The organism is Nocardia sp. NPDC051900, assembly GCF_044452545.1.
GTDB lineage: Bacteria > Actinomycetota > Actinomycetes > Mycobacteriales > Mycobacteriaceae > Nocardia > Nocardia sichangensis.
The window spans coordinates 1-55,049 of record NZ_JBITBU010000020.1; the positions used below are offsets into that span (position 1 = coordinate 1).

Here is a 55,049-nt window from a genome sequence, read left to right on the forward strand (position 1 = left end):
TCTTTCTCTCCGACTGTTTTTCCGCGGGGCGCGGCGCGCGCGTTGGCGGCCCCGCCCCCCCCCCCCCCCGCGGGGGGGGGGGGGGGGGGGGCGGGGGGGCCCCCCCCCCCCCCCGCGACGGTTCCTAGCGCATCCTCTACCCCGTGAAAACGTTGCGGCGTTTGGTGAGCAGTTTGTAGAGCGTCTGCTGGATGGTCTCGCGCACTTGATCGGTGACCTCGAACATGGTCATCGGGTCGTCGGCGGCCTCGGGCTCGTACGGCGCGGTCGGGATGGGGGCGCCGAATTCGATGTACCACTTCGACGGCAGCGGCACCGCGCCCAGCGGGCCGAGGTGCGGGAAAAGCGGCGTCACGGGGAAATACGGGAGACCCAGGAGCCGGGCCAGCGGCTTGAGGTCGGCCAGCTTCGGGTAGATCTCCTCGGAGCCGACGATGGAGCACGGGATGATCGGCACGCCGGTGCGCACCGCGGCGGCGACGAAGCCGCCGCGACCGAAGCGCTGCAGCTTGTAGCGATCGGTGTACTGCTTGCCGACGCCCTTGAAGCCTTCGGGGAACACGCCGGTCAGCTCGCCGGAGCGCAGCAGCCGCTCGGCGTCCTCCCGGCAGGCCAGCGTGTGGCCCGCCCGGCGAGCCAGCACCCCGAGCACCGGCGTCTCGAAGATCAGGTCGGCCGCCAGCAAGCGCAACGCGCGCTGCTTGGGATGCCGATCGTGCACGGCCAGCTGCAGCATCAGACCGTCGATCGGCACGGTGCCCGCGTGGTTGGCCACGATCAGCGCGCCGCCGGCTTCCGGGAGATTGTCCATGCCGCTGACCTCCACCCGGAACCACAGGTCCGACAGCGGACGCAGGGCGGGCAGGATGACCGACTCGAGCAGATGCTCGTCGAAACCGAACTCGTCGACCTGGTAGTCGCCGGTGAGCCTGCGGCGCGCGAAATCCGCGGTCTTGGAAATCTGCTTGCCGAGCGCGCCGCGCAGCATGCCCGACAGCGACTGGGGCGCGGCGGGCGCGACCGCCGCGCGCCGCTCCACCAGCGACGTCACCGGACTCGGAGCGGCCAGCCTGCGTGGCGCCGGCCGCTGGCGCGCCTCGATCTGGAGGTCGTGGAGTCGGATGACTTTCGCTACGTCGTTCATTGGTGTGCTCCCGTACCGGCCCCGAGCAGGCCGAGCAGTTTGTGTTCTGCGGCGTCGATCCACGCTGGATCGACCACGGGCCGCAACGCTGCGCCCCCGATGAAGTCGTCGAATGCCTGCACCGTCGTCCAGCGCGGCACGAACCCGAATTCGGTGCGCATGCGCGTGGTGTCCAGGCCACAACCGAAGTGGAAATAGTCGAGCTGTTCGGCGGAGAACTCCCGCAGCACCGGGCCCATGAGCAGGCGACCCGCGGTGCGGAACACCGTGAAGGGAACGGGCAACTCGATCCGGCCCGCCCGCCGGACCGCCTGCGACAGCGAGAGCGCGCCGTCGCCCGCGATGTTGTACGTGCCACCTGCCGCGCCGCGCGCCGCGTGGGTCAACGCGGCCACCGCGTCCTCCTCGTGCAGCAGCTGCATTCTGGCGTCCCGGCCGAATACGGTCGGGGTCACCGGCGAACGCAGATATTGCGCGCCGCGGGCGGCCAGCCGCGGGCCGACGATGGGGGCGAATCGCAGAATTGACGTGGCGATATCGGGCCGCCGCCGGGCCAGCCCGCGAACATAACCCTCTATATCGATCATGTCCCGCGCGAACCCACCGCGCGGCGGTGTGCGCGCGCTCATTTCCTCGGTGAATTTCGCGGGATCCTTGGCGCTGCAACCGTAAACCGCCGACGAGGAGCGCAGCACCACCCGGCGCACCGAAGCCACCTTCTGGCACACCGCGAACAGCTGCATCGCGCCGAGGACGTTGTAATCCTTCATCACCGCGCGACCGCCGCCCGCGGGCGGGCGCGTCAGCAGCGCGGTGTGCACCACGGTATCCACCTCGCCACCATCGATCACCTTACGGATCAACGGATTTCGAATGTCCGCCCGGACGAATTCCGCGCGGCCCATGCGCCGCTGCAGCTCTCGGCTCGGCGTCATCGTGTCGACGGCGAGGATCCGCTCGATCGCGGGGTGCTGGGCGAGGCGGGCGACGACCGTGCCGCCGAAGAACCGGCTGGCCCCGGTGACCAGCACGACCTTCGGCGCGTACACTTCCCGACCCTCAGAACTCACCGGCACCCGCTTTCCATTGCCAGCCGCCCTTGTGATTATTCCCAGTGCCCAGCGTAGCGGTTGCCTACCCGCGCACCGAGAGTATTAACCAGGATCTAACGATGACTTCAGTCACGTGATACAAACGGTGATTCCAAAATTTCAAGTTTCAAATAAAAGAGCCCGTCACCTATTGGTGACGGGCTCGCGCAGCTACCACGCAGCGATGCCTACTTGCCGAGTTTGCGCCGCTGAACACGCGTGCGGCGAAGCAGCTTGCGGTGCTTCTTCTTCGACATGCGCTTGCGGCGCTTCTTGATCACAGAACCCATAGGGTTGTCCTCGCGTTCTCTCTACTCGGCGCGCACGCTGCCCGTGCGCGATTGCCGGACGCCCGTCTGCCGCGCCCCGGCCGACGGGCCGGGGTCACTCGGCAAGCCTCACGCCCCGTGTTCGCGCCGCCGGATACCACGGGGCAACGAACAGCGATGCCACCGGCGGGCGAACACGAACCGAGGAGCTATCGTACCGTCACGCCCCAGCGGTACCGAAACCGCCTCATCCGGCGTCGAAATAGGACGTTTCCAGATAGTCGTGCACCGCCTTGGCGTGCACCCGGAACGATCGTCCGACGCGCACGGCGGGCAACTCGCCCGAGTGCACGAGCCGGTAGACCGTCATCTTGGACACCCGCATCAGACTCGCCACTTCGGCGACGGTGAGAAACTGGGTGCCGCCGCCGAGTACAGGTTGCCCCTGTGTCGCGGCCTCACGCTGTGCGCGGGAATTCCCCCGACCTGCTGCGGGACCGGAGCCGCCGGACGCTCCGGAATTCGCAGACATCTTGTTCGCAGACATCATTGCACCATTGACCTCCGGCACGTCCGCGCCGCCGGCTTCCCCACCGGCGGAACAGACACGCACGTGCTCCTTGAAGCTTAGCGGGACCAGTGGTGTTACTGCGACGGGTGTGAGAAATCGGGTTTTCCGATTTTGAACAGACCGGTCACTCCGCTGATGCGCCCTGTTCGACCGACCGTTCCTTCGATGCGAAGAGGGCTTCCCAGAATGCCGAGCGTAGTCCTCCGCGCTCGAGTTCGCGGATCGCGGCCGCGGTGGTGCCCGCGGGCGAGGTCACCGCGGCGCGCAATTCCGCCGCGGTCTGGGTGGAACTGTCCAGCAGGGCGGCCGAGCCGACCATGGTCTGCACGACGAGCTGGGTGGCCACATCCCTGGTGAGCCCGAGCCCGACGCCCGCGTCCACCAACGCCTCGACGACCAGGAAGAAGTAGGCGGGCCCGGATCCGGACACCGCGGTGACGGCGTCCATCTGGCTCTCCGCCACGGTGACCACCTTGCCGACCGCGCCGAGCATCTCGGTCACCAGTTCCAGATGCCGCTCGCGCGCATAGCGCCCCGGCGCGATGACGCTCATCCCCTGCCCCACCAGCATCGGCGTATTCGCCATCACCCGCACCACGGGGAACCCGGCGGGCATTTTGCCCTCCAGTCGAGCGGTCGGCACACCGGCCGCAAGCGACACCAGCACCTGATCGCGGTCGCTGCCGATCTCCGCCTTGCCCAGCGGCGCGAGCACGGCGTCCACATCGCCCGGTTTCACCGCGATCACCAGCAGATCCGCGCCGACCGCGGCATCGGCGAGGTCGTCGGTGACCCGGACGCCGAAGCGGTCGGCGAGCTGATGTGCCCGTTCCCGATGCGTCTCCACGACGACCAAGTCCTTGGTCAGCCGCCCGGACTCCAGCAACCCGGCGACCAACGCCTCCCCGATGCGCCCGCCACCGATCACCGCAATTCTCGTCATGGGCCTCAAGGCTAGACGGCGCGCGCGGCGGCTCAGCGCTGGGGAACGAGCGCCAGCTGACGACTCTGCGCGACGACCGCGCCGGTCGAGTCCAGCACCAGCTGATCTTCGTCGAACATGCGCTCGCCCACCTCGTGCGTGGTGGCGACGATCCGCAGCCAGCCCGGCGCGGGCCTACGACGCAGGTAGGTGGTCATCTGCACGGTGGGCGCCCAGCCGAAGTGGCCGAGGTTCATCGGGACCGGCGGGCTCATGTCGGCGCTCATCATGGCGAAGTACATCGCGACGTCCGGGTCCTGCTCGTCGCCCGGTCGCGGACGAATCCACAACCGCAGGCGCGGCTCGCCCTTCGCGCCCGCGAGGAAGCGGGCCCAGTCGCGGTCGAGATAGATGTCGGCGCCTCGGCCGACGTGCACGATGTCGCCCATCTGGGAGCCGGGCTCGTAGCCGATGGCATCGGCGGGCGGCTCCGTGGGCATGTCGGAGTGCTCGGGCGCGTAGATCGGGTTCGCGTCGTCCAGGCGGCTGAACGTCAGCGCCGTGCGCACCAGGACGCGGCCGTTCTGGACGAGGTCGGCGTCGGCCAGGCAGATCTGGCGACCGATCTTCCGCAAGCGCACCTCGTATTCGACCTCGCCGGGGTTCGGCGCGCCGAGGAAATCGGAACTCGCGGCGACCGGCGCCATCCCGACCAGCGCGGGATCGGCGGCGCGCAGCCAATTCGTCGCCGCGGCCGCGCTGCCCGCGACCATCGTCCCGCCGTGCACCTTCGGGCCGATGGTCCAGATGTCGTCGATGAAGCCCAGGTAACGGCCGGTGTCCGGGGTTCGCGGCGGCGCCGGTTCCAGCGCGCACACCTGGCTGAACGGTGCGTCGGTCGTGGCCGCCGGGCCGAATTCGGCCGTCAGCTCCGTCGTCATCCTCACTCCTGTCCTGCGTCGACCGCACCCGATGGCGTCGTTCGCGGCCTCGTGACCACACTGTCGGCAACGGGTTCGTACAACGTACAACGCAACCGGCGACCGACCCCATGGCCGCATACCGGAGTAGCGACGAGCGTCACATCGGCGGTTCGGGCGAGCTGTGCCGCGCGCCGGCGGGAGTGGGCGCGGCGGCCTCGGTCAGATGCTTGCGGGCGAAGGCCAGCGTGCGATGCAACATCTCGGCCCGCTCCTTGGTCGTGCGCGCGTTCTGCGTGTTGATCTCGGCGACGACCTGGCCGGTGAAACCGCTGCGGACCATGCTCGCGCACACTTCCACACACGGCTGGGTGCCATCGCCCGGAACGAGATGTTCGTCGTGCGCGGCGCCTCGGCCGTCGGCAAGGTGCAGATGGACCAGACCCGCGCCCATGCGGGCCGCCAGCGCCAATGGGTCGGCTCCTGCGGTGGCGGTATGAGACAGGTCCAGGGTGTAGTGGCGGAACCCGGTGTCGGTCGGGTCGTAGGAGGGGCTGAAGGCGGTGAGCGCCGGACCCGGGCCACCACGGCGCTCCAGTCGGCGCACCGCGCCTTCGCGTCGGCCGAACAGCGTGTCCGCCCGCATCGGGAACATGTTCTCCACCGCCACGAGCACCGGGCTGCTCTCCTCGAGCTCGGCCACCTGCGCCGCGAACCCGGCCGCATAGCGGCGCTGCCAGCGGAACGGCGGGTGCACGACGACCGTGCCCGCACCGAGCGCCTGGGCGGTGTGCACACTGCGCTCGAGCTTGGCCACCGGATCCGAACCCCATACCCGCTGTGAGATCAGCAGGCACGGAGCGTGCAACGCGAGCACCGGAACGCCGTAACTGCGCGAATACGCCTGCACGGTGGCGATGCTCTGGCTGGCGGGCTCGGCCCAGACCATCAGCTCGACGCCGTCGTAGCCGAGTTCGGCGGCGTAACGGAACGCGGCCTCCGTGTTCTGCGGGTACACCGAGGCGGTCGAGAGCCCCACCCGAATCCCCCTCGGCCGGGATGCGCCCCCGGTATCTCCTGGCGATCCCTCGCCCGTACGCGACCCGGTCTCGTTCGCCTGCCCGATATTCGCCACGACTTGCTCCATGCTCAGTTCGTGCTGAGAAGAAAGGCCAGTGGCCCCAGCGTGACGAAGATGCCCACGACGACGGCGATCACCGTGCTGAGGATGTCGTCGGTCCTGCGCAGGATCCGCACGAGGGCCACCAGGCCGAGAATCACGATCATCGCCAGGGCCAGCGCGACCCAGGGCAGCATCTCCCACATCCGCTCGAAGCCCTTGAACAGCAGCATGCCCGCGACGGCGGCGCCGGTGCTCTGGCCGCCGAGGATCATCCACTGGCGCCGGTTCTCGTCGTCCTCCGCCTTCTTGACGGCCCGGGACCGGCGCGAGGTGGCCCGGCTGGTGACGCGAGGTTCGTCGACGATGTCGTCCTCGTCGTCTTCGTCCTCATCCAGCGCGATCGGCTCGTAGACGTCGGTGACGCCGTCCAGTTCCGCGGCCTCGGCCGCGGCGCGCCTACCGCGACCGCCCCTGCCGTTGCGCGCCGCCGCGCCGCGTTCGGCCCGGTCGACGCCGTCGCGCAACAGGTCGCCCGCGACCGTCTGGCCGGAGAGCAACTGCTGATCCTGGCTGGCCAGCGACCACGCGGCGGTCGGGATACCGACGGATTCCGGCGCGGAATCGGCCTGCGGCTTGTGCCGGCGGGCCGACCAGGCCGGTAGGCCGTTCTCGCCGACGCCCTCGCGGCGGGCTGATCTCCGATGCGCCTCCTGCTGCGGCTCGGGCGGAGCGGGCCTGGTCGGCTTCGGTCTCGGATCGGGCGGCGGCGGAAGGGGCAGCGGTTCCGATTCCGGGGCGAAACCGCCGGTGGACGGGGACCAGGCCGCGGTGGACGGACCGAGATCCTCGGCGGCTTCCGCGGCCTCCGCCGCTCTGCGCCTGGCCGCGCGCCCACCCCTGGCGCCGTTGCGTTCGGGCAGCGGCGAACGGCCGAAGCCGGGTGCGTCCCGCTCTCCGTGGCCGTTGCGGCCCGGTTCACCGACCCCGCGGTCGGACAGCGCGTCCCGGCCGAACGGCTCGTGCGGAACCTCGTGCCAGGACCGTACCTCGGTGGCCTCTTCTTCGGGTTCCTCCCGCCTGCGCCTGCGCCCCGAGCGCGGGGGCGTCTCGGGCACACCCGCCAGTGGGTCGGGGGCGTACGGACCGGGCGCGACCGAGAACAGATCGGACACCGGAGTATCCGGCGACAGCGGATCGAAGGACGTGCCGTGCCGCGAAGACGGCATCTCCCGGCCGGGCATGACCCGGTTGGATCGCCCGGGCGGCGGATCGGCCTGCGGCGGGTCCGGCTGCGCGTAACCGGCCAGCGGGTCGTACATCGAAATCGGGCCCGACATGGGCGAATACGACGACGGATCGGGCTGTGGCTCGGGCGAGTAGGAAACCGGTTCCGGCGCGGGCGGATCGAACGAGGGGGGCGCGTAGGCGGGCTCCTCCGCGTCGGAATCCGGCGCCGCGTGCGCGGAGTGACCACCGCCGTCCCGGATGACCGGCAGGTCGCCGGTCAGTTCGGCGACGGAGATGCCACGGCCACTGCGGCGACGTCTGCCACCGCCGGACGAGCCTCCGCTCTGCTGGCCGTTACGCGCCAGCAGTTCCGCGACCGACAGCTGTTTGGAATCCTCGCTCATGACGACACCGTCCCGATCGAGCCCGGCGAAGGCGCGCCGCCGGGCGCGGGCCGACCGTCACCGGCCGCCGTGCCCGCTGAGTACGTTGCTTCGGGTCCACCATTCATATCGGTATCCAGTTTGCGCAGGATCAGCCCTTCACGCAGCGCCCACGGGCAAATCTCCAAAGTATCGAGCGAAAGTGCCCGCATACTCGCCTCCGCGACCAGTGCGCCGGCCACCAATTGCTGTGACCGATCGGAACTTACGCCTTCCAATTCTGCACGGTCCGCCGCCGTCATCCGCGAGATGAACGCAATCAGTTGGCGCAGACCCGAGCTCGTGAGTGTACGACGCACCCGCGGACCCGCCGCGGAGGGTGCCGCTCCGGTGAGCCGGGCCAGCGACCGGAAGGTCTTCGAGGTGCCAACGGCGAGATCGGGCTTGCCCGGCTCGAGCAGCTTCTTCGCCGGTACCACCAGCTCGGCGTCGAGCCAGTCCCGCAGCACGGCGACCCGGCGCTTGCCCGGCGGGTCCTCGCGCAGCCACTCCCTGGTCAACCGGCCCGCGCCCAGCTGCAAGGACAGCGCGACGTCGGGTTCCTCGTCGCCGCCGTTGGTCATCTCGAGCGATCCGCCGCCGATGTCCAGGTTGAGAATGCGCCCGGCGCTCCAGCCGTACCAGCGGCGCACCGCGAGGAAGGTCAGCCGCGCCTCGTCGACGCCGGACAGCACCCGCAGGTCGACTCCGGTCGACTCGCGCACGCGACCGAGTACCTCCTCGGAATTGGCCGCCTCCCGCAGCGCCGAGGTGGCGAACGGCATCAGTTCGACGCATCTGGACGTCTCGGCGATGCTGGCGAATTCGGCCACGGTGTCGATCAGCCGCTGCGCGCCCGCCTCGGTGATTCGACCGGCGACGTCGATGTTCTCCGCGAGCCGCAAGGTGGCTTTCGTCGAGCTCATCGGCAGGGGGTGACCGCCACGATGCGCGTCCACCACGAGCAGGTGAACGGTATTGCTTCCGACATCGAGTACCCCAAGCCGCACATGAACACGGTACTGGGTGGTGCGGCACTTCAGCCCAGGCGACTGAACTGTTAGCGTCCTATTTCGTGACGGTAGGCGCATCACCGAGCAGCCCGACCCGGCCCCGACCAGCGGGGAAGATCGACCCGGCCCCGGAAGTCGATCCGGACTTTCCCCGTGAGTGGATCGAGTTCGTAGATCCGGCAAATGACGAGCATCTGATCGTCGCCGATCTCACTTGGTTGCTGTCGCGGTGGACCTGCGTGTTCGGCACCCCGGCCTGTCAGGGCATCCTGGCCGACCGGCCGGACGACGGCTGCTGCTCGCACGGCGCGTTCCTCTCCGACGAGGACGACCGCAAACGACTGAGCCGCGCTGTGAAGATGCTCACACCCGAGGACTGGCAGCTGCGGGACGAGGCGACCAACGCGCAGGGCAAAGTCACCAAGAGCGGCTATCTGGAACTCGACGAACTGGACGACGAGCCCGCGCTGCGCACGCGCCGGTTCGACGGCGCGTGCATCTTCCTCAACCGTCCCGGCTTCGCGGGAGGCATCGGCTGCGCCCTGCACTCCATGGCGCTGCGGCGCGGCATCGAGCCGCTGGAGGTGAAGCCGGACGTGTGCTGGCAGCTGCCGATCCGCCGCACCCAGGATTGGGTGGACCGGCCCGACGGCGTGCAGATCCTGCGCACCGTGATCACCGAATACGACCGCCGCGGCTGGGGGCCGGGCGGCGCCGATCTGGACTGGTACTGCTCCGGCTCTCCCGACGCCCATGTCGGCTCTAAGCCGGTGTGGCAGTCCTACGCACCGGAGCTGACCGAACTGATCGGCGCGCCCGCCTACGCGGAGCTGGCCAGGCACTGCAAGCGCCGCGAGGGACTCGGCCTGATCGCCGTCCACCCGGCGACGGTGCACGCCGAGCGGATGCGCGAATCCACGGATCCGATCGCCTGACCAGTTTGCCGGTCGGGCGCTCGGTCGGCCGCGGTCGGCGGACCGATTCGCCGGGCGGTTCACCCCGTCGCCATGCGAGCTTTACCCGGATCGGGTTTGATGTGCCGTTATGTCCAAGAAAGTTCTCACCGCGGCCACCATCGCCCTGGGCGCCGCCCTCTCGCTGACCGGAGTAGCCCACGCCGAGCCGAACGGCGACCCGCACAAGTTCTTCGACTTCACCACGGAGTTCGTGTCGGCCACCGATCCGGCCGCGGTCAACGCCAAGGCCGCGGGCAAGCTCCTGATCGCGAGCCCGTACGGCACCTCCCACACCATCGCCTGCCGCGGTACCAACACCGTCGATCTCTACGACTGCATGCAGGAAGACGATCTGGGCTGGATCACCCTGCAGAAGACCGAGACCCCCCTCGGCACCACGTGGATCTACGTCCCCTGACACACCGCTGAACGCAACGGCCGAGAGCACCGCAGTGCTCTCGGCCGTTGCGGGTTCTCGCCGGGCGGAGCGCTCACGCCTCCAGTTTGTAGCCCAAGCCGCGCACGGTGACCAGGTGTTCCGGCTTGGCCGGATCCGTCTCGATCTTCGAGCGCAGCCGCTTGACGTGCACGTCGAGGGTCTTGGTGTCGCCGACGTAGTCGGCGCCCCACACGCGGTCGATCAGCTGGCCGCGGGTGAGCACCCGCCCGGAGTTGCGCAGCAGGTATTCGAGCAGGTCGAACTCCTTGAGCGGCAAGGTGACCGGCTTGCCGTTCACCATCACGGTGTGCCGGTCGACGTCCATCCGGACCGGACCCGCTTCCAGCACGCCGCTCTCGTTGGAGCCCTCCAGCTCGTCGCCAGCGCCCCGGCGCAGTACGGCGCGGATGCGCGCGATGAGCTCGCGGGCGGAATACGGTTTGGTGACATAGTCGTCGGCGCCCAGCTCCAAGCCGACCACCTTGTCGATCTCGCTGTCGCGCGCGGTGACCATGATCACCGGGACGCCGCTGCGGGTGCGCAACTGCTTGCACACGTCGGTGCCGCTCATGCCGGGCAGCATCAAGTCGAGCAGGACGATGTCCGCACCGGACCGGTCGAACTCGGCGAGCGCGGATGGCCCGTCACCGACGACGGTGACCTCGAAACCCTCCTTGCGCAGCAGGAACGCGAGCGGATCGGCCAGCGACTCCTCATCCTCGACGATCAGAACACTCGTCATCTGCGTGCCTCCACACCATTCGGTCGGCCCGGTCCCGGAGGACGCGGGCTTGTTTCATTCGTGCCAACCACGGCGCCGTCGTGGTCGTCGTCGGCGCCTGCTTCGTGATGGGCGGGTATGCGCAAGGTGAACGTCGATCCGGTGCCCAACTTGCTCCACAGGGTGATTTCCCCGTTGTGGTTGGCGGCCACGTGTTTGACGATAGCCAGGCCTAGACCGGTGCCGCCCGTCTGGCGCGAACGCGCCTTGTCGGACCGGAAGAATCGCTCGAACACCCGCTCCTGGTCCTCTTTGGCGATGCCGATGCCGCGGTCGGTGACCGCCATCGCCACGTGATCGCCGCGTAGTGAGCGGCTCACCGACACGTGGGAACCGGCCGGCGAGTAGGCGATCGCGTTCTCCACCAGGTTGGACAGGGCGGTGACCAGCAGGGTTTCGTCGCCGAGCACCTCGAGCCCGCTCGGGCGGTCGGTGCTGACCGTGATCCCGGCAGCTTCGGCGGCGGTGCGGGAACGGTCGACCGCCTGCATCACCACGGTGTCCACGTCCACCACCTCGAGTTCGGGCAGTTTCTCCGCGCCTTGCAGGCGGGAGAGCGCGATGAGCTCGGTCACCATCTTGCCGAGGCGGCGGGATTCACCGAGCACGCGCTGACCGAAGTGTCGCACGGCGTCGGGGTCTTCGGCGGATTCCAGCAAAGCTTCGGCCAGCAGGCTCATGGCGCCGACCGGGGTCTTGAGTTCATGACTGACGTTGGCCACGAAGTCGCGGCGGGTGGCCTCCATGCGCGCCTGTTCGGAATCGTCGTCGGCGAACAGCACGGTGAAGGTGGTCTCCTCCCGCGACAGTTGCCTGGCGACCCCGCGCACCGCGATGCGGCCGCGGCCGGGGACGGGATTCTTGGCGGTGAGGTCGAACTCCGCGGATTCGCCGGTGGCCAGCACCTTCTCCACCGCGGCCCAGGCCCGCTCGTCGAGCAGGCGATTGCGGACCAGGCCGAGTTCCTCCGCGCGCGGATTGACCAGCACTACGTCGCGGTACTCGTCGACGACCGCGATCCCGCTCTCGGAGGCGAGCACGATCAGGTCCAGAACCTGCGACATGGTGAGACCGGAGTCGGCCTGCCTGCGCGCGGCCTGCCTGGCATTCACATACGGGATCAGTAGCCCGCCGACTGCCAGGCCGACGACAGCCGCCAAGATGGCCAGCAGCACGGCCTGGGGAACACTCACACTTGAATCGTACGGTCGCCGACCGGTCGGCCAACGCGGGGTACACGAAGTTTCGCGCAGGTCATAGGCCCTTCCGGCCCCGTTAGCCGCATGTTTACGCGCTGTTCGACGTCACGTATCCGCCTCGTATTCACCGAGCGGTCGGTTTTCTTCGTCGTCGGCCTCGGCCTGGGCCGCGTTCACCGACGCACCGTGCTTGTCCACCCACTCGCCCAGGGCGTAGATCGGGGTCAACAGGTCCACGCCCGCCTCGGTCAGCTCGTATTCGACCCGCGGCGGGGCCTCGGCGTAGCGGCGCCTGCGCACCAGCGTCATCTGTTCCATCCGGCGCAGCGTCTGCGTCAGCATCTTCTGACTGATGCCGCCGATGGCCGCGCGCAGCTCGCCCGGACGCATCGGCCCCTCGCGCAGCAGGTAGACGAGCACCGGTAGCCAGGAGTTGCCGAAGATGTCCACACCCATCCGGGCCGGGCAGTCGGATTCGAAGTCGCCGTAGGGCGCGTATTCCACCCGCTCGGCGCTGACCGGGTCGATCGGTGCTGCGTTCACGGCTCCAGCTTGCCAGCGCCGTTGCGCACCTCCGGGTGCCTTTCGGATTTCCTAGCGTCGTCGTCGAACACATTTCGAGTCAGGAGTTCGAATGCGAATCGGAATCATCGGCGCGGGCGCGATGGCGCGGGCGCTCGGCGGCGGCTGGAGCGCGGCGGGGCACGAAGTACTCATCGGCGCCCGCTCCGCCGCCGCGGCGGAATCGGCGGCCTCGATCGGCGGGCGCGCCGGGAGCATCACCGACGCGGCGACGTTCGGCGACGTCGTGCTGCTCGCGTTACCGGTGCCCGCGCTGTCGGAGGTGCTGCACGCGACCGGAGAGCTGCTGGCCGGACGCACGGTGGTCGATTGCACCAACGCCTTCGCCCCGGATGCGACGGCGCCGGAAGGAGCCACCGCCTTCGTCCTGGCAGAAGACGCTGTCGCGGAACGGGTCGCTGCGCTGGCGCCGGGAGCGCACGTGGTGAAGGCCTTCAACCTGTGCGCCGCCGAGGTGTGGCAGGCGAAGGCGCGCGTCTTCGACGAGCGCCGCTTGGCGGTGCCGCTGTGCGGTGACGACGAGGCCGCGCTGCGGGTGGTCGCGGGGCTGGCGGAAGACCTGGGATCGCGGGCGCTCCCGGCGGGCGGGCTGCACCGGGCCCGGTACCTGGAGGCGATGTCGGTGTTCACCGTCGGTCTCTGGTTCGCCGGGCACGACGCCCGCGCGATGTTCCCGCCCTTGGAGGCCGCGTTCGCCGTCGCCGACTGACCGCACGACGATGAGGCCGGAGCGTGCACCCTCGCCCATACCCCGCGACGTCGATGCGCGGGGTGCACGCCCGGACCCGCCCCGGATCTACCAGCCCGGATTGCCGCTGACCGGGATGTTGACGAAGCTCGGACGGCCGGGGTCCAGCTCCAGATGCTGAGGCCGCAAGCCGGTGTCGATCAGCATCGGCAGGATCGGCAAGCCCTTTGGGAAGTTGCCCGCGTAGACGTCGACGCGCAGGCGGTGACCGGGTTGCAGGATCGCCTCGGTGGCGGGCAGCGCGATGTCCAGCGTGGTCACCTCGCCGGGGACCGTGGGCTGCCGCTGATCCAGCGAGGTGTACGGCCGCGGATCGGTGTAGTCGCCGCTGGCCGACTTGCTGCTGTTCGCCTCATCGATCGCCCGCAGCGAAGCCATGAGCTGACCGGACGACAGCACGCTGGACTGCCCGTCCGGCGCGACATCGTTCACCGTGACCACCCAGTACCCATCGGCGGCATCTTGAACGGTGTTGAGCCGCACCGCGATCCGCCCCGAAATCGTGGTCGGCTCGCCGACCGGGGCGCTGGTGAAGGTCAGCCCGTTGAGTTCCTCGACCCTGGAGTCCTTCGCACAGCCGTCGATGACCGAAAGCACACCGGCACTGCCCTGGGCGGCGTCGTTGGAACACAGGCTGGTCAGGCCGGGCGCCACGGTCAGACGCGCGGGCTCGCCGGTGCCCGTGGCATCGAGCGAACCGTCGTAGCGGCTGTTCGCGGTGCCGCTGGCGGCGGCGGACAGGTACATCCTGCGATGCACCGCCTGCCCCGGATTCGCGGCGGCGGTCGACGCGGCGAACGAGTCGGTGGTGATCCAGCCACCGCCCTGCTGACGCAGGGTGATCGGGCCGTACTGCTCGATGCCGTTATCGATGTCTTTGAGCCACCGGTCGAACCACGCGCGCTGCAACACATCCAGCCGCGGCGGCAGGCCCGGCTTGCCGTACTCGTTGCCCGAGTTGAGGTGATAGGTGTTGCCCATCAGCAGCTGCTTCTGGCCCGGCGGCAGCGGAATCTCGTCGTAGATCTTGGATTCCGAGTAGGTGAACAGGTCGTGCCAGCCGCCGGTGACGAAGGTCGGCGTCCGGATACCGCTGGGATCACCGAGCCAGTCCTGGCGCGGGCCGGAGCCGTCGGTCAGCAGTTCCTTGGCGCGCGGGTCGAGATCCTCGATGCGCGCGGTGGTGTAGACGTTGAGCAGGACGTCCATGAAGGTCAACGGATCGCGGGCGCGGTCGGCGAGCCACGTGGTGTCCAGTTGCCCGTTGAGCACCGAGGCGAGATCGGGAATCAGCTTGAGCCCGTTGACCGCGGTGAGCCACAGCGGGATGAAGTTGAAGCCGAAGCCGCCGCCGGGTGCGAGCACGTCGTTGACCAGGTCGCTGCCCGGCACGACCGGGAAGATCGCCTGCAAGGCGGGCGGGCGCTTCTGCGCGACCTGCACCTGATTGATCCCGGAGTAGGAGATGCCGTTCATGCCGACGCGTCCGTTGGACCACGGCTGCCGGGACGCCCAGTCGATCACCTCGAGCGTGTCCTGCTGTTCGCGACCGCGCAGCATGTCCCAGACGCCCTGAGAGAAACCGGTGCCGCGCACGTCGACGACCACCTGCGAGTAGCCGCTCTTGATCAGTTGCCGGTCGACGGTGAAGTTGCGCAGTTCGCCCCCGCCGAATGCCTTCGTCAGGTCGGTGACGCCGGACAGCGGCGTGCCGCTCATGTCGATCTGCCGGAAGAATTCGATCAGCGCGTCGGACAGGCCGGGGATCGACTGCGCGTGATCGGCCAGGTTCGACACCAGCTTGGTGTACGGCGTGAGATTGACGATCGTCGGCGTAGGGGTGTCGACGGGGCGGCCGGAGGCGTCCGCGGGCCGGTAGACGTTGCCCTTCAGGACGGTTCCGTCACTCATCGTGATGGGGACGTCCCACTGGATGTTGATGTTCGGGTACTGCTGCGGATCATCTTGGGTGGCGGTCCAAGCCGCTCCGGCAGCGCCGCCGTCCGGGCCGGTGGGCGGCGCGACGGCATCGGCGCCGCCGGCGAGCAAGGGGACGAGCATCGTGACGGCAACCGCCGCCACCGTGGCCCGCAGCGCGTTCTTCATCGGACGTGATCCACCTCTCGGCTGGTCGAACGACCAGAGTGTACCTACTTACTAGACGGTAGAAATAGTGGGTAACTTAAATCGCCGACATCGCGCCGCGGATCGACAGGCATCCCTCCGGCGTGTCGCACGGCAACACCTCATCGAAACGACGACGCGCTGCCACCCGGGCGGGTGACAGCGCGTCGAGAGTGCTCGGTATGCGGGTTACTTGCCGCCCTGACCGGCGACAGCGGCGGCGCCCGCGGCGGCCGCCTCCGGGTCGAGGTACTCGTGCGGACGCACCGGGCGCAGGTTCTCGTCCAGCTCGTACCGCAGCGGGATGCCGGTGGGGATGTTCAGGCCCGCGATGTCCTCGTCGGAGATCCGGTCGAGGTGCTTGACCAGCGCGCGCAGCGAGTTTCCGTGCGCGGCGACCAGCACGGTCTTGCCGGACAGCAGGTCCTTGGAGATGGTCGACTCCCAGTACGGAACCATCCGGTTGACCACGTCGAGCAGGCATTCGGTCTTCGGGACATCGATGCCCGCGTAGCGCGCGTCGCCCTCTTGGCTGTACTCGTTGGCCGGGTCGATCGGCGGCGGCGGGGTGTCGTAGCTGCGGCGCCACAGCATGAACTGCTCGTCGCCGTACTTCTCCCTGACCTGCGCCTTGTTCTTGCCTTGCAGCTCACCGTAGTGGCGCTCGTTGAGCCGCCAGTCCCGGATCACGGGGATCCAGTGCCGGTCGGCGGCGTCCAGCGCGATGTTCGCGGTGGAGATCGCGCGACGCAGCAGCGAGGTGTAGACGACGTCCGGCAGGATGCCGTGCTCGGCCAGCAGTTCCCCGGCCCGCTTGCCCTCGGCGATGCCCTTGTCGGTCAGATGCACGTCCACCCAGCCGGTGAACAGGTTCAGGGCGTTCCATTCGCTTTCGCCGTGGCGCAGCAGCACGAGGGTGTACGTCATGCGGCCATCCTCCCATGCGCGCTGCGCCGGGTCGCATCGGTTCCCGCCTCCGCCGCCCCGGTCCTGGCGCGAAAGCGCGATGTCAGACCGGTTCGTCGGCGGTGTGCTCCGCGGCGAGCACACCCGCGCCCGCCAGGGTGGCCCCGTGGGTGATCTCGGAGAGTTCCACGCGCAGTCCGCGCAGGAATTTCAGTCCGGCGTGCGCGTTCACCGCGGCCCGCAACGGATCCCACAGCGGCGCACCGGATTGCGCGAACCCGCCGCCGATCACCACCCGGTCGACGTCGAGCAGAGCGGCGGCCGAGGCGACCGCCGCGCCGAGCGCGGTGCCCGCCCGGTGCAGCGCGGCGACGGCGATCTCGTCGCCCGCGTGCGCGTCCGCGGCCAGCCGCGCCCCCGTGGCGCCGGGCCAACCCTGCTCGCGCGCCCAGCGCACCGACGACATGCCACTCGCGACCGCCTCGACGCAGCCGCGGCCGCCGCAGCCGCAGGGCGTGTCCCACCCGGGCACGACGATGTGACCCACGTGCCCGGCGTTGCCGGTGCGCCCGAGCAGCACCTTGCCGCCCGCGACGATCCCGCCGCCGATGCCCGACGACACCGTCATGGCCAGCGCGTCGGGCACCCCGCGCAGCGCGCCGAGGCGATGTTCGGCCAGCGCGAGACAAGCGCCGTCGATGGCGAAACGAATCGTGGCGGCGGGAAAGAGTTCCCGCACGGCGGCGACGATCGGGAATCCCGTCTTCCACTCCGGGATGTTCAACGGACCCGTGACGCCGGTGCGCACATCCACCGGCCCGGCCGCACCGATGCCTACCGCGCTGACGGGTTCCGGCCCCGCGACCACGCGCAGCAGTTCGCGACAGACGTCCCACACGCCGGTGTCCGGCACGTCCACTCGGCGCACGTCGCGCACCTCGGAACCGGGGCCGACCACCCCGGCCGCGAACTTCGTCGCGCCGATGTCCAGAGCGAGAATCGCCAATGCCGTCCCTTCGCCGATCCGAGCCACCTGCGATTGTCACCCGGGAGCCGGACGGGGCGACGACCGGCTACGGCTTGTCGGCGGAATCGACCAGATGCTCGAAGGCGCGCAGGTTCTGCAGCGACTCGCCGCGCGAGACGCGCCACTTCCATTCCCGCCGAATGGATTCGGCGAATCCGAGTTCCAGCAGCACGTTGAAGTCTGCGTCGACGGCCTCGAGAATCTGGCCGAACACCCGGTCCAGTTCGTCGGCGGTGACGGCGTGCGCGGACATCCGGCCCACCAGATAGATGTCGCCGACCCGGTCGAGGGTGTACGCGACGGCGTAGAGCCTGCGGTTGCGGCGCAGCAGGAACTTGTACACGCCTTCGAAGTTCTCGTCGGGCTTGCGGCAGACGAACGCTTCGAAGCGGACCCCGTGCTTGCCCACCGTGACCATCACCGTGGTCTTCAGTTTGCGCTCACCGGGCAGGACGACGACGAAGGTCTCCTCCCCCGGCCGGGTGTATTCGATCTCCCTGTCCCGCAGCGTCTCATCGATGAGCCGCGCGGTCGTCTGTACCTCGTTCACCGGCGCACTCCCATCCGGCGCCGCCACAGCGCCCGCGATCTCGCCTGACTGTTCTCGCCGAGCAGGGCGGCCGTCCGCTCCGCGGCGAGACCGGTGTGGTCGTCGGACACCCGGTCGTAGGCATCCTCCCGAACAGCGCTGTGCGCCAGGCCGCGTCCGCCGAAAGCCGCCCGCTCGTCCCGGAAACCGGCCATGGCCGCGGCGTAGCTGGCGAGCAGCCCGTCGGCGGTGTGCGCCCAAGAGAAGTTGGCCGCGTGCGCGACGGCCTGCTCGCCCATCCGGTGCAGCCGGTCCGGGTCGTCCAGCAGGTGGCGCAGCGCGTTCGCCCAGTCCACGGTGCGGTGGCCGGGGACGAGCAGGCCCGACACCTCGTGCCGTACGGCCGTGCCGAGACCGCCCACGTCGGCGGCGAGCACCGGGGTGCCACTGGCCTGCGCCTCGATCGCGACCAGGCCGAAGGACTCGTTGTAGCTCGGCACCGCGACCAGATCGGCGGCGCGGTAGACCAGCACCAGCCGTTGCGGCGGCTGCGGGGGCAGGAAACTGACCCGCTCGGCGATGCCGAGTTCGGCGGCCAGATCGATCAGCGCGTCCGGCCGCTCCAGCCCGCTGCCGGACGGGCCGCCCACGATCAGCACGCGCAGTTTGCGCTCCGGGTCGGCGCGCAAGACCTCGGCCGCGGCGCGCACCAGCACATCGGGCGCCTTCAGCGGCTGGATCCGGCCGACGAACGCGACGATCCGCTCGTCGGCGGCCAGCCCGAGCGCGGCGCGGGCGGCGGCCTTGTCACCGGGGCGGTAGCAGGTCAAGTCGGCACCCGGCGGGACGACATCAATGCGCTCGGGGTCGGCGCCATAGAGTTCCACCAGCTGGCGGGCTTCCTCGGCGGTGTTGGCGACCAGCCGGTCGGACTCGGCGATCACCTGCTTCTCGCCGATCTCGCGAGTCGCCGGTTCGGGACAGTCGCCCTCGGCCAGCGCGGCGTTCTTCACCGCCGCCAGGGTGTGCGCGGTGTGCACCAGCGGCACCCGCCACCGGTCCCTGGTCAGCCAGCCGACCTGGCCGGACAACCAGTAGTGCGAGTGCACCAGGTCGTAGTGGCCGGGCAGGTGCCTGGCCTCCTGACGCAGCACCTCCGCGGTGAAGGGGCACAGCTGGGTGGGCAGATCGTGCTTGTCCAGGCCCTCGAACGGGCCTGCCACCACGGTGCGCACCAGCACGCCGGGCGCGGCCTCCTGGACCGGCGGGACGTTCGACGCGGTGGCCCGGGTGAAGATCTCCACCTCGGTGCCGCGCCGGGCCAGCTCGACGGCCGTTTGCAGGACGTAGACGTTCATGCCGCCCGCGTCGCCGGTGCCCGGCTGAGCGAGTGGTGAGGTGTGCACCGATAACACGGCGATACGGTTCGGCCGTAGGTCCAGGCGCTGACTCACACTATCCATAGTGCACGTTGCGTTCCCCGGCCCAGACACGCTATCCTCGGCAAGTGAGAGCTATCACAGAGCAGACATGAATCCGATCACAGACTCTCGATGAACGCGCGCACCTCGGCGACGAACCGGGAACGGTCCTCGATGAACAGGCCGTGCTGGGCGTCCTCCCAGAACGACACACGCGCGTCCGGCACGGCCTCGGCGATATAGCGGCCGTTGTCGACGGGAACGACCCGGTCGGCGGTCCCGTGCAGGACGAGCACCGGAACGTCCAGTGTGCGCAGGGTCTCGGTGTTGTCGACGGTCCGGTAGAACAGCGCTTTGCGCACCGCGGGCGGGGTGGCGAGACTGGCCCCGAACAAGCGCTGCGCGTCCGGTCCCTTGTCCGCGCCCGGTCCGGTGTTCGCATTGCCGAATACACCGAAGGCGCGCACCGCCCGCCCCGCGCTCTCCTCGAAGACGCCCGGAATCGCCTCCCGCATCATGCTGCCGGTCGCCGCGCCGGGCACACCGGGGCCGATGTTCGCCATCGAGCCGGTGTAGACGACGCCCGCCACGGCGCCGGTGCCATATGCGGTCAAGTAGTCGGTCAGCACGATCCCGCCGTAGGACCAGCCGAGCAGCACCGCCCCGGACGCGATGCCCTCGGCCGCCAGCACCGCCGCGACGTCGGCCGCCCAGTTCTTCGGATCGTCGTAGCCCGCCGCGGGCGCGTCGGAGTAACCGTGGCCACGCAGGTCGACGGCGACCACCCGCATGTGCGCGGCGAGGTCGTCGGCGGCTCCACCCCAGCAGCGCAGATTCGCCGACCAGCCGTGCAGCAGCACCAGCGGCCTGCCGTGCGCCGGGCCGCTCACCCGGTAGACGATGTTGGTTCCGTCCGCGCTCACCACGTCCCGAATTGCCATGCACCGAGGCTAACCGTGCTCGCGGGACCGCCAGGACCCGGCAAACCTCGCGCACCTAGGATCTGTTCGCATGAGCACTCGCACCGCCGTCGTCACCGGAGCCAGCTCGGGGATCGGGGAGGCCACCGCCCGTGAGCTGGCGAAGCAGGGCTATCACGTCTACGTCGGTGCGCGCAGGCTCGATCGCCTGGGCCGCCTCGCCGACGAGATCGGCGGCACCGCACTGGAACTCGACGTCACCTCGGACGAGTCGGTGCGGGCGTTCACCGAGGCGGTCGAGCGCGTCGACGTGCTGGTCAACAACGCGGGCGGCGCGAAGGGCCTGGCTCCGGTGGCCGAGGCCGACCTGGACGACTGGCGCTGGATGTGGGAGACCAACGTGCTCGGCACACTGCGCGTCACCAAGGCGCTGCTGCCGAAGCTGATCGCCTCCGGTGACGGGCTGATCGTCACCGTCACGTCGGTGGCCGCGTTCACCGCCTACGACAACGGCGCCGGGTACACCTCCGCCAAGCACGCGCAAGCCGTGCTGCACCGCACGCTGCGCGGAGAGCTGCTCGGGCAGCCGGTGCGTCTCACCGAGATCGCGCCCGGCGCGGTGGAGACCGAGTTCTCGCTGGTGCGTTTCGGCGGCGACGCCGAACGCGCGGCCAAGGTGTACGAGGGCATCGATCCGCTGGTCGCCCAGGACATCGCGGAGGTCATCGGGTTCGTCGCGTCGCGACCGGCGCACGTCGATCTGGACCAGATCATCATCAAGCCGCGCGACCAGGCCGACGCGGGCCGGTTCGCCCGCCGCACTTCATAGCCGAAGCGCATTACTCTTTCGGCAGCGCCGGCCCGGCCGCGAATTGCTGGGCCTTCGCTGTTCGCCCGGAGCCGTTAACATCCGAGAAGCCGCACGCGTAAGGACATCGGATGGGAGTGATTCGGCTCATGTTCAAGGGCTTCAAAGAGTTCCTGATGCGCGGGAACGTCATCGATCTCGCGGTCGCCGTCGTCATGGGCACCGCGTTCACCTCCGTGGTGACCTCGGTGACGAAAGGTGTCGTCAATCCGCTGCTCGCGGTGTTCGGCAGCACCAACCAGCTGGGCCTCGGCGTGCAGCTGATCCCCTCCAAGCCCGCCACCTTCATCGCCGTCGGCCCGATCATCACGGCCGCCATCGATTTCTTCATGGTCGCCGCGGTGCTCTACTTCGTGCTGATCCTGCCCATGAAGACGATCAAGAATCGCTTCGGCACGCCGAAGGCGGCCGAGCCCACCCAGATCGAACTGCTGACCGAGATTCGCGACCTGCTCGCCGAGCGGCACGATGCGGTCCGCGCCCAACGCCAGGCCGACCGAGAGGTCGAAGAGGAACACGCCGACGACGCGACCGAAGAACAGAGCGTGAAGGTGCGCTAGACCCGGTCAGCGCGCCCCCGCGGGCTGCGGGGGCAGCGGTGTGGCGGAGACCACGGCCGACGGCGCGCCCTGCAACGCCGACATGGTTTTCCAGGTGTCCCAGTCGATGGTCCAGTCGTAGAGGTCGCCGTCGGCGGCCGAGAGCGGGATCGAGGTTCCGGTCACCTCGACCGGATCGCCGTACAGGGACGTGGGGAAATACGCCTGGGCATCACCGGGCGACAGATTGATGCAGCCGTTGGTGACGTTCGCCGACCCTTGCGCCGACAGCGATTCCGGGTTGGCGTGGATGAATTCGCCGTTGTTGGAGATGCGTACCGCCCAGCGTTCGCGAACATTGGTGTAGAACGGCGGGTTCGACATCATGAAGTCTTCGTACTTCTCGGTGACCACGTGGACACCGGAACGAGTCACGTTGCGCGCCTCGTTGCCCTCGCCGTAACTGACGGCGAAATCGAAGACCGTCCGTCCGTCGCGGACCACCTGCATACGGTGACTCGGGGCGCTCGCCTTGACGATCTGGCTGCGGCCGATGCGGAAATCGGTGGTCAGATCGGAATCGCCGTAGTTGCCGCCACCGAGGTCGAGGCCGTAGAGGCGGGCCGAGACGTGCACGGCGGTCCCCGGTGTCCAGTAGTTCTTCGGACGCCAGTGCAGGCGGGAGCCGCCGTCGTCCGGGAACCAGGCCCACGCGCCCTCGGTGGGCGGGTCGGTGGTGATCGTGAGCGCCTTCTCCACCGCCGCCTTGTTCGTGACGGAGGACTTGAACTGCAGGATGATCGGCGCCGCGATGCCGACCTCCTGGTTGTCGCCGATGTTCAGGGTCGCGGGGACGGTGCTCTTGGGCTTCAGGGTGTGGAACGAGCCGTCGATCGGGATCGGCTTGCCGTCGGCGCCGACGGCGGTGCCCGACCAGGCGTAGGCGGCGTCGTAGCCGAGCGGCTCGGTGATGGTGTAAGCACGCCGGTCCGGCGCGAGTTCGCCGCGGACCTGCTTGCCCGCGACGTTGGTCAGCGCGACCTGATCGATCGTGCCGTCGCTGATCGTCACCGAGACCGGCGTTGTCGGGTTGACGTTCGTGGCGTCGGCGGCGGGGGTCAACGTCGCTTTGGCGATCGGACCGGCAGCGGGACGCGGCTTTCCGGAGCCGCGGTCTATCGTGCAACCGGCCACCAGAGCGACGACCACGAGCAGGAGGGTCGACACCACGGCAACCGATCGGCGGATCATCGTGCGGTGGTTCACTTCGTCGAATCTACGCGCGGCGCGCGCGCCGACCCGTCGACGCAGCGTGTGGTGTCGGCCTCAACGGGTCAGAGGGTGAGACCCACGGTGACCGGTTCGGGTTCCAACCGGATCCCGAAACGCTCGGCCACGCCGTCGCGGACCGTCCTGGCCAGCGCCACCACATCGGCCGCACTGGCGCCGCCGCGATTGGTCAGCGCCAGTGTGTGTTTCGTCGACAGCCGGGCGGGCGCACCGTCGCCGGGGAAGCCCTTGGCGAAACCGGCCCGCTCGATGAGCCAGCCCGCGGAGAACTTGACTCCGTCCGGCGCCGGATAGGTCGGCACCGCGATGTCGCCCACATGAGCGGCGATCGCGGCGCGCACCTGGGCCACCCGCTCCGGCGCGACCACCGGGTTGGTGAAAAACGAACCCGCGCTCCAGGTGTCGTGGTCGGCGGGATCGAGAACCATGCCCTTGCCCGCGCGCAACCGCAGCACCGCCTCCCGCACCTGCGCCGCGGGGCGGGACTCGCCGTCCGTGGCGCCCAGCGCCGAGGCCAGCTCGCCGTAACGCAGCGGCACGCTGGAACCGTCTGCGCGCAGCGCGAAGTCGACCGCGAGCACGACGGCGTCGTCGCGGTGCTTGAGCACACTGGTGCGGTAGCCGAAACCGAGTTCCGCGGGCTCCACCCATCGGATCTCACCGCTGGCGCGATCCAGCAGGCGCACCCGGCGCAGCAGATTCGCCACCTCCGCGCCGTAGGCGCCGACGTTCTGCACAGGCGTCGCACCCGCCGAACCGGGAATGCCGGACAGGCACTCCAATCCCCCGAGACCCGCCTCGACCGTCGCCCGCACCACGGCGTCCCAGTCCGCGCCCGCCTCGGCGACCACGCCGCCGTCGCCGATCTCGACGCCGCCGGTGGCGATCCGCACCACGACGCCGTCGAAGCCGTTGTCGCCGATCAGCAGATTCGAGCCACCCGCGAGCAGCAGCACCGGGACACCCGCCGCGTCCAGCGCACGGACCGTCGCGACCAACGCTTCGGTCGTCGCGCATTCGGCGACCAGGGCGGGTCCACCCACTCGCAGCGTGGTCAGCTCCGCCAACCGCACGTCGGCACATAGCCGCGCGCCGGTATCGGCGAGGAGATCCGACGGCACCACTCGTGAAGTTCGCACGATGCTAAACGGTAGCGTGCGCGCCGACAGCTACACGCTGGTGTATCAGCCCGCGAGCGGATCGGATAGCACCGCTCGGGTAGCTCGAATGCCGAACAGCAGCGGGTGCGCTGACAGCTACACGCTGGCATTCTCCGCCCCGAGCACATCCGACAGCACGACTCGTGGGACTCGAGCGCTACACGGTAGCGTGTGGACCCATGGCTACACCGCTGGCGTACACGGCCCGCTACACCCATCCGACCGCCGCGGTGCGCGCGGCATTCGCGAACGACCAGTACTGGAAGGATCGCATCGCGGAGGTCGGCGGCCCCAATGCCCGGCTGGAGTCGGTCACCGTCAGCGGTGACGAGGTGCGCGTCGAGATGGTGCAGGCCATCCCCGCCGAACAGCTCCCCGCCGCGATCACCGCGGTGCGGCCCGGCGATCTGATCATCCCGCGCGTCGAGCGCTGGACCGGGGACCAGGCCACCTTCGAGGCCCGCGTCGAGGGCGCGCCCGCCGAGGTCCGCGGCGCCATCGCGTTGGCCGCCGACGGCTCCGGCGCCGTCACCACGGTCGACGGCACCATCGAGGTGAAGATTCCGCTGTTCGGCAGCAAGATCGAGAAGGCGATCGCCGAGCACCTCACCGAGCTGCTGAAGAACGAGGCGGAGTTCACCGGCAAGTGGCTCACGGCGCACTGACCGGTCTCGAGAGCACGGTCACTGTTCGACGTCACATCGTGCGGTCCCGGCCTTCGTGTCAGTTCCGCACTCCACCCGCCCATCGAGGTCGGCGCCGCCGGACCCAGTAACGTGTGAGCCCATGGCACGCCGATTGGACTACTCCGCCCGCTATCCGCTGCACACCACAAAAGAGCTGTACGCGGCGCTGTCGAACCGCGATTACTGGGACGCGCGGATGGGCGAGATGCGGAAGTACACCCCCGGCAACGAGGTGGTCCGGCTGGAGGCGGGCGACGACGGGATCACGGTCGAGCTGCACCACGTCCTGCCCCGCGACATGCTGCCGGAAATCGCGCAGACGGTGATGCGCAAGGACATGGTGATCACCCGCAAGGAGTTCTACAGCCCGTACGCCGCGGAGGAGACCACCGGCAAGTACTCGGCGTCCATTCCCGCAGGCCCCGGCAGCCTCGGCGGCACCATCCGCCTGTTCCCCACCGACACCGGCTGCACCATGCGCTTCTCGTCGGAGGCGAAAGTTTTCATCCCCATGGTGGGTCCGCGCCTGGAACAGCTGATGCTGGTGAACCTGGTCGACCTGTTCCGCGGCGAGGCCGAGTTCACGGTTCAGTGGCTGGAAGAACAACACCCCACTCGCTGACCAAACCGGTCGGCAATATCACTCGTGGCACCACCGCCGTCAATCGTCTCCGCCGCAGCGACCGCTGGCTGATCAACGACGAATTCGTCGCCGACCGGTTGCGCGGTGCGCCCGATCCGCTGGTCGTCGATCTCGGGTACGGCGCGAGCCCGTGGACCACGTTCGAGCTGGCCGCTCGGCTGCGCACGATCCGCGCCGACGTGCGGGTGGTCGGATTGGAGATCGACCCGCAGCGCGTGGTGCCCGGCCGCGACGGCGTCACCTTCGCACGGGGCGGATTCGAATTGGCCGGGCTGCGGCCGGTTCTGGTGCGCGCCTTCAACGTCCTGCGGCAGTACCCGGAAGCGGCGGTCGGCGAGGCATGGTCGACGGTGCTGGCCGGGTTGGCGCCGGACGGGGTGCTGGTCGACGGCACCTGCGACGAATTGGGCAGACGCTGCGCATGGATCCTGCTCGACCGGCACGGACCACGCTCGCTCACGCTGGCCTGGGATCCTTTCACCGTCGAGCGTCCCTCCGACCTCGCCGAACGCTTGCCGAAGGCGTTGATCCACCGCAACGTTCCCGGTGAACCGATTCACGCGCTGCTGACCGCCGCCGATCGCGCGTGGGCCCACGCCGCGCCGATGGCACCATATGGCCCCCGGGTCCGCTGGCGCGCGGCGGCGCGGGCGCTGCACGCGGAAGGCTTCCCGATCCGCCACTACCGCCGCCGCCTGCGCGACAGCGTGCTCTCGGTGCCGTGGTCGGCGGTCGCGCCGCTCGGTACGAGCTAGCGCGGTTTCGTCACGCTACGGCAAGCGCCTGATATACCCGTCGCGCGGCGCGCGGCGACAAGCGCGCACCCGCGTCGGTGATCTCCTCGCCCGCGCACCGGTGGATCGCGACCGCGTCGGCCACCACCTCGTTCAAAGCGGACTGCCCGATATCGGCCTCGGCCAGGTCGAGCACCGTGCGGACCGGCGTCGTCACCAGGAACGCACCCGCCGATTCCACGTCGGCGCCTGCCAGCGTTCGGCGCACGACCACCAGCCGCGGCGTCACCGGCGGACGTCCCGCGCGCGCCGACAGGTGCAGGAACCGCGGGCACAGGCTGCCGAGCCCGTGCAACTCCGCCGCACTCTGATGGGAGACCACCGCGGCGCCGTCGAACCAGGCCGCCCACATCGCGTACTCGTCGAGCGGGCCGTCCGGCCACCCGGCCAACCGGAGCATGCCGACTCCGGCCCTCGTCACCGAACCGTCGCCAAGGGCTGCTCGCACCCGCGCTCCGCACCCGGTGCGCAGCACCTGGCGAGTCGTGAAGAAACCGGCGTGCCGACCGGCCCAGCGGCGCAGAACACGCCATCCTTGTTCCGCGGATCCGATCGCGCGGCTTGCCTCATCGCCGGCCATGGGCATCAGGCTACGCTCGATTTTTGTGCTTCATGTCACATTCGAACCCCTCACGACCTCCTCAGAGACGGCACAGAAAGGTCGGGAAGAATTTTGGCCATGAGTACGAACGCAACCTCGCCCTCGACGATCAACCGGCGGACCCTGCTGATCGCCCTGACCGTGGTAGCGATTCTGCTCGCCACGGTCTTGGTCGGCGGCGAGGCCTACGCCAGGCACACGGTGTCGAACTGCATCAGCTCGCAGTTCGAGAAGGAGATGGGGTCGAAGATCGACGTGAGCTTCGGGCCCAAGCCGATGCTGCTCACCTGGATCGACGGCAAGGTGCCGACGGTCAAGGTGAACAGTGACGACACCAAGTTCGGTCCCGCCGTCGGGATGGTGGTGCACGCCGTCTTCCGCGACGTCGACGTCGCCGACCAGAACGGCAGCGAGATCGGCAGTTCCTCGGCCGACGTCACCTGGAGCAACGAGGGAATCAAAGAGACCCTCGGCGGCATGGTCAGCGGGGTGAGTTCCTCGGCGAGTACCGGCATGCTCACCCTGTCGGTGCTCGGCGGCTTCGCCGAACTCCAGTTGAAGCCGCAGATCGTGAACGGCATGGTCAAGGTAGAGACGATGTCGGCGGAGTTGCTCGGCATCGGCCTGCCCTCCGACCTGGTGCAGAGCATCGTCGACCTGTTCACCAAGAGCCTGCAGAGCTACCCTCTCGGCATGGCGGCGACCGACCTGAAGGTCACCGACTCCGGTGTCGACGTCCACCTCTCCGGCGGGCGTGCCCAGCTCGAGCCCGCAGGCAACAGCAACGGCTCCGACACGCGCTGCTGAACGCGCACCGCCGCAAGACCTTCGGGCCTTGCGCTTTGACGGTCAGATCGGGAAACCGTCGAGCACTTCACGCGATTTCGACAGTCCGAGCCGGGTCGCGCCCGCCGCGATCATCTCCGCGGCCGCCTCGGCGGTCCGGATGCCGCCACTGGCCTTGACGCCGAGCCGGTCGCCGACCGTCTCGGCCATCAACCGCACCGCGTGCGCGCTCGCGCCGCCCGCGGGGTGAAATCCCGTGGAGGTCTTCACGAAATCGGCGCCCGCGCGTTCGGCGACCCGGCACACCTGCACGATCGCTTCGTCCGGCAGCGCGGCGGACTCGATGATCACTTTCAACAGCGCCCGATCCCCGATGGCCTCGCGGACCGTGACGATGTCGGACAGCACCGCCGTGTAATCACCGGCGCGAGCCGCGCCGACATCGATGACCATGTCCACCTCGGCGGCGCCCTGATCCACCGCGAGCCGCGCCTCGGCGCCTTTGACCAGCGAATGATGCTTCCCCGAAGGGAATCCGGCGACCGTCGCGACCACCAGTCCGGGCGCGCGCACCGGCAACATGGACGGCGACACACAGATCGCGAGGACGCCAAGCGCCCGTGCGTCTTCGATCAACACGCCGACCTGCGCGGGCGTCGCCTCCGGAGCGAGCAGCGTGTGATCGATCATGGCGGCCACTTCGGCCCTGGTCAGCGACGTGGAACTTGCCATGGGGTGAGAGTCTGGCACACCGGAATCGAATTCCGTTGCGCGCCTGGCGGCAGTTCGCGCACACTCGTAGCTGATGGCGCATCGGACAACGTGACGCCACGGTCGCTGACTAACGTGTGCGGATGGGCCCTACTTCGTTCGGGAGGAGACGACCGTGCTGATCCGTCGCGAACGCGTCGACGACGCCGCTGCCATCGCGGCGGTGCATCGCAGCGCATTCGCACCGCGCTATGCCCCCGCCGCCGCGTCCGGTGGCCGCCCCGGCGCCGACCCGCCCGAGGTCGACCTGGTCGCCCAGCTGCGCAGTGACGAGGGTTGGATCCCGACGCTCTCGCTGGTGGCGATCGAGCACGACAGCGTGGTCGGCCACCTGTGCTTGACCAGAGCCGCCGTCGGCCCGTTCCCCGTGCTGGCGCTCGGCCCGATCGGCGTTCTCGCCGACCATCAGGGCGCCGGAGTCGGTTCCGCCCTCATGCACGCGGCGCTCGGCGCCGCGGACGCCCTCGACGAACCACTGATCGGCCTGCTCGGCAGCCTGGAGTTCTACCCGCGCTTCGGTTTCGTCCCCGCCGCCCGCCTCGGCATCACCCCCGACGACCCGTCGTGGATCAGCCACTTCCAGGTCCGCTCTCTCTCGGCCTACGACTCCCAGATCGCCGGCGAATTCCACTACGCCGAACCGTTTTACAACCTCTGAGCACCACTCGACTCGGACGCATACGGCACAGGCGACCTGCGCCGCAGACGAACGGCCCGGGCGCTAGGCCCACGGGTCGATGACGGGCACCCCGGCAGCTCGGAACGGCGCGGTATCGCGAGTGGCGACGGCCATTCGAGCGGCGCTGGCCGTCGCGGCGATATAGCCGTCGGCAGTCCCGATCGCCGCACCGGTGGCGCGCGCAGCCGCCATGAGTTCGGCGTACACCGCAGAGGTGGTCAGGTCGAAAGCGAGTATTCGCTCGGCGAACAGAGGCAACACGCGTGTTTCGAACCTGTCGCGCAGTGTGTCTCGCCGCCTGCCCGCAGGCATCGCGGCAATTCCCAACCGGAGTTCGGCCACAGTGGCAGCTGACAGGTACAAAGTGCGCAGAGGTTGAGCATTGATCCAAGCGACTACACGCGAGTCCGGAGCCTTGCGCAGCGGTTCGGAGATGACGTTGGTGTCGAGAACGATCACTCGAACTCCATGGGAGGGATCGGCCGTCGGTCACGGGCGTTCAGGGCGTCGAACTCGTCATCGGTGAGTTCGATCTCACGACCGATCTCCGCCAACAACGACCCGAGTTCGACCTGTGCCACAGGCGTGACGGCTTCGATGAGAATCGCGCGGACTTCCGCCTCGGTACTGCGTCCATGCTGGGCCGCGCGCACACGCAGTGCCTCGCGTACCTCGTCGGGTAGATCACGAACGGTCAGCCTGGCCATATCCACTCACCCACTCCGAGTCGACGGCAATAGCGTCATTGCCTTCATTGCCTTCAATCATAGACGGCGATCGCACTCGGAGACACCTTGTCGAGCGCTCGGCGAAGGCGCGGCGAATGTCCGGCGGCGCACCTGGGAGGATGAACCCCATGAGTTCCGCTCCACCCGTCTCGGACGACCGCCGCTACGTGCTGACTCTCGGCTGCCCGGATCGGCCGGGCATCATCGCCCGGATCACGTCGTTCATCGCCGAGTTCGGCGGCTCGATCGTGGAGGCGGGGTATCACTCCGACGCGGATACCGGCTGGTTCTTCACGCGTCAGGCGATCAGGGCCGCGACGGTGCCGTTCGGCATCGCGGAGCTGCGTGACCGGTTCGCCGGGGTGGCGGCGGAACTGGGGCCGGAGAGCGAATGGCAACTGCTGGACTCCGGCGCGCGCCGTCGCGCGGTACTGCTGGTCAGCAAGGACGGCCATTGTCTACACGATTTGCTCGGACGCGCCGCCAGCGGTGAACTGCCCGCCACCATCGAGGCGGTGATCGGCAACCATCCGGATCTGGCGGCGATGGCCGAGGCGCACGGGGTGAAGTTCCATCACGTGCCGTTCCCGAAGGACCCGGCTGAGCGCGGTCCCGCGTTCGAAGAGGTCCGCGCCCTGGTGGACGCGCACGATCCGCACGCGGTGGTGCTGGCGCGGTTCATGCAGGTGCTGCCGGCCGAGTTGTGCGAACACTGGGCGGGCAAGGCGATCAACATCCATCACAGCTTCCTGCCCTCGTTCGTCGGCGCTCGCCCGTACCACCAGGCTTTCGCCCGTGGCGTGAAGCTGATCGGAGCAACCTGCCACTACGTGACCCCGGAACTGGACGCGGGCCCGATCATCGAGCAGGACGTCATTCGCATCGACCACGCGGACGAAGTGCGCGACATGGTCCGTCAAGGTCGCGACATCGAGCGGGTGGTTCTGGCGCGCGGGCTGCGCTGGCATCTGGAGGGCCGCGTCCTGGTGCACGGCCGCCGGACGGTCGTCTTCTCCTGACCGGCGCGAGCGCCTGGGCGCGTCAGCCCGCGAGGTCGGCGCGGCTGGACTTGCGCGTGGCGGCGAGGACGCGCGCGAGTTCCTCGTTGAACCGCACGTAGGCCTCGGCATTGCCGAGATGCCCCGTTGGCAGCACCTGATAGCGCGCGAGACTGCCGGTCTGCCGGAGCATTTCGACGATCCGCTCGGAGTGCACCGGCGGCGTCATGTCGTCGAACTGTCCCGAGATCACCGTCGTGGGGACCACCAGATTCCGGGCCGACTCCCCGACATCCATCGTGGCCAGCAGGAATCCGAACTTGGCGCGCACCCGCGCGGGACACGACCGCACGATGGCCATGCTGAAATCCAACAGCTCGCCTTTGGCCGCGGTGCTGAGGATCTGACGCGCGAACAGCCAGCGCACCGGCGCGATGGGCGGGAAGACCATCGGGGCGCCGAGCCCGAGCCTGCCGAACAGGAACGGCAGCGGCACCTTCAATTGCAGCAGCCGCAGCGGACGGTTCAGCAGCGGCACGACCGTCGTCTCCAGGATCAACCGGTCCGCCGCGGTATTGGTCAGCAGCACCGCGAGCGCCTGACGCGCGACCCGCTCGGGATAGCGTCCCGCCCAGGCCTGCAGTGTCATGCCGCCGAGGCTGTGGCCGACGAGCACGGCCCGCTGCCCGGGCGCGAGCGCGGCGTCGAGCACGGCGGCCAAGTCGTCGGCAAGCAGATCCATGGTCAGCTCGCTCGACCCGTATTCGCTCTCGCCGTGACCGCGCTGGTCGTAAGCGATCACCCGATAGTCACCGGCGAACGCGTTGATCTGCGGATTCCAGTATTCCAGGCAGCAGGTCCACCCGTGGACGAGCACGATGGCGGGGGCATCCGACGGGCCGTAGGCGTGTACGCGCAGCCGGACGCCGTCACCGGTCTGGACCGGAACCACCTCGCGCGGCGCGGTCGGCGGGTTGAACGCGGCGGTCTGGTAGGTACGCGACCGCAAGTCGGCGCTGTGCGCGTCGCGCAAGCTCCGGAGCAGGCCCCGGAAGCTCGTCAACGCGGTCGGCAGCATGGCACGCATCGGACACTCCTTTGTGTTACTGCTAGATACAGTAACCCCGATTCGCGCCGCTTGCTAGTGCAAGCACCCTTACCTGTCGGCGAACTCCGCCCTCACCAGCGCGGACCCCGCTGCACCTCGTCCACCTTGGGCCGGACGTCGGCCAAGTAGACGCCCGTGGCGATGATCGCCGCGAAGGAGAGCAGGCCCAGACCCGCGGGGGAGAGCAGGAGCACGAGCACAGCCGCCCCGAGAATCGCCAGCCAGATCGGCTTGGTCAGTTTGTCCACCGCGGTGAACGCGTCCGGACGCTGACGCACGGCGTGGATCAGCGCGAAAATCGTCGCACCGAGCGCCGCCAGCCACAGCACCAGCAGGATCATCCCGGTCAATCCGTGCACCATATTCACCCCACCCATCATAGAAGCAACGCCCTCGCGCACCAGGGGTGCGCGAGGGCGTCGAATCGCTTCAGCCGCGGGCCGTTCAGGGCTTCTTGGGAGCGGCCTTCTTGGCCGGAGCCTTCTTGGCCGCGGGGGCCTTCTTGGCCGGAGCCTTCTTGGCCTCACCGTTCACGACCGGAGCCGGGGTGGCCTCGGTGGTCACCTCGACGACCTCGGCCTCGACGACCGGCGCCGGGTCGATCTCTTCGTCGGCCTCGACCTTCGCCGGGCGGCCGATCAGTCCGTTGACGCGCCCGAGCACGTCCTCGGCGCGGCTGACCGCGTCGCCGTACAGCGTCTCGACCTTGCCGATCCGCTCCTCGACGACCTGGTTGGCGCGCAGCCGCTCGATCGTCTCCTCACCGCGGACGGCGAGGTCGGCGTAGATGTCCAGCGCCTGCCGGTAGTACTTCTCGGCCAGCGCGCGCAGCTCCTCGGCGGTGAACCGCTCGCGCAGTTCGGCGAGGTCGTCCGGCAGCTCCGACGGCAGGCCGGACAGCCGCTCGCGCAGCGACTCGAACCGGTCCTGGACGTCGGCGGGAACGTTGGCGAAGCGCTCGCGCGCCTCCTCCACCCGGGCCTGCACCTCGGTGGCGGCCGCACGCTCGCGCACCTGCGCGAAAACGTCGTTGACGGCGGCGTAGAGGGCGTCACCCGCGCCGACGGTGGCGAGCAGGGGCTTGGTGACGGTGGCGTTCTTCTCGGTCATGGTGTTTCGTTCTCCTGGCGTGGCGGAGTTTCGGTTGTCGTGCGCGGAACGTCGCTGTCCCATACGTCCCCCCCTACCTCGTTTCCTCCGTTTTCCCGGCGAAACGATTCATAGATGTCCAGCAGCACCTGCTTCTGCCGCTCACTGATGAACGTGTCGGCGAGCAGTGCGTCCCGGACCGGACTGTGCGGCCGCTGCTCGAGATAGCCAGCCCGTACGTACAAGACCTCCGAGGAGACCCGCAGCGCTTTCGCGATCTGCGTGAGCACTTCGGCGGACGGATTTCGCAGTCCGCGCTCGATCTGGCTGAGATACGGATTGCTCACCCCCGCCAGCTGGGCGAGCTGACGCAACGAGACTTGCGCGGCTTCCCGCTGCGCCCTGATGAAGCCTCCGATGTCGTGCGCCGCACTGACGACGCGACCCCCTCGTTCGCCGATGCCGGACGAATGCTCGTCCGATCTCTCGGTGTACTCGGCGGAAACCTCGGGCTGGTCAGCCATCACTCACCTTCTGGCGGTTGTACGAATTCGATTCTAGGTCAGGGTGCTAGCTATTGCAAGCAGTCTGCTAGCAGCGTTTCGGCAAACGTTCCGCACGCCGCGGATCAACCGCCGAACATCAAGTGGGAAATCGTGTAGATCGTCAGTCCGGCAAGCGAACCGACGACGGTCCCGTTGATGCGGATGAATTGCAGATCCCGGCCGACCTGCAATTCGATCTTCTTGCTGGCTTCCTCGGCATCCCACCGGGCAACCGTGTCGGTGACCAGGGTGCTGATCTCACCGGCATAGTTTTCCACCAAGTAGCGCGCGCCGCGATCGATCCAGTTGTCGACCTTGGCCCGCATGTCCGCGTCGTCGCGCAAGCGCTCGCCGAGCTGCTGCACGTTCTCGGCCACCTTGCGCCGCAGCGTGCTGCTCGGATCGTCGGCGGACTCCAGGATCAGCCGCTTCGCCGCGCGCCAGGTGGCCGAGGCGAGTCCGGTGATCTCCTCCCGGCCCATGATCTGCGCCTTGATCCGCTCCGCCTTTTTGATCATGGCGTCATCGAATTGCAGGTCCTCGGCGAATTCCTCCAGGAACCGGTTCGCGGCGAGACGGACCTCGTGCTCCGGATTGGAGCGGACTTTCCAGGTGAACTCGACCAGTTCCCGGTAGATCCGTTCGGAAAGCAAGATATTGACGAATTTCGGCGCCCACTGCGGCGCGTCCCGCAACACGATCCGATCGATCGTCTCCTGGGATCCGAGCGCCCACTGGTGCGCGCGCTCGGCGAGCAGATCCAGCAACGCCAACTGCCGGTTGTCGGCGAGCAGTTCCGCCAGCACCCGGCCGATCGGCGGACCCCACAGCGGCTCCGCGATCCGCTTGACGATGGTGTTGTCGATGACCTGCTCCACGTCCTCGTCGCGCAGTACGCCGACGACGGCGCGCAGGATGGTCGAGCTCTCCTGCGCCACGCGCGCGGCATGACTCGGATCGGCCATCCAGCGCCCGACCCGCCAGGAGATCTGCGCCGAGTTCACCTTGGCCGACACCACCTCGGGCGCCAGGAAGTTCGTGCCGACGAACGTACCGAGACTGGCGCCGAGCTGGTCTTTCTTCCGCCGGATGATCGCCGTGTGCGGGATGGGCAGGCCGAGTGGATGACGGAACAGGGCGGTCACCGCGAACCAGTCCGCCAGGGCGCCGACCATGCCCGCCTCCGAGGCGGCCCGCAGGTAGCCGACCCAGTCGCCGCCCGCCCCGCGCGATTCGGTCCAGCGGCAGAACAGATAGATCGCGGTGGCCAGGGCGAGCAGCCCGGTGGCGAACGCCTTCATCCGCCAGAGGTCACGACGCTTGGCCGCCTCGTCGAGCACGGCGGCGAAGCCGAGGGGCGCGGCGGCGGGCGCGGCGTCACCGGCGCGGTCGCCCCGGGCGTTCAGCACCGCGGTGTTGCCGGGAGCTTTCTCCATGCCTCCCATTCTGCTGTGCGCGGCGAAGTGAGCGAGCGGGGTGAGTGCCTGCGCACAAACCGGACGTGCCGGGCGCCGGACACGCCCGGACTGTGGTTCCTACCGCATCCGGGCTCAAAAGCGCATATCACGGGTATCGGGGACCTAAGCTGGTAGCCACCGGAGCACATACGAACGAGGGAGCCCACGCTGTCCACCGAAGACCTTGTCGATGTCGGCGAGCGACCGCCGGCGGTGCGCGGCGGCCGGATGGACGGCCGCAAGCGCCGGTGGCGGCAACACAAGATCGACCGCAGGGAGGAACTCGTCGACGGCACTCTCGCCGCCGTGCGCGCCCGCGGCAGCAACGCGGGCATGGACGAGATCGCCGCGGAGATCGGCGTCTCCAAGACCGTGCTCTACCGCTACTTCTCCGACAAGAACGACCTCGTCCACGCGACCATGCAGCGGTTCATCGAGACCACGCTGATGCCGCGGGTGTACGGCGCGATCAGCCTGGACGCGGACGAATACCAGCTGGTGCGCTCGGCCCTGGCCGAGTACGTCGGCACGGTCGACGAGGACCCCGAGGTCTACCGCTTCATCATGGGCAACGGCTCGGCCGACCAGTCCTCGCTCGCGGAGTTCGAGAAGCTCTTCGCCGAGGTGGTGTGCGCGGTGATCACCGATCGCGCCAAGGACCGGGGCGTAGCGACCGAGGGCGCCGCGCTGGCGTCGTACGTGCTGGTCGGTGGCATCCAGCTGGCCACGCACTGGTGGACCACCAACAAGTCGCTGTCCCGCGAGGACGTGATCGATTACCTCACCATGCTCGCCTGGAGCGCCATCGAGGGCATGGCCCGCGCGGGCGGTTCGCCCGCCGCGTTCAACGCGCAGCAGCATGTGCTGCCCGCCCCCGAGACGCCGGCGCAAGACTGAATCGAGCCATCGGCCCTGGTGCTAGCTGGAGCGCTTGCAAAAGTTCACCAGCACTCTCGACTTTGCCGAATCCTTGGCTAGTCTGAACCCGAGCGGTGCGCCGAGTGCGTTGCGTCACCGCAGGCGCCGTACTCGACGGCGGTCCGTGCGGGTGTCCCGCACGCTGCCGCCCGCGTCCGTCGCTCCGACCGCGGCACCAACGGAGGTACCTCGATGGCGAAGCAAGTACCGACCTCTCGGCTTGCTCGTGGCACGAAGCTGGGCGCGGTGGCAGCCAGTTCGGTGCTTCGCACCCAGCGCGCGCGGTTGACCATGCGGGGCAGATCCGAGGCCGTCCGGGCGAAGATGGCCGAGGAATCGATGATCCGCACCACCGAGCAGGTGGTCACGGTGCTGGGCACCATGAAGGGCGTCGCCATGAAGCTCGGCCAGATGATGTCGGTGCTCGATCTGGATCTGGTGCCAGAGGACCATCGGGAGCGGTTCCAGAAACGCCTGGCCGTGCTGCGCAACGCGGCCCCGACGGTCTCCTTCGCGGCCATGCGCCAGGTGATCGAGGACGATTTCGGAAAGCCGCTCGACGCGGTATTCGCCGAGTTCGACGCCGAGCCCGTCGCCGCCGCCTCGATCGGCCAGGTGTACCGGGCGCGACTACACGACGGCCGCCAGGTCGCGGTGAAGGTGCAGTATCCGGGCATCGATGCGGCGGTGCGCGCGGATCTGAAGAATCTCGCGATGTTCCGGCGCGTGCTCCAGTCCGCGATGCCGTGGGTGACGCCCGCGGTGCTGGACGAGCTGCGGCTGAACATGGAGGCCGAGCTGGACTACCGGGCCGAGGCGGCCACCCAGTTGCAGATCGCCGAGTTGTACGCCGGGCATCCTTTCGTCATCGTCCCGCGCTCGCTGCCGGAGTTCTCCACCACGCGGGTGCTGGTCACCGAATACGTGGAGGGCAAGGGCTTCGAAGAGATCCGGCAGCTGCCCCAAGCGGAGCGCAACCGGATCGGCGAGATCATCTACCGGTTCTACGTGGGATCGCTGTTCACCTTCAACGAATTCTGCGGCGACCCGCATCCGGGCAACGTTCTGCTGGCCGGCGACGGCCGGGTCGGCTTCCTGGATTTCGGATTGTTCAACCGCATGGACGCCGAGCACGTGCAATTCGAGCTGGTCTGTCTGCGTGCCGCGGCGGAAGATCGCGCGGAAGACCTGCGCGAGTTGATGATCCAGCGCGGCGTCATCGATTCGCCGCAGGAGATCGGCGCCGAGGAGTGCCTGGAATACGTACTGGCCGCCTCGGAATGGTGTCTGATCGACGAGGAACTGACCATCACTCCCGAGCTCGCCAGCGGCGCCTTCCTGCTCGCGGTCGACCCGAGGGCCAGCGAGTTCACCGGTATGAAGCAGCAGAATCTGCCGCCGGAGCACCTCTTCTCCCGCCGCGCCGACTTCCTGACCTTCGGCATGCTCGGTCACCTCGGCTGCACCGCGAACTGGCATCGCATCTCCAGGGAATGGCTCTACGACGAACCACCGGTCACCGAGCTCGGCCGGGCCCATCACGCCTGGCTCGCCGACCGCCCGCACGCCGCGCCGCAACGGCCGCGCAAGAAGACCACCAAGTAGCCGCCGAACGGCGGCACGACCGCAGAACGGAAGACCATGGCAGATACACGGGAATTCGACCTAGTGCTCTTCGGCGCGACGGGTTTCGTCGGCAAGCTGACCGCGGAATATCTCACCGAGGCCGCGCCGGAATCCGCGCGAATCGCGCTGGCGGGACGATCGCTGGACAAGTTGACGACCGTACGCGACGACCTCGGCCCGACGGCCGCGAACTGGGGTCTGGTGGTGGCCGACTCGACAGACCAGAGCGCGCTCGACGAGCTGGCGGCGCGCACCAAGGTCGTGGTCACCACCGTCGGCCCGTACCTGCGCTACGGGATGCCGCTGGTAGCGGCGTGCGCGAAGGCGGGCACCCATTACGCCGACCTCACCGGCGAGCCGCTGTTCATCCGCGACGCCATCGACAACTATCACGAACAGGCCGTCGCCACGGGCGCGAAGATCGTGAATTCCTGCGGCTACGACTCGATTCCGTCCGATCTGAGCGTATATCAGCTCTACCGCCGCACGGTCGAGGACAACACCGGTGAGCTCGTCGACGTCACGCTGGTGGCTTCGCTCAAGGGCGGCGTCAGCGGCGGCACCATCGATTCCGGCCGCGCGATGATGGAGGCGATCGCCGCCGACCCGGCCAAGGGCAAGGTGATGTCGCACCCGTACTCGCTGAGCCCGGACAGGTCGATGGATCCCGACGTCGGCCGCCAGTCCGATCAGGCGCTGTCGCGGGCGAGCGCGATCGACCCCAGCCTGGACGGGTGGGTCAGCACGTTCGTCATGGCCGCGCACAACACCAAGATCGTGCGCCGCAGCAACGGCCTGCTCGGCTGGGTGTACGGCAAGAATTTCCGCTACCGCGAAGTCATGAGCGCCGGAAAGTCCCGGGTGGCGCCGCTGGTAGCGGCGGGGATGGCGGGCGGCATCGTGGCGGGCATGACCGCGGGCGCCCTGCTGTCGCGGGCATCGGCGGGTCGCAAGCTGCTCGATCGCGTGCTGCCCAAGCCGGGCACCGGACCGAGCGAGCAGGCCCGCAAGAGCGGCTGGTTCAGCATGAAGACGTTCGCGCACACCACCTCGGGCGCGAAGTACGTGGCCACCTTCTCCGGCACCGGCGACCCGGGATACCAGGCCACCGCCGTACTGCTCGGCGAGAGCGGTCTGTGCCTGGCGTTCGACACGGAGAAGCAACCCGAGCTCGCGGGCATTCTCACCCCGGCCGCGGCGATGGGCGACGCCCTCACCGAGCGACTGCGCGCGGCGGGCATGACGATCACCGTCGACCGCGCCTGAGGGACGCGCTCCGGTGAATCTCGCACGCAAGACGATGAATGCCCCCGCGCTCGCCGCGGTGTACGAGCGCGCCTGGCGGCCGGCGCTGTTCTATCTCGCCAGTGGGCGGACGACCGCGTCCGACCGCCGCGACGCGGTCACCGCCCTGCGGCTCGGCGGCGCGCAGAAGGTGCTCGACATCGCCTGCGGACCGGGCAATTTCACCAGATACCTGAGTGAGGCGCTGTCCGGCGAGGGCTATGCGATCGGCGTGGACTATTCGGAGCCGATGCTGGCGCGCGCCGTCGCGGACAACGCCGGACCGCGCGTCGGGTATCTGCGCGGCGACGCGCGCAGGCTCCCGTTCGCGGACGGAACCTTCGACGCGGTCTGCTGTTTCGGCGCGCTCTACCTCATTCCGGACCCACTCGTCGCCGCTCGCGAGATGATTCGCGTTCTCGCTCCCGGTGGCCGGATCGCCATCACCACCAGCCACCGGGCGGCCAACCCCATCGGTGAGATGAGCCGCGTGGTCGGCGGTTTGAGCGGGCTGCGGGTGTTCGGCGCCCGGACCTTTCCCGCCCTGTTCGCCGAGGAGGGTTTGGTGGAGATCGACCAGCGGGTCCATCGCCTGCTCCAGTACGTCAGCGCGACGAAGCCCATTCGGTCGGCGACGGGAACAGCGTGCGCCGGAGCGCGGTGATCAATCGCGGGTGACGGTCCGGATCAGGAACTCGAGCTTCGCCACGGTCCGATCGAGCGGACGGATGCTGCGCTCCACTCGGCACATCGCCACCGCGCCCTCGAGCGCCGCGACGATCAGGGTGGCGGTCCGCTCGGCGTCGGCCTCGCTCGCGCCGTGGTCGCGCAACGACCGCGTCAGCAGGCCGGTCCAGTTCTCGAACGCGGACGCGGCGGCCCGCTGCGGCTCGTCGTCGTCCCCCGGCTCCTCGATCGCGACCGCGAGCACCGGGCAGCCAGCCTGGAAATCATTGTCCGCCAGAACCTTTCGCCACATGTCGACGAACGACCGCAATCCCGCGACCGGCCCGGCGGGCAGCCCTTGCGCGAGTTTGCGGGCGGCCAGCGCATCGGCGAAGCGCACGGCTTCGGCCGCCAGCTGCGCTTTGCCGCCGGGGAAGTAGTGGTAGGTGGATCCCAGCGGAGCCTGGGCGTGCTTGGCCAATTCCCGCACGCTGGTCGCGTTCAGACCGCGGCGGCGGATCATGTCGGCCGCGCCTGCAACCATTCGATCCCGCGCCTGCGGCGTTTCGGCCACCCTTCTCCTCCCATGTTCATGACGACTGTCATAGCCTATCGCGCGCAGGCGTGCGCGCGGCCGTGCGCGGTGGAACGTGACCCGCCGCGCGCGGTCAGCCGATGTCCTGCAATACCCGGCGCTGCGGGTCACCGGTATCGCAGCCGGTTCCGACGACCAATGCGGTGACGGCGGGCGGGTGCGGGCCGTTGAGCAGGATGAGCACCGCGTCGCCGCCCTGGAACGCGATGTCGGCCGAGCCGAGGACGGTGCGGTCGAGCCCGTTCGCGTGGACACAGCGTTGCAGCGCTTCGGGGTCGGCGAGGGAGCCGCTGACGGTGTGGCGGCCCAGCGCGCCGAAGGCCATGGTGGCGGTGACTTCGTCATTTCCGATGGCGGGTCGCGCGGTGGGGGCTGGGCGGTCACGGCCGTCCATCGTCGAGATGGCCGAGCCGGCTGCGGCAAGGGCGACGATCGCCGCGGCTGCCGCGGCGAACCAGCGCGCCCTGGTGCGGCGATGCTCGTCGACAGCGACCGAGGGAGCCGCGCCGCGTTGGGAATATTTGATATCGAGCCGGGCCCCGCCCGCCCGCCCGGGCGCGATCGCGTGGACCGCGGTGTCCTGGGGTGATCGGAGCGCTTCGATGAATTCGGTCAGCCGGGCGGTGACGTCCTCGGGCATGGAGTGGATGACGCGTTCCTCCCGGCTCAGCGCACCCAATTCCGCGCTGATCTCATCCAGCCCGCGCAGATACCGCACCGCCTGCGGATCACGCGAGACGATCGGCCACAACTGCTCGCGCTGCGCGGCCGTCACATTGCCGGCGTGCAGATCGGCCAGCAACCCCGGCGGGAACGGAGGCTGCGGCACCGTCCGGATCGCCATCGCACCTCCGTTGTTCGCGTCCGACATCGCACCGATCCCCTCACCCCCAGGCCCGCCTGTGCATCGTTCAAAAGGTCGTCACTGTTATTGGACGCGTCCCGACTGCTCTCGGTTCCCCGGATCGCCGAGAAAATCCAATTGCTTTTTCAACCACTGCCGCGTATGGACGCACCGGCTTCGATCGTCCCATCGGGCACGGCGAGCACCGCCCGCAAGCCGCTGTAAACAGCTCGGGGACAACGGATCTGTCACGCTCCCGGCGAATGCCAGCTAGCCTCACTCCACAAGATCGCGTATTCCAGCCAGAGGACCCCGCCATGAACAGTCCCCTACCCACGCCCGCGTCCGCCCGAGGAGAGGCCACCGGGGATCTGCTCGCGGGAAGGACCGCCGTTGTCACCGGGGCGAGCCGTGGCATCGGCCTGGCGATCGCGATCAGGTTCGCGTCGGAGGGCGCGAACGTCGCGATGATCGCCCGCACCCAGGAGCCGCACCCCAAGCTGCCCGGCACCATCCACACGGCCGCCGCGGAAGCGGAGGCCGCGGGTGGCGCGGTACTGCCGTTGGTAGCGGATGTCCGCGACGACAAGGCGATGGCGGAGGCGGTCGATCGGATCGCCGAGCGCTTCGGCGGCATCGACATCCTGGTCAACAACGCGGGATCGGTCGATCTCACCGGCGCCGAGCAGATCGGCATGCAGCGCTACGACCACATGCAAGCCGTCAATCTCCGCGCGCCGTTCCTGCTGTCCAAGCTGGCGCTGCCGCACCTGCGCGCCTCGGCGACGGCCGGGCGGAATCCACATATCCTCACCCTCTCCCCGCCGCTCAACATGAACCCCGAGCACGTTGGCAACGGCGTGGCCTACACCGTCTCCAAATACGGTGTCAGCATCGCCACCGTCGGTCTGGCACACGAGTTCCGGCCCTACGGCATCGCCGTGAACTCCCTGTGGCCGCGCACGAAGATCGACACCGCCGCGGTGCGCAATCTGCTCGGCGGCGCGGAAGCCGTCGCCGCGTCCCGCAACCCGTTCATCTGCGCGGACGCCGCTTTGCTGATCGTGACCAGCCCCGCCGCGACCTACACCGGCCGACTGCTCCTGGACGAGGATGTCCTCGCTTTCCATGGCCGCACCGACCTGGACCACTACCGAGTCGTACCGGGCTCCGGCGCTCTCGCCAACGACCTTTTCATCGACGCGTAGACCACACCGCGGAGATAGCCGAAGCACGCACCCGCACTGACTTTTCGGCCTCGAGATCAGCTTGTTCCGCAGGCGTCGGCAGGAACCGCCGCGACCCACGGTGCGCGTAAGGCGCTCCGCCGCGGTGTGGCTCGCCGATGTCACGGCGCGGACGGGGCGGTCCCGAGAGCGACCATGCGGTGCAGGATCGCGGGCGCCAAGGCCAATTCGAATTCGGTTCCGCTGCTTTCGAACACGAAGGCCAGGAAGTCGTCGCGCGGTACCGGGGCCAAGCGGACCGAGCACTGCTCCCCCACGACCACCCAGCCGCCGACGGTCAACTGATCGGACATCGCCCCTCCCACCCTTCGATACTTCCGACAAGTGGACTATGCCAGTTGCGGCACAGGGGTGTCAACGGCGGAAATCGGTCGCTGACCTGGCCGAATACTCGTACTCCATGATCGGGCGGCCGGGCGGGTGGACGCTCTGGCGGTACTCCAGCGCGACGCCTCGGACGTCCAGACCGATGCGGTGCACGACCAGCACCGCCGCCGGATGCGGGAGCGCGAGACGGCGGCGTTCGTCATCCGTGGCCAGCCGGGCGCCGACGCTCTCGCGCACGACTGCGGCGGCGCGGCCGATCACGGCCTCCAGACACCGCACGACTCCGCCCGGCACGGGCGCCGTCCCGTGCACCAGCGTGGCGGCTGCGGCGAATTCACCGGGATACCAGCATGTGACCAGCCGAACTGCCCCGGAGCCGTTCTCGTACAACAACTTCACACTGATCACCGGACTCGCCGTTGGGAGACCGAGCGATTCGGTGACCTCCTGCGGTCCTTCCACCATTTCAGCTCCCAGCACGGTCACCGGATCGGGCTGGGACGCGGACGGGCCGTATCGGGGCGCGCTCTCGCGCATCAGCGCCGAGCGTTCGGCCACGTAGGTGCCCGACCCACGACGTGACGTGACGATTCCCTGCTGCCGCAGCGTGTTCAGCGCCTTGGCGGCGGTGGGCCGGGCGACCTTCCAGCGGGCGGCGAGTTCGCGCTCGGACGGCACCTCGGCGCCGGGAGCCAACTCCCCGCGCTCGATCAGATCCCGCAGATGCCCCGAGATCTGCAGATACTTCGGGACTACGCCATCGATTCCGGCCACCGGTCGCCTTCCCCACACCGCCCCTCGGACCGCTGGTCAGTGTAACAACGGCGGAGACGTGCGCAGCGGCCTTCACACAAGCCCGTACCGAGGCGGTCCGCCGCGCTGAACCGCCCGGTAAAGTGCGAATCCAGTACAGCGCGGTACGAACAGGACCGAGCGGAAGGGGGCTTCCACGTGGCGGTACCCGATACCGGACAGGGGACGGCGCGCGAGCTGTACGCGGCGGCCATCGGCGCGGGCGGGAGCGAAAGGTTCGAGCTGGACACGGCGGTCGCGGAGAATCTCGCCGCCGCGTGCGACCAACTGGTCGACGATCTGGGCCGCGCGATGGCGGGCGAACACCTCGTCACCGAGGTGACCGGCTTCCCCGATCTGCCAACCGGGCACGGCCTCACCCGCGGGTTCTCCGCCAAGGGAAGGCAATACCTGGACACCCTGGCCGCGTTCCAGGAAACGGCGCTGCTGTTCAAGGCCGCGTATCTCGCCGCGGCCAATCGGCTGGCCGACGCCGAGGCGGCGAATCAGGCCGCACTGCGGCTGGTCGCCGACTATCTGGAGCCCCGTTGAGCGCGCACCCGCGCGCCGGGACCGACTGAGGGGGACGACGGATGGCAGACTCCACGGCACGCGCCGCCGCCGACGGCATCCGGCAGGAACTGGCCGGATTCACCGACGACGCAACCGATCCCGCCTACGCGCCGGATCGGGAACTGTTCGGCGCCTACACCCACCAGCAGATCTGGGAGCTGGTGCACGAAGCGCTCGACCCGGCGGCATTGGGCCGGATCGCCGCGGCATGGCAGGCCAACGCGACCGCGGTGGCCGAAGCGTTCCAAGCCTTCTCCGATGCCACCAACCGCGAATTCGCGCGCTGGTCGGGCCGGGCAGCCGACGCCGCGGTGAGCGCGACCAGGCAGTTCGTCCGCGCGGGTGGGGATACGCACGACGTGTGCCGGGCGGTCGCTCGGCTGATGGAGTTGAATAGCGATGCCGCGCAGACGGTCCGGGGCGCGATCGCGCCGCCGCAGCGGTATCGGCCGCTGGCGGACCCGGCCGCGGAAGCGGTTTACGGTGGAAAACGTAGGATGGAACACGATAGTGCGGCGGCAGACATCGAAGCGGATGTCCGGGACACGATGACTTACGTCTACACCCCGACGATGCCCGCCACCGGCGACCGCGTTCCCCGATTCCCCCGGCCGCAGGAAGGTTCGGCGGCCGACAACGCACCCGGCGATCCGGATTCCGCGCGCGGAGGCGGCGCACGGTGAAATGGGTGCTCACCCCGGACGAGTTCACGCATGTCTGGACGAACGAAACGAGCCTGGACCGTAGGCCCTACCCGGTCAACATGGTCCCTTCGGCCACCGCGCGGACCGAGTCGGAGTACCACGCCCTCCATCTGCCGCAGCGCTTCGCCCGCCAAGCCGATCCTGATCTCGCCGCCGCGCTGGTGCTCTGCGCGCGCAACGACGCGACCACCATCACCGTCTCGGGCGAGCGTTCGGCGCTCTCGCGCAACGGCAGCGGGTCCGAGACCGAACGGATCCTCGCGTTCGCCGCGGTGGTGCACAACCACGCGGGCATCCTGGTCGCCACGCCGGACCGGGTGACCGTACAGATGTGCCACGCCCGTGCCGTGGGTGAACGCTTGGTGCAGATCATCGGCTCGGCGCGACCGGGCAAGCTCGCCCCGATGCGGGAGCCGCAGGACGCGGTGCTGAATCCGGATCGCACCGAGCCGTTCGTCACCAACGGTCACCGCGGCGCGGCGAAGTTCCGCCAAACCCTGCGTAAGCCGGTGGACGGGCGTGGCTTCATCACCGTCACGGTGGAGCCGGAGAACCCGATGTCCCCGCCCACCCGCCATCGCACCTGGCTGGACTTCACCGGCGACGGTCGCTACTTGCTCACCACCGCGCACGATCTCATCCTCACCCCGGTGGCGGACGAGGAATTCGCCACCCAGTTACTGCGGCTCGCGCAAGTGTGACGTGGCCGAACCGCCGCGCGGTTAGGTTGGAGCCATGCCGAAATTGTGGACGGTGCCGCCCACCGAGGCCATGCGAGCCGATGGCTTGCGCGTAGCCGAGCTGGACACCTCCGGGACGCCGGGGTTCACCGGCGGCAAGAAGGCGGGCGTGCCCTTGCTCGCCGAACGCGCCCAGGTGCTGTCGGATCTGCAGGAGAAGCTGTACGCCAACGGCCGGGCCGGCGGCGACCGGCGCAACGTGCTGCTGATCCTGCAAGGCATGGACACAGCGGGCAAGGGCGGCATCGTCCGGCACGTCATCGGATCGGTCGATCCGCAGGGCGTGGACCACGCCGCGTTCGGGGTGCCGACGCCGGAGGAGAGCCGCCATCACTATCTGTGGCGCATCCGGAAGGCACTGCCGCGCGCGGGTCAGCTCGGTGTGTTCGATCGCTCGCATTACGAGGACGTGCTCGTGGTGCGGGTACACAATCTGGTGCCGCCGACGGTGTGGGAGCCGCGCTACGACGAGATCAACGCGTTCGAGCAGGAATTGGTGGACGAGGGCACCTCGCTGGTGAAGGTGGCCATGTTCGTCTCGCTCGACGAACAGAAGCGGCGCCTGGCCGAGCGGCTGGAACGCACGGACAAATTCTGGAAGTTCAACCCGTCCGACATCGACGAGCGCGCGTTCTGGCCCGCTTACCAGGACGCGTACCAGGCGGTGCTGGACCGCACGTCCACCGAGTACGCGCCCTGGCATGTGGTGCCCGCCGACCGCAAGTGGTTCTCCCGCCTCGCCGTCACCGAGTTGCTGATCGCGGCCCTGGAGCGGCTCGACCTCGACTGGCCCCCGGCGACCTTCGACGTCGAACAGCAGAAGCGGCGGCTGGCGCGGGCATAGCGTCAGCGGACCAGCGGCCCGGCCGGTATCAGCGCCTCCCGAAGCGCCGCTACGCCCTGTTTTACGGAATCTCTCAGGTAAGCCGACGATGATGGCGGCTGTGGGCCGATCACGCGGGGAGATGGTCGGCGGATCTACGATCGTGGCGGCAGAAACCGTCCGGCGAGCGAAAGGCGTGGTGAACGCACGGTGAGCAAGAACCAGGGTGGGAAGTCGAACCCGCTGCTGGCGGCGGAACGCGCCGACCGCAACCGCAAGATCTTGATCCAGGTGGGCGTCGCCGCCGTGCTCGTCGCGCTGATCGCGGCGATCGGCATCGGCATCGCGGTGAAGAAGGCCCACAAGGACGATCCCGGGCCCGCTCCGTCCATCGCCGCGACCGGCACCGCGAACGCGGGCCCCGTGCCCGCCTCGATCACCGACAACGGCGCCGTCCGCGTCGGCAAGCCGGACGCGAAGGTCACCGTGCGGGTCGTCGCCGACCTCCAGTGCCCCGCGTGCAAGGCCTTCGAGGCGGCCAATGGGCAGGTGCTCGAGGAAGCGGTGGCCAACGGCACCGCGGTGGTCGAGTACAACATCATCGCCTTCCTGGACAAGGCGTCCACCACGCGCTACTCCTCGCGCGCGGCCAACGCCGCCTACTGCGTCGCGGAGGCCGACCCGTCGAAGTACCAGGCCTGGCTGAAGACGATGTTCGCCCAGCAGCCCCCGGAGGGCGGCGCGGGCCTGACCGACGATCAGCTGGTCCAGATCGCCAAGAGCGCCGGTTACACCGACGACGCGATCGCCCAGTGCATCACCGACCACAAGTACGACAAGTACGTCCAGGCCCGCACCAAGGAAGTGCTGGACAGCGGTATCCAGTCGACCCCGTCGGTGTTCGTCAACGGCAAGAAGGTCGAGTCCAGCCAGCAGGTCTTCGGCGCAGGCGGTCTCGCACCCGTGATCAGCGCCGCCGCGGGCCAGTGATCACCGCGGGGCCCCGGGCCGCGTGGGTCCTGTTGATCGGCGGGCTGGCCGGTTGGCTGGCCGCCGTGGCGCTGACCGTGGAACGGTTCAAGCTGTTCACCGATCCCGGCTACACGCCGTCGTGCAGCATCAACCCGATCCTGTCCTGCGGGTCGGTGATGGTGACCGATCAGGCCGCGGTTTTCGGGTTCCCGAACCCGCTGATCGGCATCGTCGGGTTCTCGGTCGTCGTCACGCTCGGCGTGCTGTCGGTAGCCGGGGTCGGCTTCCCGCGCTGGGTCTGGGGCGGGCTGTGGCTGGGCACCCTGCTCGGGGTCGGCTTCATCTGCTGGCTGATCTTCCAGAGCCTGTACCGGATCAACGCGCTGTGCCCGTACTGCATGGTGGTGTGGGCGATCATCACGCCGCTGCTCGCGGTGTGCACCGATCAGCTGTGGGGGCGCTCGCGCGGTCCGCTGGGGGTGCTCGCCGAGTGGCGCTGGACGATCGTCGCGCTGTTCTACGCGGTCGTGCTGCTGCTGGTGTTCCTGCGCTTCCAGGACTACTGGCTGTCGCTGGTCTGATCCGAATCAGTTCGGCGGGCCCGCGACCAGCGCCACCGGCACCGTGCGCGCGCCGCTCGCGCCGGTGACGCCCAATCGGACGGTCTCGTTGGGCTTGCGCCTGTTCAGCGCGATGCGCAGCGACTGCGCGTTGCTGACGGCGTGGTCGTCGAGCGAGGTGATCACGTCCCCGGCGGCCAGACCGGCGGTATAGGCGGGCATGCCGTAGATCGCCATGTCCACGCGCGCTCCGGTACCGGCCGGAAGCGCGTTGGAGACGAGCACGCCGAGCGTGGCCGTCGGGCCGATGTGCACGGTGTCGGTCGGGGTGCCGGAGCGAATCTGCTGGACCACTCGCATCGCGGCATCGATCGGCACCGCGTAGCCGTTGGCCGGATGGTCGGCCGTGCGCGCCCCGTCGCCCGACGCCGCCGCGATGACGCCGACGACGGACGCCTTGTGATCGACCAGGGCTCCGCCGGACTGTCCCGGCGTGACCGCCGCCGCCACCTCGAGCATCCCGTTGAGCGCCTTGCGCGACAGATCGGCGGCGTTGATCGCCACGATCGCGCTGTCCAGGTCGGTGAGCGGGCCGTGCACCGCGGTGGGCGTGCCGCCGGTCCCGCCCGCGTTGCCGATCGCCAGGAGCTCCTCACGCAGCCGCAACCCGGCCGAACTGCCGATGGTCGCGGTCGGCAGCGCGTTGGCCGCGGCCAAGTCCAGCAGGGCGATGTCGGCGTCGGCGTCGTAGCCGAGCACTGCCGCGTCGTAGACCTTGCCGTTGCCCACGTCGGTGACGGTCACGGTGTCCGCGCCCTTGACCACGTGGTGGCTGGTGAGCACCTCGCCGTCGGCGGTGAGGACGATGCCGGAGCCCGCGGCACCTGGCCCGGATCGCTCGGCCGAGGCGTTGATGTTGACCAGCGCCGGGCGCACCGCCGCGGTGACGAGTCCCGCGTCGAGCGGCTCGGGCGGGACGAACGCGACCGAGGCCGCCGTCCCGGCGGGGCCGGGCCGGTCGCGGTCCGGGAGATCGCCGCGATACCCGAGGAACGCGGCGACCACGAGCATGAGGGTGACGACCAGCACGAACACCCGACCACCACCGGGCGCGCGACGCGCCCCGATCCATTGCTGCCGTTTTTCGTCCATGGCTCTCCCGCCTCGGCCGAACCTCCCGAATCCATTGTCGCCGGTGCGCGCCGCCGAAGATCATCGAACCGTGCAGCCCGCCGGAAAAATAGCTCGTGAGCGCGCCTTTTCCGTGTCAAAGTTGGCAACCGCACCCATGCGACGGTAGGCATGTCCTCATGAGTACTGCCGCCGCCTATGCCCTGTCCACCGCCGATGGCTCGTTCGAGAAGGTCACGATCCACCGCAGGGGCCTGGGTCCGCGCGACGTGCTGATCGACATCAAGTTCGCGGGAATCTGCCACTCCGACATCCACACCGCCCGCAACGAGTGGGGCAGAACCCGCTACCCCTGCGTGCCGGGCCACGAGATCGCGGGCGTGGTCGCCGCGGTCGGATCCGCGGTCACCAAGCACCGGGTCGGCGACCGCGTCGGCGTCGGCTGCATGGTCGATTCCTGTGGGGTCTGCGCGCCCTGTCTCGCCGACGAGGAGCAGTACTGCACCGCGGGCGCGACCATGACCTACAACACCCCGGTCGATCCAGCGGTCGAGCCCGGCGGACACACGCTCGGCGGGTACGCCACGCAGATCGTGGTGACCGAGAACTTCGTGGTCGCCATCCCCGAAGGGATCGGCCTGGACGTCGCGGCGCCGCTGCTGTGCGCGGGCGTCACGCTGTACTCGCCGCTGCGGCACTGGGGCGCTGGGCCGGGCAAGAAGGTCGCGATCATCGGCATGGGCGGACTCGGCCACGTCGGGGTCAAACTCGCGGCCGCGATGGGCGCCGAGGTCACGGTGCTGAGCCACTCGCTGAGCAAACAGGACGACGGCAAGCTCTTCGGCGCCACCAACTACTACGCGACCAGCGACAAACAGACCTTCCGCGAGCTGCGCGGCCGGTTCGACCTGATCCTCAACACGGTGTCGGCGAACCTGCCCATGGACGACTATCTGCGCCTGCTGAACCTGGACGGCACCCTGGTGGTCCTCGGCCTGCCCGAGAAGCCCCTGAGCGTCAAGGCGCTCAACCTCGCCGGGTACCGCCGCTCCCTGGCGGGCTCGATGATCGGCGGCATCGCACAGACCCAGGAGATGCTGAACTTCTGCGCCGAGCACGGCATCGGCGCCGAGATCGAGCTGATCGCCGCCGACGAGATCGACGGCGCCTATGACCGGGTGGTGGCCAGCGACGTGCGCTACCGGTTCGTCATCGACGTCTCCACCATGTGAGCCCGCTCGCTCCACCGGTGCGGCCGCGCGGTGTCGTGCGCGAACCGGTCGTCGCGTGGGTACCTTGGCCTTGTGCCTGCGGAGGACGAAGACGAGACGCCAGAACCGGCCATCGCCGCACGCGGCATGCCGCCGTGGCTGCCGCGCGCGTTCCTGCTCGCCGCGGCGACGGTCACCGGGTTGCTGGCGGCCTTCTGGGTGCTCGAGCGACTGCGGAGTCTGCTGACGATTCTGCTCGTCTCGCTGTTTCTCGCCTTCGCGATCGAACCGGCGGTGAACTGGCTGGCGCGGCGCGGCATGCGGCGTGGTCCGGCGACCGGATTGGTGTTCCTCGTCCTGACCGCCCTCGTCGTCGGCTTCTTCTGGACGCTCGGAGCGCTGCTGGTCGAGCAGGTCACCACGTTGGTGCAGCACGCCCCCGAATACGCCGACCGCGGCGTGGACTGGATCAACCACACCTTCCACAAGGACCTGTCCAGTACGGACATCCAGAAGTACGCCACCGACTGGAGCTCGACCCTGGAGGGCTACCTCACCGGATTGGCGGGCAACGTCTGGGGCATCGGCACGGCCGCGATCGGCGCGCTCTTCCAGATCCTCGGCATCCTGCTGTTCACCTACTACTTCGCCGCCGACGGCCCCCGGATCCGCACCGCCGTCTGCTCGCTCCTGCCGCCGCGCCGCCAGCGGCATGTGTTGCGCGCCTGGGACATCGCGGTGGACAAGACCGGCGGCTACATCTACTCGCGCGCACTGCTCGCGCTCGCTTCGACACTCGCGCACTACGTCATGCTGCGGCTGCTGGACGTGCCGTCGGCGTTCGCCCTCGCGCTGTGGGTCGGTGTGGTCTCGCAGTTCATTCCCACCGTCGGCACGTACCTCGCCGGTGCGCTTCCGGTGATCGTCGGTCTGGTGCACGGGCCGAGCACGGCGCTGTGGATCCTCGGCTTCATCGTGCTCTACCAGCAGTTCGAGAACTACGTACTGCAACCGCGCATCACCGCGACCACCCTGGACATGCACCCCGCCGTGGCCTTCGGCGCGGTGCTGGCGGGCGCGGCGCTGCTCGGCGCCACGGGCGCGTTGCTCGCCATTCCGGTCACCGCGACGGTGCAGGCGTTCTCCGGCGCCTACATCCGCCGCTATGACGTCCCGGCCGACGTAGAGGCCGACATCGATCGCCGGACCGGCTCACCCAAGCGCCGCCGGAAGTTGGCCAGGAAGTTGACCACTCGCCTGGCAGGCCGTCACGAGCCGCCCGCGGAGTGAGACCGCGACCGGAGCCGATCGCGGGCGTCGCCGGCCTGTCGAGTTCGAACCCGCCCCATCCCGCTTGCGTCGTGGCATCTCCACTGGCAGGCCGTCGGACGGAACCGGCGACGGCGCGTGGCTAGGCGGCGCGAACGGCGGCCAACGTCCGGGTCAGCGCCTGGCTCACCGCGCCCAGCTGCGACCGGCTGTGCCGTGCGGTGTCGTACTCCACCTGGATGGTCATCCGGTCGCCGACCGTGAACACCGTCAGCTTCGGCGGCATGCCCACCGTCATCGCGAAGACGTCGTTGCGGACGAGCCGCAGTCCCGGCGGGGTCGAAAACGCGGGCAGGCGACCGATATTGGAGATGGCGAAGGTGTTCGGCGAGGAGAACAGCGCGGCGGTCACGGGGTCGGTGACCCGCTGGGCGGCGAGCAGCACCAGCAGTGCTTCTCTGCGCTCGGCCGAGGCGCGCATGCCCGATGCCACCGTGTGCGCCAGCGCGATCGGATCGGCTTCCGGTTCTACGAGCGCGTAGGTGCCCACTCCCGACACGCAGTTGAGCACGGTGCTGACGGGCAGCGGCGGGACGAGGTCCGCGCGGATGTCGACCGCATGGCCGCAGATCATCGGCAGTGCTCCCGCAGGCGGCTCCAGCTCCGCGCGGAAGGCGGCGAGCGCAGCTCCGGTGACCAAGCTGTTCACCGAGACACCGTGGGCGCGGGCGGCGGCGATCACCGCGGCGGTCTCGGTGTCGTCGAGTTCGATCCGGTCCAGGGTCAACCGGTTCGGCCGGTGCGCGCCGTCGCCGAGCTCGGGCAAGTGCCGCGGCGCGAGATCCGGGCTCATCATGGCCGCGCCAGCGCTCATCAGGTCGAGCAGGCCCCCGACCTCCTCGTCGGAGACGATCCGCGCCAGCCTGGTGTCCATTGCCTCGGGCAGGCGTTGGTCCGGATTCGCCTGTGGCGCAGGCGCGCCCGTCACCTGCGCGGTGTAGCGCTCCCACAGCTCGGCGAGCAGCGCGAAAGCGGATCTGCCGTCGGCGATTCCGTGGTGGACGACCAGCACGATCCGATCGTGGTCGCTGTCGCGCAGGAGATGCGCGTGGAACAACCCGCCGGTCCAGTCCTGGGGGGTGTTCACCAATTCCAGGTACTCCGGCTCGCCGCCCTCGGTGATCGTCAAGCGCGGCCGATAGGACTCGTCGCGCCGGAAGCATTTCGCGCCTTCGGCGTCGATCATCTGGCTGCGCAGTAGTGGGTGCGCGGCCGCCAGTTCGGCGAGGGCGCGGCGCAGCGCGGACACGTCGAGGACGCCTTGCACGGTCGAACCGATGAACAGCGGCATGCCACCCACCGGGATGCTGCCGATTCTCGTGTCGGAGCCGAAGTAGCTGCTTTCGAAGGGGGACAGGGGGCGGTGATCGGTCATCATCTCGTTCCTTCTCGTGCGGACGAACCCCACCATACGTACGTTTAAAACGCTTGTCACATACATTTGTTTGAAACGTACGTTATAAACACGCGTATGGCCCCTTGCTAAGGTGCTGGAGTGGGAACCCGCGAAGACCTGCTCGCCGCGGCCAAGCAATGCTTGGCCGAGCGCGGCTACGCACGCACGACCGTGCGCGAGATAGTCGCCGCCTCCGGCAGCAACCTGGCCGCGATCAACTATCACTTCGGCACCCGGGACAAGCTGCTCAACCAGGCGATGATCGAATCGAGCGCGGAGGCGGTGCAGCGAATCGCCGAGGCATTGCCGCAGGACGACCTCGTTACGCCCGCGGCGCGCCTGGAAGTCTTCTGGCGCAAGCTCATCGCGTCGTTCACCGAGGACCGGCCGCTCTGGTCGGCGAATATCGAAGGCCTCGCGCAGGCGCTGCACTCCCCCGAGGTACGCGCGGAGCTGGCGACCGCGGAGGAACACGCGCGCCAGCAGCTCTGGCAGTTGTTCGGCCCGAGCCGCGGCGCGGAGGCCGACCGCGCCGTGGGCGCGGTGCTGCACGCGTTGATCGGCGGTCTCATGGCCCAGTGGCTGGTCGATCCCGACCACGCGCCGTCGCCCGACGAGCTGATCGCCGGATTGCGCACGTTGGCCACCGAGATCGGCCACGACTGAACCGTCTCGCACCGGGCCTATCCCACGCCACGGGTAGCCATGAATCGCGCGCCGATGTAGAACTCTCGGAAAAGGATCCGCACCACTCGGTGCCGAGGCTGGAATGGGAACAATGCTGAAGCGGCCGCCGGACCTGGCCTTCGACCTCGGCAAGATGCACCGCAGGCGCAACGACGTGGCGGCCGCGCGCGAGGCGTTCCAGATCGCCATCGCCTCCGGCCATCCGAACTGGGCGCCGCTGGCCGCCGCGGAGCTGGGCGGACTGCTGAGCGCGGCGGGTGACAAACCGGCCGCGGAAGGCGCCTACCACGTCGCGGTCGATTCCGGCCATGAGGACGCCGGGCCGCGCGCGGCCTACAACCTGGGCCTGCTGCTGGCCGAGCGCGGCGACACGGCGGCAGCCGAGGCGATGTACGAGCGCGCCGCCGAATCCGGCCATCCCGACGCGGCGCCGCGGGCGTGGATCAATCTCGGCTACTCGCGCGCCAAGCGCGGGGACTCGGATTCGGCGCGCACGGCCTACCAGCACGCGATCGACGCGGGCCCCGGCGACATCGCCCGGCTCGCCTTATCCAACCTGGCCTACCTTCTGCGCTCCGAGGACGACCTGGACGGCGTGAAGGCCGCCTACCGCGCCGTCATCGACGGCTGGCCGGAGGACCAGTCGCTCATTGTCGCGGGCGATCTCGTCCAGCATCTGAGCGAGGCGGGCGATCTGCCGGGGGCCAGGGAGGTGAGCCGGTCCTTGGCCGGTTCGGACGATCCCGCGGTGGCCGCGCGGGCCAGTTTCGATATCGGGGTGTTCAGCGAACAACTCGGCGAGCCGGACGTGGCGCTGGCGGCCTTCCAGCGCGCACTCGATTCGACGGACGCGGAAGCTCGCGTCCGGGCGGCGGCCGCGCTCGCGCCGATCTACCACGAACGCGCGGCGACCGTGCTGCGCGAGACGGACTGGGCCGGGCTGGCGCACGCCCACGGATCCGCGAGCGATGCCCCCGCCATGCTCGCCGACCTGATCAGCGCGGCTGTCGAGGACCAGGCGCGCGGCATCGTCTTCCTGTACTCCGCGGTGCTGCACCAGGGTTCGATCTACTCGGTGACCGCGCCCGCCGCCGAAGTCGTGCTCGGCGCCCTGTTGCACGAGCGCACCGACGTGACCTATGTCCGCGCCTGGCTGCGCGATCCGCAACCGCTGCGCTTGGAGCTGCTCAACTGGTTGCACGAGGTGATCGCCACCGCGGCATGGCAATCCGCCGCCGAGGACGACGCCGAGCTCGCCCCGGCCGACCGTACCGCCGCGGCGGCCTGCTTGGCACTACTGCCGCGCGTGCGGGCCGCCACGGCGGCCGCGCTGGCGATGGCCGAGGTCGAAGCGGTGGCCAATGCCGCGACCGAGGTGCTCGCGACGCTCAGCGCGCTGCCTGCCGTCAACGAGTGATCGCGCGCAGCACCGCCGTGACCGACTGTTCGGCGAGTTCATCGGTCAGCGGTAGGTGTCCGAACAACGCCCGGTAATAGATCGGCGCGGCGACCGCGTCCAGCACGAAATCCGGATCGATGCCCGGGTCC

General features: G+C 69.1%; 62 protein-coding genes (1 of these 62 running past the window's edge). 26 read left to right on the forward strand and 36 right to left on the reverse strand.

The features are described 5' to 3' along the window. Window positions 1–136 precede the first annotated feature (136 nt). From ACIA5H_RS29000 to ACIA5H_RS29040, 9 genes are all read right to left on the reverse strand, one after another. Window positions 137–1,144, reverse strand: a complete 1,008-nt coding sequence (locus tag ACIA5H_RS29000) for a lysophospholipid acyltransferase family protein (RefSeq protein ID WP_379254010.1) — start codon at window positions 1,142–1,144, stop codon at window positions 137–139. Continuing rightward, entirely contained in the window at window positions 1,141–2,214 is a 1,074-nt protein-coding gene (locus tag ACIA5H_RS29005) for an NAD-dependent epimerase/dehydratase family protein (RefSeq protein ID WP_379254011.1), read from the reverse strand. Before ACIA5H_RS29005 ends, ACIA5H_RS29000 begins: the two co-directional genes overlap by 4 nt. 209 nt (window positions 2,215–2,423) lie before the next feature. Beyond that, on the reverse strand, window positions 2,424–2,525 hold the full coding sequence (locus tag ACIA5H_RS29010) for a 30S ribosomal protein bS22 (protein ID WP_003402602.1): 102 nt from the start codon (window positions 2,523–2,525) through the stop codon (window positions 2,424–2,426). Between the two features lie 226 nt (window positions 2,526–2,751). Continuing rightward, window positions 2,752–3,054 (reverse strand): helix-turn-helix domain-containing protein, encoded by a 303-nt coding sequence (locus tag ACIA5H_RS29015; RefSeq protein WP_379254012.1) that lies wholly within the window; start codon window positions 3,052–3,054, stop codon window positions 2,752–2,754. A 145-nt stretch (window positions 3,055–3,199) separates the two neighbouring features. Then, window positions 3,200–4,018 (reverse strand): pyrroline-5-carboxylate reductase, encoded by an 819-nt coding sequence (gene proC, locus ACIA5H_RS29020; protein ID WP_364424320.1) that lies wholly within the window; start codon window positions 4,016–4,018, stop codon window positions 3,200–3,202. A 32-nt stretch (window positions 4,019–4,050) separates the two neighbouring features. Then, a complete protein-coding gene (locus ACIA5H_RS29025) occupies window positions 4,051–4,938 on the reverse strand; it encodes a thioesterase family protein (protein WP_355071921.1) in 888 nt (295 codons plus the stop codon). A gap of 139 nt (window positions 4,939–5,077) precedes the next feature. Beyond that, window positions 5,078–5,956 carry a sugar phosphate isomerase/epimerase family protein gene (locus ACIA5H_RS29030; RefSeq protein WP_379254013.1) on the reverse strand — a complete coding sequence of 293 codons (879 nt, stop codon included), beginning with the start codon at window positions 5,954–5,956 and terminating at the stop codon, window positions 5,078–5,080. A 110-nt stretch (window positions 5,957–6,066) separates the two neighbouring features. Continuing rightward, window positions 6,067–7,671, reverse strand: a complete 1,605-nt coding sequence (locus tag ACIA5H_RS29035; protein WP_397078693.1) for a hypothetical protein — start codon at window positions 7,669–7,671, stop codon at window positions 6,067–6,069. Next, complete coding sequence (locus ACIA5H_RS29040) at window positions 7,668–8,699, reverse strand: hypothetical protein (RefSeq protein ID WP_379254015.1); 1,032 nt, start codon at window positions 8,697–8,699, stop codon at window positions 7,668–7,670. The genes ACIA5H_RS29035 and ACIA5H_RS29040 overlap by 4 nt, the downstream gene beginning before the upstream one ends. Before the next feature lie 65 nt (window positions 8,700–8,764). Here ACIA5H_RS29040 and ACIA5H_RS29045 point away from each other — a divergent pair, with 65 nt between their 5' ends. Both ACIA5H_RS29045 and ACIA5H_RS29050 read left to right on the forward strand, forming a co-directional pair. Beyond that, window positions 8,765–9,637 (forward strand): hypothetical protein, encoded by an 873-nt coding sequence (locus tag ACIA5H_RS29045; protein ID WP_379254016.1) that lies wholly within the window; start codon window positions 8,765–8,767, stop codon window positions 9,635–9,637. A gap of 109 nt (window positions 9,638–9,746) precedes the next feature. Further along, complete coding sequence (locus tag ACIA5H_RS29050; RefSeq protein ID WP_355071913.1) at window positions 9,747–10,076, forward strand: hypothetical protein; 330 nt, start codon at window positions 9,747–9,749, stop codon at window positions 10,074–10,076. 73 nt (window positions 10,077–10,149) lie between these two features. Here ACIA5H_RS29050 and ACIA5H_RS29055 read toward each other — a convergent pair whose 3' ends face one another. From ACIA5H_RS29055 to ACIA5H_RS29065, 3 genes are all read right to left on the reverse strand, one after another. Continuing rightward, window positions 10,150–10,839: a response regulator transcription factor gene (locus ACIA5H_RS29055; RefSeq protein ID WP_355071912.1), complete on the reverse strand. Its 690-nt coding sequence runs from the start codon at window positions 10,837–10,839 to the stop codon at window positions 10,150–10,152. Then, complete coding sequence (locus ACIA5H_RS29060) at window positions 10,836–12,071, reverse strand: sensor histidine kinase (protein ID WP_379254017.1); 1,236 nt, start codon at window positions 12,069–12,071, stop codon at window positions 10,836–10,838. The genes ACIA5H_RS29055 and ACIA5H_RS29060 overlap by 4 nt, the downstream gene beginning before the upstream one ends. Before the next feature lie 111 nt (window positions 12,072–12,182). Further along, window positions 12,183–12,620: a winged helix-turn-helix transcriptional regulator gene (locus tag ACIA5H_RS29065; protein WP_397078697.1), complete on the reverse strand. Its 438-nt coding sequence runs from the start codon at window positions 12,618–12,620 to the stop codon at window positions 12,183–12,185. A 91-nt stretch (window positions 12,621–12,711) separates the two neighbouring features. Between ACIA5H_RS29065 and ACIA5H_RS29070 the strand changes: the two genes are divergently transcribed. Further along, complete coding sequence (locus tag ACIA5H_RS29070; RefSeq protein WP_397078699.1) at window positions 12,712–13,368, forward strand: NADPH-dependent F420 reductase; 657 nt, start codon at window positions 12,712–12,714, stop codon at window positions 13,366–13,368. A gap of 87 nt (window positions 13,369–13,455) precedes the next feature. Here the strand turns inward: ACIA5H_RS29070 and ACIA5H_RS29075 are convergent, their stop codons facing one another. The 6 genes from ACIA5H_RS29075 to ACIA5H_RS29100 all read right to left on the reverse strand — a co-directional run bounded on the left by ACIA5H_RS29075 (window position 13,456) and on the right by ACIA5H_RS29100 (window position 20,355). After that, a complete protein-coding gene (locus ACIA5H_RS29075; protein WP_397078701.1) occupies window positions 13,456–15,513 on the reverse strand; it encodes a CocE/NonD family hydrolase in 2,058 nt (685 codons plus the stop codon). A 207-nt stretch (window positions 15,514–15,720) separates the two neighbouring features. Continuing rightward, window positions 15,721–16,458 carry a phosphoglyceromutase gene (locus ACIA5H_RS29080; RefSeq protein ID WP_379254020.1) on the reverse strand — a complete coding sequence of 246 codons (738 nt, stop codon included), beginning with the start codon at window positions 16,456–16,458 and terminating at the stop codon, window positions 15,721–15,723. A gap of 82 nt (window positions 16,459–16,540) precedes the next feature. After that, a complete protein-coding gene (locus ACIA5H_RS29085; RefSeq protein WP_397078885.1) occupies window positions 16,541–17,443 on the reverse strand; it encodes an ROK family protein in 903 nt (300 codons plus the stop codon). A gap of 67 nt (window positions 17,444–17,510) precedes the next feature. Beyond that, on the reverse strand, window positions 17,511–18,014 hold the full coding sequence (locus ACIA5H_RS29090) for a YbjN domain-containing protein (RefSeq protein ID WP_355071902.1): 504 nt from the start codon (window positions 18,012–18,014) through the stop codon (window positions 17,511–17,513). Then, window positions 18,011–19,456, reverse strand: coding sequence for a D-inositol-3-phosphate glycosyltransferase (gene mshA, locus ACIA5H_RS29095; protein WP_379254021.1), 1,446 nt, complete (start codon window positions 19,454–19,456; stop codon window positions 18,011–18,013). The genes ACIA5H_RS29090 and mshA overlap by 4 nt, the downstream gene beginning before the upstream one ends. Window positions 19,457–19,533: 77 nt before the next feature. Beyond that, window positions 19,534–20,355 (reverse strand): alpha/beta hydrolase, encoded by an 822-nt coding sequence (locus ACIA5H_RS29100; RefSeq protein ID WP_355071900.1) that lies wholly within the window; start codon window positions 20,353–20,355, stop codon window positions 19,534–19,536. A 70-nt stretch (window positions 20,356–20,425) separates the two neighbouring features. On the opposite strand from ACIA5H_RS29100, the gene ACIA5H_RS29105 reads away from it, so the two are divergent. Then, window positions 20,426–21,163, forward strand: coding sequence for an SDR family NAD(P)-dependent oxidoreductase (locus ACIA5H_RS29105; RefSeq protein ID WP_356962604.1), 738 nt, complete (start codon window positions 20,426–20,428; stop codon window positions 21,161–21,163). 110 nt (window positions 21,164–21,273) lie between these two features. After that, entirely contained in the window at window positions 21,274–21,762 is a 489-nt protein-coding gene (gene mscL, locus ACIA5H_RS29110; protein ID WP_397078705.1) for a large conductance mechanosensitive channel protein MscL, read from the forward strand. Window positions 21,763–21,768: 6 nt separating this feature from the next. On the opposite strand, the gene ACIA5H_RS29115 is transcribed toward mscL, so the two are convergent. After that, complete coding sequence (locus tag ACIA5H_RS29115; protein WP_397078887.1) at window positions 21,769–22,992, reverse strand: Ig-like domain-containing protein; 1,224 nt, start codon at window positions 22,990–22,992, stop codon at window positions 21,769–21,771. A gap of 83 nt (window positions 22,993–23,075) precedes the next feature. Next, window positions 23,076–24,155: a UDP-N-acetylmuramate dehydrogenase gene (locus ACIA5H_RS29120; RefSeq protein WP_397078889.1), complete on the reverse strand. Its 1,080-nt coding sequence runs from the start codon at window positions 24,153–24,155 to the stop codon at window positions 23,076–23,078. A 215-nt stretch (window positions 24,156–24,370) separates the two neighbouring features. On the opposite strand from ACIA5H_RS29120, the gene ACIA5H_RS29125 reads away from it, so the two are divergent. The 3 genes from ACIA5H_RS29125 to ACIA5H_RS29135 all read left to right on the forward strand — a co-directional run bounded on the left by ACIA5H_RS29125 (window position 24,371) and on the right by ACIA5H_RS29135 (window position 26,275). Then, complete coding sequence (locus tag ACIA5H_RS29125) at window positions 24,371–24,856, forward strand: DUF2505 domain-containing protein (protein WP_379254024.1); 486 nt, start codon at window positions 24,371–24,373, stop codon at window positions 24,854–24,856. Window positions 24,857–24,977: 121 nt separating this feature from the next. Continuing rightward, window positions 24,978–25,499: a DUF2505 domain-containing protein gene (locus ACIA5H_RS29130; protein ID WP_355071895.1), complete on the forward strand. Its 522-nt coding sequence runs from the start codon at window positions 24,978–24,980 to the stop codon at window positions 25,497–25,499. Continuing rightward, window positions 25,469–26,275 carry a class I SAM-dependent methyltransferase gene (locus ACIA5H_RS29135; protein WP_379254025.1) on the forward strand — a complete coding sequence of 269 codons (807 nt, stop codon included), beginning with the start codon at window positions 25,469–25,471 and terminating at the stop codon, window positions 26,273–26,275. The genes ACIA5H_RS29130 and ACIA5H_RS29135 overlap by 31 nt, the downstream gene beginning before the upstream one ends. A gap of 10 nt (window positions 26,276–26,285) precedes the next feature. Here ACIA5H_RS29135 and ACIA5H_RS29140 read toward each other — a convergent pair whose 3' ends face one another. Then, on the reverse strand, window positions 26,286–26,894 hold the full coding sequence (locus ACIA5H_RS29140; RefSeq protein WP_355071891.1) for a hypothetical protein: 609 nt from the start codon (window positions 26,892–26,894) through the stop codon (window positions 26,286–26,288). Window positions 26,895–26,993: 99 nt separating this feature from the next. On the opposite strand from ACIA5H_RS29140, the gene ACIA5H_RS29145 reads away from it, so the two are divergent. Further along, entirely contained in the window at window positions 26,994–27,722 is a 729-nt protein-coding gene (locus ACIA5H_RS29145) for a DUF2993 domain-containing protein (RefSeq protein ID WP_379254026.1), read from the forward strand. Window positions 27,723–27,764: 42 nt separating this feature from the next. Here ACIA5H_RS29145 and deoC read toward each other — a convergent pair whose 3' ends face one another. Beyond that, on the reverse strand, window positions 27,765–28,433 hold the full coding sequence (gene deoC / locus ACIA5H_RS29150; protein WP_397078708.1) for a deoxyribose-phosphate aldolase: 669 nt from the start codon (window positions 28,431–28,433) through the stop codon (window positions 27,765–27,767). Window positions 28,434–28,587: 154 nt separating this feature from the next. Between deoC and ACIA5H_RS29155 the strand changes: the two genes are divergently transcribed. Beyond that, window positions 28,588–29,130, forward strand: a complete 543-nt coding sequence (locus ACIA5H_RS29155) for an N-acetyltransferase (RefSeq protein ID WP_364424346.1) — start codon at window positions 28,588–28,590, stop codon at window positions 29,128–29,130. A 63-nt stretch (window positions 29,131–29,193) separates the two neighbouring features. Here ACIA5H_RS29155 and ACIA5H_RS29160 read toward each other — a convergent pair whose 3' ends face one another. Together ACIA5H_RS29160 and ACIA5H_RS29165 are read right to left on the reverse strand one after the other, a co-directional pair. After that, entirely contained in the window at window positions 29,194–29,610 is a 417-nt protein-coding gene (locus ACIA5H_RS29160; RefSeq protein WP_379254028.1) for a type II toxin-antitoxin system VapC family toxin, read from the reverse strand. Continuing rightward, complete coding sequence (locus ACIA5H_RS29165; RefSeq protein ID WP_364424350.1) at window positions 29,607–29,858, reverse strand: FitA-like ribbon-helix-helix domain-containing protein; 252 nt, start codon at window positions 29,856–29,858, stop codon at window positions 29,607–29,609. The genes ACIA5H_RS29160 and ACIA5H_RS29165 overlap by 4 nt, the downstream gene beginning before the upstream one ends. Window positions 29,859–30,007: 149 nt before the next feature. Here ACIA5H_RS29165 and purU point away from each other — a divergent pair, with 149 nt between their 5' ends. Beyond that, window positions 30,008–30,898, forward strand: coding sequence for a formyltetrahydrofolate deformylase (purU, locus tag ACIA5H_RS29170; RefSeq protein ID WP_397078712.1), 891 nt, complete (start codon window positions 30,008–30,010; stop codon window positions 30,896–30,898). 22 nt (window positions 30,899–30,920) lie between these two features. On the opposite strand, the gene ACIA5H_RS29175 is transcribed toward purU, so the two are convergent. From ACIA5H_RS29175 to ACIA5H_RS29195, 5 genes are all read right to left on the reverse strand, one after another. Then, window positions 30,921–31,964, reverse strand: a complete 1,044-nt coding sequence (locus ACIA5H_RS29175; RefSeq protein WP_397078714.1) for an alpha/beta fold hydrolase — start codon at window positions 31,962–31,964, stop codon at window positions 30,921–30,923. Between the two features lie 92 nt (window positions 31,965–32,056). Further along, complete coding sequence (locus tag ACIA5H_RS29180) at window positions 32,057–32,347, reverse strand: DUF2516 family protein (protein ID WP_040870424.1); 291 nt, start codon at window positions 32,345–32,347, stop codon at window positions 32,057–32,059. A gap of 82 nt (window positions 32,348–32,429) precedes the next feature. Then, window positions 32,430–33,095, reverse strand: coding sequence for a heparin-binding hemagglutinin (locus ACIA5H_RS29185; RefSeq protein WP_379254031.1), 666 nt, complete (start codon window positions 33,093–33,095; stop codon window positions 32,430–32,432). Next, window positions 33,092–33,598, reverse strand: a complete 507-nt coding sequence (locus ACIA5H_RS29190; protein ID WP_355071881.1) for a helix-turn-helix transcriptional regulator — start codon at window positions 33,596–33,598, stop codon at window positions 33,092–33,094. Before ACIA5H_RS29190 ends, ACIA5H_RS29185 begins: the two co-directional genes overlap by 4 nt. A 104-nt stretch (window positions 33,599–33,702) precedes the next feature. Beyond that, complete coding sequence (locus ACIA5H_RS29195; protein ID WP_379254032.1) at window positions 33,703–35,055, reverse strand: DUF445 domain-containing protein; 1,353 nt, start codon at window positions 35,053–35,055, stop codon at window positions 33,703–33,705. Window positions 35,056–35,304: 249 nt separating this feature from the next. On the opposite strand from ACIA5H_RS29195, the gene ACIA5H_RS29200 reads away from it, so the two are divergent. The 4 genes from ACIA5H_RS29200 (at window position 35,305) to ACIA5H_RS29215 (ending at window position 39,568) form a co-directional block, all read left to right on the forward strand. Then, the gene (locus tag ACIA5H_RS29200; RefSeq protein WP_355071877.1) at window positions 35,305–35,973 is read left to right on the forward strand and encodes a TetR/AcrR family transcriptional regulator; all 669 of its coding nucleotides are present in this window, start codon (window positions 35,305–35,307) and stop codon (window positions 35,971–35,973) included. A 213-nt stretch (window positions 35,974–36,186) separates the two neighbouring features. Further along, complete coding sequence (locus ACIA5H_RS29205; RefSeq protein ID WP_379254034.1) at window positions 36,187–37,599, forward strand: ABC1 kinase family protein; 1,413 nt, start codon at window positions 36,187–36,189, stop codon at window positions 37,597–37,599. A 36-nt stretch (window positions 37,600–37,635) separates the two neighbouring features. Continuing rightward, a complete protein-coding gene (locus ACIA5H_RS29210; RefSeq protein WP_397078718.1) occupies window positions 37,636–38,886 on the forward strand; it encodes a saccharopine dehydrogenase family protein in 1,251 nt (416 codons plus the stop codon). Window positions 38,887–38,899: 13 nt separating this feature from the next. Further along, on the forward strand, window positions 38,900–39,568 hold the full coding sequence (locus tag ACIA5H_RS29215) for a class I SAM-dependent methyltransferase (protein ID WP_397078720.1): 669 nt from the start codon (window positions 38,900–38,902) through the stop codon (window positions 39,566–39,568). Here the strand turns inward: ACIA5H_RS29215 and ACIA5H_RS29220 are convergent, their stop codons facing one another. Further along, window positions 39,569–40,114 (reverse strand): TetR/AcrR family transcriptional regulator, encoded by a 546-nt coding sequence (locus ACIA5H_RS29220; protein ID WP_397078891.1) that lies wholly within the window; start codon window positions 40,112–40,114, stop codon window positions 39,569–39,571. A 124-nt stretch (window positions 40,115–40,238) separates the two neighbouring features. Next, entirely contained in the window at window positions 40,239–41,009 is a 771-nt protein-coding gene (locus ACIA5H_RS29225) for a hypothetical protein (RefSeq protein WP_379254036.1), read from the reverse strand. Window positions 41,010–41,326: 317 nt separating this feature from the next. Here ACIA5H_RS29225 and ACIA5H_RS29230 point away from each other — a divergent pair, with 317 nt between their 5' ends. Next, the gene (locus tag ACIA5H_RS29230) at window positions 41,327–42,217 is read left to right on the forward strand and encodes an SDR family oxidoreductase (protein WP_397078722.1); all 891 of its coding nucleotides are present in this window, start codon (window positions 41,327–41,329) and stop codon (window positions 42,215–42,217) included. A 140-nt stretch (window positions 42,218–42,357) separates the two neighbouring features. On the opposite strand, the gene ACIA5H_RS29235 is transcribed toward ACIA5H_RS29230, so the two are convergent. Next, the gene (locus tag ACIA5H_RS29235) at window positions 42,358–42,549 is read right to left on the reverse strand and encodes a hypothetical protein (RefSeq protein ID WP_379254038.1); all 192 of its coding nucleotides are present in this window, start codon (window positions 42,547–42,549) and stop codon (window positions 42,358–42,360) included. Between the two features lie 61 nt (window positions 42,550–42,610). After that, the gene (locus tag ACIA5H_RS29240) at window positions 42,611–43,357 is read right to left on the reverse strand and encodes a GntR family transcriptional regulator (protein WP_379254039.1); all 747 of its coding nucleotides are present in this window, start codon (window positions 43,355–43,357) and stop codon (window positions 42,611–42,613) included. A gap of 177 nt (window positions 43,358–43,534) precedes the next feature. Between ACIA5H_RS29240 and ACIA5H_RS29245 the strand changes: the two genes are divergently transcribed. From ACIA5H_RS29245 to ACIA5H_RS29270, 6 genes are all read left to right on the forward strand, one after another. Continuing rightward, window positions 43,535–43,927 carry a hypothetical protein gene (locus tag ACIA5H_RS29245; RefSeq protein ID WP_355071864.1) on the forward strand — a complete coding sequence of 131 codons (393 nt, stop codon included), beginning with the start codon at window positions 43,535–43,537 and terminating at the stop codon, window positions 43,925–43,927. A 41-nt stretch (window positions 43,928–43,968) separates the two neighbouring features. Further along, window positions 43,969–44,631 (forward strand): hypothetical protein, encoded by a 663-nt coding sequence (locus ACIA5H_RS29250; RefSeq protein ID WP_355071862.1) that lies wholly within the window; start codon window positions 43,969–43,971, stop codon window positions 44,629–44,631. After that, window positions 44,628–45,353, forward strand: coding sequence for an ESX secretion-associated protein EspG (locus tag ACIA5H_RS29255; protein WP_355071861.1), 726 nt, complete (start codon window positions 44,628–44,630; stop codon window positions 45,351–45,353). Before ACIA5H_RS29250 ends, ACIA5H_RS29255 begins: the two co-directional genes overlap by 4 nt. A gap of 34 nt (window positions 45,354–45,387) precedes the next feature. Beyond that, entirely contained in the window at window positions 45,388–46,236 is an 849-nt protein-coding gene (locus ACIA5H_RS29260; protein WP_355071859.1) for a polyphosphate kinase 2 family protein, read from the forward strand. Window positions 46,237–46,425: 189 nt separating this feature from the next. Beyond that, complete coding sequence (locus tag ACIA5H_RS29265; RefSeq protein WP_356962631.1) at window positions 46,426–47,205, forward strand: thioredoxin domain-containing protein; 780 nt, start codon at window positions 46,426–46,428, stop codon at window positions 47,203–47,205. Further along, on the forward strand, window positions 47,202–47,768 hold the full coding sequence (locus ACIA5H_RS29270; RefSeq protein ID WP_379254040.1) for a vitamin K epoxide reductase family protein: 567 nt from the start codon (window positions 47,202–47,204) through the stop codon (window positions 47,766–47,768). Before ACIA5H_RS29265 ends, ACIA5H_RS29270 begins: the two co-directional genes overlap by 4 nt. A gap of 6 nt (window positions 47,769–47,774) precedes the next feature. On the opposite strand, the gene ACIA5H_RS29275 is transcribed toward ACIA5H_RS29270, so the two are convergent. Further along, window positions 47,775–48,899 carry a S1C family serine protease gene (locus ACIA5H_RS29275; RefSeq protein ID WP_397078727.1) on the reverse strand — a complete coding sequence of 375 codons (1,125 nt, stop codon included), beginning with the start codon at window positions 48,897–48,899 and terminating at the stop codon, window positions 47,775–47,777. A 158-nt stretch (window positions 48,900–49,057) separates the two neighbouring features. Between ACIA5H_RS29275 and ACIA5H_RS29280 the strand changes: the two genes are divergently transcribed. Further along, window positions 49,058–50,110, forward strand: a complete 1,053-nt coding sequence (locus tag ACIA5H_RS29280; RefSeq protein ID WP_397078729.1) for an NAD(P)-dependent alcohol dehydrogenase — start codon at window positions 49,058–49,060, stop codon at window positions 50,108–50,110. A 72-nt stretch (window positions 50,111–50,182) separates the two neighbouring features. Next, entirely contained in the window at window positions 50,183–51,379 is a 1,197-nt protein-coding gene (locus ACIA5H_RS29285) for an AI-2E family transporter (protein ID WP_397078731.1), read from the forward strand. Window positions 51,380–51,500: 121 nt separating this feature from the next. Here the strand turns inward: ACIA5H_RS29285 and ACIA5H_RS29290 are convergent, their stop codons facing one another. Then, entirely contained in the window at window positions 51,501–52,796 is a 1,296-nt protein-coding gene (locus ACIA5H_RS29290; protein WP_397078733.1) for a hypothetical protein, read from the reverse strand. Between the two features lie 117 nt (window positions 52,797–52,913). On the opposite strand from ACIA5H_RS29290, the gene ACIA5H_RS29295 reads away from it, so the two are divergent. Further along, entirely contained in the window at window positions 52,914–53,480 is a 567-nt protein-coding gene (locus ACIA5H_RS29295) for a TetR/AcrR family transcriptional regulator (protein WP_397078735.1), read from the forward strand. A gap of 112 nt (window positions 53,481–53,592) precedes the next feature. Beyond that, window positions 53,593–54,918 (forward strand): tetratricopeptide repeat protein, encoded by a 1,326-nt coding sequence (locus tag ACIA5H_RS29300; RefSeq protein ID WP_364424386.1) that lies wholly within the window; start codon window positions 53,593–53,595, stop codon window positions 54,916–54,918. Here ACIA5H_RS29300 and ACIA5H_RS29305 read toward each other — a convergent pair. Then, window positions 54,908–55,049, reverse strand: partial view of a TetR/AcrR family transcriptional regulator gene (locus ACIA5H_RS29305; protein ID WP_355071845.1) — the final stretch only. 425 nt of this gene lie beyond the right edge of the window; only the last 142 of its 567 coding nucleotides appear in the window; its start codon lies beyond the right edge, outside the window; the stop codon is at window positions 54,908–54,910. The two genes, ACIA5H_RS29300 and ACIA5H_RS29305, sit on opposite strands and share 11 nt — an antisense overlap.

Coding starts and splice junctions, on each gene's coding strand:
- ACIA5H_RS29025 (WP_355071921.1), bottom strand. CDS start 4,938: ATGACGACGGAGCTGACGGCCGAATTCGGCCCGGCGGCCACGACCGAC.
- ACIA5H_RS29080 (WP_379254020.1), bottom strand. CDS start 16,458: ATGACGTACACCCTCGTGCTGCTGCGCCACGGCGAAAGCGAATGGAAC.
- ACIA5H_RS29275 (WP_397078727.1), bottom strand. CDS start 48,899: ATGGACGAAAAACGGCAGCAATGGATCGGGGCGCGTCGCGCGCCCGGT.
- ACIA5H_RS29300 (WP_364424386.1), top strand. CDS start 53,593: ATGCTGAAGCGGCCGCCGGACCTGGCCTTCGACCTCGGCAAGATGCAC.
- ACIA5H_RS29235 (WP_379254038.1), bottom strand. CDS start 42,549: ATGTCCGATCAGTTGACCGTCGGCGGCTGGGTGGTCGTGGGGGAGCAG.
- ACIA5H_RS29205 (WP_379254034.1), top strand. CDS start 36,187: ATGGCGAAGCAAGTACCGACCTCTCGGCTTGCTCGTGGCACGAAGCTG.
- ACIA5H_RS29230 (WP_397078722.1), top strand. CDS start 41,327: ATGAACAGTCCCCTACCCACGCCCGCGTCCGCCCGAGGAGAGGCCACC.
- ACIA5H_RS29175 (WP_397078714.1), bottom strand. CDS start 31,964: ATGCGTGCCATGCTGCCGACCGCGTTGACGAGCTTCCGGGGCCTGCTC.
- ACIA5H_RS29165 (WP_364424350.1), bottom strand. CDS start 29,858: ATGGCCAGGCTGACCGTTCGTGATCTACCCGACGAGGTACGCGAGGCA.
- purU (WP_397078712.1), top strand. CDS start 30,008: ATGAGTTCCGCTCCACCCGTCTCGGACGACCGCCGCTACGTGCTGACT.
- ACIA5H_RS29280 (WP_397078729.1), top strand. CDS start 49,058: ATGAGTACTGCCGCCGCCTATGCCCTGTCCACCGCCGATGGCTCGTTC.
- ACIA5H_RS29225 (WP_379254036.1), bottom strand. CDS start 41,009: ATGGCGATCCGGACGGTGCCGCAGCCTCCGTTCCCGCCGGGGTTGCTG.
- ACIA5H_RS29190 (WP_355071881.1), bottom strand. CDS start 33,598: ATGGCTGACCAGCCCGAGGTTTCCGCCGAGTACACCGAGAGATCGGAC.
- ACIA5H_RS29185 (WP_379254031.1), bottom strand. CDS start 33,095: ATGACCGAGAAGAACGCCACCGTCACCAAGCCCCTGCTCGCCACCGTC.
- ACIA5H_RS29195 (WP_379254032.1), bottom strand. CDS start 35,055: ATGGAGAAAGCTCCCGGCAACACCGCGGTGCTGAACGCCCGGGGCGAC.
- proC (WP_364424320.1), bottom strand. CDS start 4,018: ATGACGAGAATTGCGGTGATCGGTGGCGGGCGCATCGGGGAGGCGTTG.
- ACIA5H_RS29290 (WP_397078733.1), bottom strand. CDS start 52,796: ATGATGACCGATCACCGCCCCCTGTCCCCCTTCGAAAGCAGCTACTTC.
- ACIA5H_RS29015 (WP_379254012.1), bottom strand. CDS start 3,054: ATGATGTCTGCGAACAAGATGTCTGCGAATTCCGGAGCGTCCGGCGGC.
- deoC (WP_397078708.1), bottom strand. CDS start 28,433: ATGGCAAGTTCCACGTCGCTGACCAGGGCCGAAGTGGCCGCCATGATC.
- ACIA5H_RS29260 (WP_355071859.1), top strand. CDS start 45,388: ATGCCGAAATTGTGGACGGTGCCGCCCACCGAGGCCATGCGAGCCGAT.
- ACIA5H_RS29200 (WP_355071877.1), top strand. CDS start 35,305: ATGGACGGCCGCAAGCGCCGGTGGCGGCAACACAAGATCGACCGCAGG.
- ACIA5H_RS29100 (WP_355071900.1), bottom strand. CDS start 20,355: ATGGCAATTCGGGACGTGGTGAGCGCGGACGGAACCAACATCGTCTAC.
- mscL (WP_397078705.1), top strand. CDS start 21,274: ATGGGAGTGATTCGGCTCATGTTCAAGGGCTTCAAAGAGTTCCTGATG.
- ACIA5H_RS29210 (WP_397078718.1), top strand. CDS start 37,636: ATGGCAGATACACGGGAATTCGACCTAGTGCTCTTCGGCGCGACGGGT.
- ACIA5H_RS29250 (WP_355071862.1), top strand. CDS start 43,969: ATGGCAGACTCCACGGCACGCGCCGCCGCCGACGGCATCCGGCAGGAA.
- ACIA5H_RS29115 (WP_397078887.1), bottom strand. CDS start 22,992: ATGATCCGCCGATCGGTTGCCGTGGTGTCGACCCTCCTGCTCGTGGTC.
- ACIA5H_RS29010 (WP_003402602.1), bottom strand. CDS start 2,525: ATGGGTTCTGTGATCAAGAAGCGCCGCAAGCGCATGTCGAAGAAGAAG.
- ACIA5H_RS29125 (WP_379254024.1), top strand. CDS start 24,371: ATGGCTACACCGCTGGCGTACACGGCCCGCTACACCCATCCGACCGCC.
- ACIA5H_RS29220 (WP_397078891.1), bottom strand. CDS start 40,114: ATGGTTGCAGGCGCGGCCGACATGATCCGCCGCCGCGGTCTGAACGCG.
- ACIA5H_RS29070 (WP_397078699.1), top strand. CDS start 12,712: ATGCGAATCGGAATCATCGGCGCGGGCGCGATGGCGCGGGCGCTCGGC.
- ACIA5H_RS29145 (WP_379254026.1), top strand. CDS start 26,994: ATGAGTACGAACGCAACCTCGCCCTCGACGATCAACCGGCGGACCCTG.
- ACIA5H_RS29140 (WP_355071891.1), bottom strand. CDS start 26,894: ATGGCCGGCGATGAGGCAAGCCGCGCGATCGGATCCGCGGAACAAGGA.
- ACIA5H_RS29055 (WP_355071912.1), bottom strand. CDS start 10,839: ATGACGAGTGTTCTGATCGTCGAGGATGAGGAGTCGCTGGCCGATCCG.
- ACIA5H_RS29105 (WP_356962604.1), top strand. CDS start 20,426: ATGAGCACTCGCACCGCCGTCGTCACCGGAGCCAGCTCGGGGATCGGG.
- ACIA5H_RS29180 (WP_040870424.1), bottom strand. CDS start 32,347: ATGGTGCACGGATTGACCGGGATGATCCTGCTGGTGCTGTGGCTGGCG.
- ACIA5H_RS29000 (WP_379254010.1), bottom strand. CDS start 1,144: ATGAACGACGTAGCGAAAGTCATCCGACTCCACGACCTCCAGATCGAG.
- ACIA5H_RS29035 (WP_397078693.1), bottom strand. CDS start 7,671: ATGAGCGAGGATTCCAAACAGCTGTCGGTCGCGGAACTGCTGGCGCGT.
- mshA (WP_379254021.1), bottom strand. CDS start 19,456: ATGGATAGTGTGAGTCAGCGCCTGGACCTACGGCCGAACCGTATCGCC.
- ACIA5H_RS29130 (WP_355071895.1), top strand. CDS start 24,978: ATGGCACGCCGATTGGACTACTCCGCCCGCTATCCGCTGCACACCACA.
- ACIA5H_RS29075 (WP_397078701.1), bottom strand. CDS start 15,513: ATGAAGAACGCGCTGCGGGCCACGGTGGCGGCGGTTGCCGTCACGATG.
- ACIA5H_RS29050 (WP_355071913.1), top strand. CDS start 9,747: ATGTCCAAGAAAGTTCTCACCGCGGCCACCATCGCCCTGGGCGCCGCC.